Here is a 54,566-nt window from a genome sequence, read left to right on the forward strand (position 1 = left end):
AACTTTCAACGCTAGCATCACTCGCCTTACCAGGGAAGAAAACTGGAAAGCAGAATAGCAGCAGCAGAGACAACAAAAACTGCTCTTTGGAAAGCATCTTATTTTTTTCGCCAATTGTAGATAGTATTTGCGTGAATTTCTAAAATTTCACACGCTTTTTGGGTTCCCAATCGATTAGCCAACGCTAATGCTTGAGCCTTAAACTCTTCACTATATTTACGCTGGATAAATTGCTTCTTGCAGTTCTTACAGAAATATTTTTGTTTTTGATTTCTATGTTTGCCGTTTAGAATGAGTTCAAAACTTGAGCAATAAGGACACAACACAATGGTTAAAAAGTGGTTGGTAAAAGGTGGAGTGATTCTACTCGTATTGATTCCGTTAAACCTTATTATTTTCAGTTGTTCTGGCAGAATCAAACGATTGCGTAACAATTCATTTAGATAAAGACGTAGAACTGAATATTGCCACGTCTAAAAGACAGCAAACCAAAGAAATGATGGAATGTTCTCCATCAAACCGAGGCATGATTTTCAACGTTGAGCCTCCCAGAGTCATAGAGATGTGGATGAAGGACGTTGAGGCTCCACTAGATATTTATTTCATTCGAGATGGGCTTGTTTTATCGGCTCTCAAGAATGTCCCCCTCTGTGAAAATAGCCCCTGCAATATTTTCCTATCAAGAGAGTGTGGATACAGTGATTGAGTTCTTTAGCGATCAAGGAGTTGGTTTGAACGTGGGGCAGCGGATCAATCCTCGCCCGACTGAATGCTCTGCACTTTAGCCTCAGACAAAAGGTGCAGTCGATACGCTTCATCAACACAAGTCGTAGAGACTTGTGCAGCTTTACTACGCACCAGCATTAAAGCAGGATCGATCAAATCGTTTGAGTTCTTACCTTCAAAGAGAATCCGAACGATCTGCCCATCGTATTTACCAATTAGCACTCGACGACTGCCAGGGATCAACGCTTGTAGTTGATCCCTGGCAGTTAAGAAGCCTTTTCTGCCTTCGGCTGGGGAAACAATGCAAGGGAGATCGATTTCCCTGCTATTGCCCTCGGATTGAACCTGTAACCGATCCCCTGAAACGGCACTGGAGATCGCCCCACCTGTCCAATACAGCTCAAATGCAGCGCTTCTTGGATCAGTGCTGACATCCCCAACTCCACAGGCTGAGAGCAATACCCCTATCAGGCAAAATAAACGTTTCATCCTTCAGAAAAAACCTTGCCAGTCACTTCGATCGTTGTACATCCCAACGCGGCACGACCATACTCCGTCATGGCGAAAGCTCGTGCTGCGCCTGCGTTGGGATTCGTTTGAACGGCTTCAACGGTCGTGACATTGGCAAGATAAATATCCCGTTGTTCAACCTCGTCGACCCGAGTTAAGGTAAGTTCCCACTCTGGGGTTTTGCCGTTAGGAATCATATAGGCAATCGCAATGGAATAAACCCCCCAGGGCCGCAGTCCGATTCCGTCCGGTGTCGGCACCACACAGCCATTGGACTCAATGAAGAGATGAGTCATCGGGCTTAGCCCCTTTGAGGTTTTCACCACTGCCACCGGATCGCTATCTTCTGCCCAAATATATTTAGGGCTACGCAGACTCTCACTTGTAGTACAGCCCGTATCCCGCTCAGAAGGACTTGGGGGTAAGATGCCACACACTCGCCAATCAACCCGCCAGATAGCACCCGGCACTGTCACCTCTGGTTCCAAAGACTGCATCTGAACACGGTTTTCAGGCGTACTGGAGCAAGCAGACAACACACCAAACAGGCCGATTCCAGTCATCAACAACTTGTAATTGATGTTCATAAGTTACTTACAGGAGAATGAATTCTATTTTGGCATTCTTTACTTGAACCACAAATAAGAAAATGAACACAAAGCTATAAAGTAAAAATTAAATCTATATCTAAACGCTTCAAAACGTGAAGAAAACTTACTTCTCTCTAGCTACTCAATAAAGAAAAGATTAAATAACCTTTTTTTAAGGTTCCACAAAAAGGTATGGTGACGCATTTTCAATGTATCCCCGAAATACATGGCGGTGGGACAATGCAAGATAAATACTAAGATTTCACATCATTCTTTTTGAGACACCAGCATTTAAACCTTGTAGAAATAGGCATTATCTTGCATAGCAAGAACGAATGGTACAACAATGAAATGCCCATCCTGTGGTTCATTGAATGCTGTCAAGAATGGACATCGTAACGGTATACAGGCTTACCTGTGTCGCAGTTGTAATCGACAATTTCAGGAAGAAATTGTTGGTCGGTATTCAAAGGATGCAATAGATCTGAGCTTAAAGATTTCTGACGCTACTAATCCCTACGTCTCATCAGAAGTCACAGGCGCATCCAAGTCCAGTATTTATCGATGGAGGCAATTAGACAGGCATGGTTAAAAGTATTTTCCGTAGTATCCCCTTTTATACGGGAGCTGCGCTGATTTTGGCTTGTTCAGGAGCCGTGGTTTTCTCATTTGTCAGTTCATCTGAGGCGAGTTCTCGACTGAGCCGTGATGCAGGGGGCAAGCAAAACCTCGGGCAGTATAGCAAAATCCCTGATCCGCTCCCTGGCGTTATCCGGGTGCAGGCAGAAGACATGATGATGACTGGGGGATACCGAGCTGAGCAAGTTGACATTGCGTCGGGTGGATTTGTTGCTTCATTAAAAGGGAGGCGATACGGCACAATTGGTCGGATTTCCTATGGCTTCAACCTGGAACCAGGCCAATATGATATCGTTGTCGCCTATTACGACGAGACAGGGGATACCAGCCCTGTGCATATGTTCAAAAATGCGCATGAAATCTATCGGTTTGTTATGGACAAACAGTTAGATCAAGTCGCAACTCTAAAAAGTTTTCAAACACAAGTCATTCGAGGTGTTGAGCTAAATCGCCGCGATCGCATCACCGTTCAGGGAATTGCTCAAGGGGGTGAGTTTGGGCGAATCGATTACATTGAGTTTCATCCTGTAGGAACAGCCAGCAGCCGGAACCCGATACAACCCCCAGCACCTTCGGGCCATCAACATCCTCGGCCCAACAAACCGTCAACCCCAAACACCAACGCTAGCCCTTCTCCAAGTCCGAAGCCGGATGAAAAGCCCAACAAATGCTTGACTGAGCGGAGCAGTAGCACATCTGGCATTGCGAACTCTGGAGTCGTGGTCAATCCCCCCAGCAATGCAAGGCTGCTGTTTAGCAGTGATTTTAGTCGCATTGGTTCTCCAGAGTGGAGGAAGGAATTTATTAGCAATGCTCAACACCTATTCCGCATTGAAAACGGAGCAGGGCGCTTTGAGTTGCGTTCTAGCGATCCGAACCATCGCCCGTTAACCAGACGAGTGGAATTCAATCGATACGACATTGACCTCACCCGAGGGGAAAATTGGGTTCAGTACAGGCAGTTTGTGCCGAACGACTGGCATCATGCAGCCGACAAAGCAATCGTGATGCAGGTGCATGGCCCACGCAGAGGGGGTTGGCCTGGGCCTGTCTTCAAACAAGTCATCCAGAACGGTCGGTATCGCTGGGAGAATCTATATTTCTCAGGTAATAGCGAGATGCGTAAAAACTTTGCCGGGGGCAACATTGTTCGTGGTCAATGGGTGACGTGGACATATCATTTCCACTTCAATCGCAACGGGGATGGATTTGTTCGGATCTGGCAAAACGGGAAACAGGTTGTCAATGAGCGTGGTCGATTCAACGATTCAGGCCGCACTTACGCAGGGCTAAAGGTAGGACTCTACAACAACGGCAACTGGTCTGGAGTTGGCCGCAGAGTAATTTACTACGACGACGTGCAAATCCATAGCGGTGGGGGCAATCCTCAGTTGAGCGATGGCAAGCCATCAGATTGCCCGTAGGGAGGCTAGCCTCTTGGGAAAGGGACACAACAATCCCTCTACGAGCAACGCGAAAAATATTTTGAGGTTAACGCTATGGTCTACGGCAATGGTTTCCCTCCCAGTGAAAGTGATGATGCACATATGCCCCTATCCGACAGATTTCTCACCGAGAGTGATAGAGCATGGCTAGACGCCATCTCTGCTGCGGAGGCTGATTATGACCTCATTGAGGATAAATCGGGGGATACGCAAGAGGAAACACCAAAACCCACGCCAAAACATGAACCGTTGGATGGGGAATCTTGGAATCCATTTAATAAGTAGGGAAAAACCAATGCAAGTTCCAGAGTTCGACGTAAAAACGGGCTTGCCCGTTCTGGTATACGATCCGCGCACTGGGCAGGAAGAACCATCCATCAAAGAGGTTCAGCATAGTTATCTCGAACATTGGTTGAAGCATCATGGACTGCTGGAGCAGTCCGTGATTTCTTATGCACAACATACCAAGCTAGCCGATGTCGAGATTGAGCGGTTGGAGCAGGAGGGCAGAGTCTTGGTCTTTACCAACGGGAAGGATGGCTACTTTGCTGACCCCACTACGGCGACCCTCATACGTGAGGGGTCAGTAGAGCAAGGCATCACATCAATCTACGGGTTTAGTCAAAACTCACCTCATAACTACGTTGCCTACGGTAGCTTAGTTGGCTCAGATGGTTACAGTTCAACCAGTCTTGGGACAACTCGCATCCTGGTCATTGACGATGAAGCGCGCTCGCTTGGAGATCAGCCCATCCTTGATACCAACAGCAGACAAGTAGATGTAACTAAACTGCTGAACAAAATGGGGGATGGAACGATGCTTGTATCACAGCCCATCATGCAGCAAGTTATCCTGCCAAAAGAGCAGGAAGAAATTACTGAAAAAATATTTCAAAAATTTAGCATTGATGCGACTGAAATCGCAGATTTAGCTCAAGAGTATGGCAGCTTAGACGATGCCCAACAGGAAATTGAGCGTGGAACCAAAGCGCTATCTAAAAAACTGGTCACTCAATTTCGTGCCGCAACGCCTGATTATAGCGGCATTGCAAAGGGCACGATGGCCTATAGCCGTTGGTGTGAACGGCTGGGCGTTGATGCCATTATTTCTAAAAACGACATTAAAGGGGATGATGGACGATTCTCAACCCCTGGAATTCATGAGGTTTCCAGCTTTTGGGTTAATCGGAAGGAGCGGGGGCAGTATTCAAACCAGGGTGTTGGGCCACAGGTTAAAGGCTGCATCCCCTACGCAACTTTGCATGAGTTTATGCCCAAACAAGTTGACCTTGCAAAGCAGCTAGAGCAGGTTGCCTCTGATCCTCAACAACTTAAGGATTACTACATTGCAAAGACAGAGCGGGAACGGCAGCACACCATTAGCCGCGGTGAAACGCCCAAGGATGATTGGCTATACGACACCCTTCAGGGCGACTCATTTGATCTGTTGCGGCAGAACAGCGTCATCGTGAGAGAGCTTCAAAAGAAGCTCAAGGGCGCATGGACTGATACAGCCATCCGAGGGGTTGAGCTACCGTCTGCGATGGCCCAGCACCATGCGCTACTGAAACCGTGGGAAGTCTGCAATAAAGACCTTCCACATGGGGCCATTGTTGCCTACTACCGTAGTCCCTTCCCTAATGTTGGAGCAGCGGCGATCGCAGTCAATAATACTCAAGCAATTAGACGAGGCGATCCTGAAAGCCTCAGGAAACAAGGAGTTGCCTATCTCCATCCCTGGACAGCCAAAAATATCGCCATCACTGACTTTGATGCGGATCTTAATGGCTATTTTGTAGGCTATACCGCTGTTGCTGAAAACCTGCCGGAACAGATTCGAGAACAGCTTGCTCACGTTGAATCAAAGCCACCAGCAGAGCAGTATGAAGCAGGGCGATCGCTTTTCAGTGGATTGATTGATGAGTGGCAAACCCAAAATATCTTAGAACCTGCCGATTACCCAATTGCGGTTAAAGAAATCATTGATCTCAATATCCCAGAGCGAAAGCCACCAGAGATCAAAAAGCAAGCGAAGGTGAAACATCCCTGGTATGAAAGTGAAAGCTATGGCAAGGCACTTCATCGAGCCTGGGAAATCACAGCAGACAACCCAACAGGCAAAGTTGCCAATTCTGGGATGACGCTTCAATCCTATGCATTGGAGTGTGAGCTGTGCCCTCCTGACAGACAACGAGAGCTGCTTGCACACATCAAAGCAGCCTACAAAGACACACTATTCAACCCGGAAAAAGAACCTGTCATTCCCACGGATACGTACTTAGTTGGGCGAGGGTTCCCCCCCTATCACTTTAAAGAACGGTTGCAGCCTGTCGTGGATCATAATGGGCCGCTAACCGATGTGGCAGTAAAAGAGCATCTCTCGATCATCTCAGATGTGTTAGTTGATGTGGTGAGTGGGCCAATTGGGGAGAACCTACAAACGGCTGTAGATACAGCCAAAAGCTCTAGAGGGATTGATGATTCAATCCACGCCTTTGCTCAAGCCTTGACCTATAAAGAACACGCTCTCAGAGCGGCAGATGAAAAAACCGCATACCTGGATGGCTCTCCACTGCCAACAAACACAGAGGAACCGATTGGGTGGAGCATCCAGGCAGTCAATACACGGTACGAGAGAACGAGGAAAATCGTTGAGCGCGACAATGAAGAATACCGCAGCATTATTCCACTCAAAGCAACCCAGGCTCAACAGAAGGCCGCAAAAGAATGGGCTTCTAGATACACCCAGGCTCTTAAACTTTCATTTCAAGAGCAAGAGCGCACATCCAATCGGCGCACCGATCAGCAGCCGACTTTCACCATTACATCGGAATCTGGCAAGGTCGTAACAATTGAACGTACAGCCGACGCGATCTCGCCCGATTCACCACTCTGGCGATACGCTCCTGAGAGGGCTGAGTGTCACATCAGTACAGTGACGCTGATGAAGGCTCATCAGTGGAGGGAATGGCCCGAACCAATGGTTTCCTCCATCAAGCAGCATCATGTTGCAGCAATCGCACAGATGCCCACAGGAGAGCAATTGCTGGGTTTGGTCTCGCAAGAGTCAGTAGATGAACACCACCTAATGGATTTACTGGCCCGTCACGAACACATTCCAGTTGCAAACCCGATCATTGAATGTCACCCTGCAAAATATTTACGGGGTGACAGTGAACGTGAACTTGCAAAAGGTCAAGCACACCTTTGGATCAAGGAGCAAATTCGGAGTATTCCCAATGAGGAACGTGAAGCCTTTCTATCTGCGTTTTGGCATACCAGTACAGGAATGAAAATTGCGCTCAAACATTTTTCAGCAGAACTCGTCCAACAGTTGGAAACACCGCCCCCCATACGCTTGATTGGGCTGCAATATGAATCTAATCAAGTCGGCCACTTAGAAGACGGCATCCACCCGATCCAATTTACCGAGTTTCGCTACAGCAAGAACGGGCAAGAGGTCACACAACCCGCTATCAGCGTCGTGCAGGATGGTGAACCCTTACACCTTGGCGCCATTGATAAACGCTCGGTCAAGCTTCCCATTGGTTGGGAGGGAACCGCAGATATCCATGTTGATGCGTCCGGGAAGTTTGCCGATATCCAGGTTTTAGAGGCTATCCCAACACCAGAGCCAGCAATCAACAATGTTGTGGCTGTGGAATTTGGCACACCACACCAGCAGCCCGATTTCAAAGTAGCAGAGACTGGACAGAGCTATGATCCTCAGCCATCCACTTCAGTACAATCGCTGCAAATTGCAACTGACGGCTCCTGCCTGGGCAATCCTGGACCTGGTGGGTGGGCAGCGGTTTTACTCGCGGATGGGGCAACTCGTGGGCTTGAAATTGGTGGAAGAGAGGAAGCCACGACAAACAACCGTATGGAGCTAAAGGCTGTGATTGAAGCCCTACGTCATGCCAGGACAGAAGGGATGCTGGAGGGCAATCCCCAAATTGAAATTCTTAGTGATAGCCAGGTCGTCGGTAAAGGCATCACAGGAGAATGGAAGCGCAAAACCAATCTGGATCTGTGGGCTGAATATGATGAGGCATCTCAAGGACTCTCCATCAATGTCACCTGGGTGAAGGGCCATAGCGGGCACGTCCTCAATGAACGAGTGGATGCGATCGCCAATGCTTTTGCATCAGGACAGCCCACAGAGCTGTGGTCTTTTGAACAATCTCCCATCGGCTCTGCTCAAGCCCAAACCATCCTCCTACCAACAGAGGCTTCACACTGCTTGTATGGGTTTGCCAACAATGATGTCTGTGAAGACTACCAGCCGACAGACTCTCAAATCCAAAATATTTTGGAGGCTGCTTACACACAAGGTTATGCGGCCCGCTGTGAACGCATTGAACAAGGTTCTGTCAGCCAAACAATCGTGACAATTGATTTTCCAGACACCGCAGCTCTCAAGCAGTTTGAAGCAGCGATCGCACCTTTACCCATTCAGTATCGCTATAAGGGGGATTTAAGCGCAGGGGTTCAGTTTGTTGAGCCGCTAGAGCATCAGCGGTTGAACGAAGCAAGCCAAATCCCGGTGCCAGATGATTTTATGATTGCTTCCTTTATCCAAGATGAAGTATTTGAAGCACTCGGTAATGAGGTTCACATAGGGCCATCCCCTCACATTGATGGTGAGGTTCAAATTGCAGGGAAGCCCGTCAAAATGGTGTTTCCCCTTTCGATTGATAGGGGAGAAACAAACCAACTTCCAGTATCAACCTGCATTGAGGCCATGCGCGGTTATGGTCGCACCCATACAACCCGCAGCTATGAGCCGTATCATGCCTATGAGTTTGAGGAAGGGGAGCTTGCGATCGCCCAAGGATATATCAACGGCCAATCCCATGAGGTTGCTTTCATCGTTGGGGAGCAGTACCGTATCACTTCCGAGATGATCGCAAATCCAGAGTATCAACGCTATTGGAGCGCCGTTGAGAAACACAGCGTTGAAATGCTGAAATCGTTTGAAGGGAAAGAAGCCTGGGGTTTAACGATGCAACCGCTTGGAGACTACATCGATGGGCAAATCGTCCCCTTCCCAGATCGCTCTGCTGAAATTCTCGCCCCGACGCGCCAGGAGTTGTTGACCCTGGTGGATGTAGCGATTAAAGCAGAGCATGGCCCACTCAAGGAACAAATCAGAGACGCAGGCTTAAAGCTCAATGCTGTGTACTGTCGTCAGAACAGCCGGAAAGGACACGCCCCCGTTGAATTCAAGTCGCCTTCGGTTGCACTCTCGACAGATGTTGTTAGGCAGATTGAGCAGCTTCAGCAGGTGGCCGCAGAACCAATTGTGCATCCAACGATATCAGAGCTTCGAGGGCTATACCTGGCCTTGAGTAAGGCCCAAAAACAAGCAAATGAAGCCGCACCAGGCCACCAATCTCATCAGATCTGGATGGATGAAATACGCAGTAGAGGTATTCAGTTGAGACAGCTCTATGGGCAGCAAGGGGGAGAAGGTGAACCACCACTAGACTACAGGCATGCAGGTATTATCCTATCCCCGGCACTAAAGTTGGCAGCACGAGAAATCGAGTCAGCACACCATCCTTCCTATCAGGAGGTCATGGAGCTACACACACTGTATCAAGTTCGGCAAGAATCCACCGGAACCGATTACCAGCCAGCATTAAAGGCATTGGAGCAAAAGGCCGAAAGCTTGTCCACTGCACACGCAGAATGTCCCCCAGAAGAACGGATAAGATGCAGCCCGGATGGAGCATTAGACGAATTTAGAGCTCCTCAAGTCAAGTTCTCCGTTGCTGAAGTTGTGGCATATCAGGAGGTTGCTCAAATCAATAGCTTCTTGGAAAGACAAAACTCTCAACAGGAACCACAGGCCGCACGTTAAGGGGCGATTGCCCCGATATTGCGATCGCTTCACTCAGGAGAAATTGAATGAGGAGTTTCACGCAAGCAGACCACGAAACTATTGCCCTGATCGTGGATGAGCTAATACGGCTGGGAGTTCATCTCGACTCACAGCCACCGTCTCAGCTAGTGACGAGCATTCCTGACACCGAAGGAACGCTGCATATTTCGATTTTCAATGCCGTGGAGGGTACGCCGGATGAATTATATGAGGCAGCAGAGCTGCTCAAACGGCTCTGCAATCTAGAAAGCACCACTCTAGAAGCCATTTGGAATGAGATTGCTTCATACAAAATCCAAAAGGCAGTGCCAGTCTGAAAAATATTTTGTCTTGCAGGGTAAGAGGCTATCGCCTTGTTAGAACAGAAAAAACGGTTCAACATTCAACTCAAAAGGGAAAAAATCATGTCTAGTCAAGGGTTTAACCTTTCCTCCTTCAGCGGCAATCTGGCTGCTGATGTTGAAGTTAAAAGCATCACGACTCGTAGTGGCAGCACGACCAAAGTTGCAAGCGGGGTCATTTACGTCCGTCGGCCCAGTAACCGGGAGCAAAGCTTTACAGTTGCCCTCAACATCTGGGAAGGCTCCTCTGCATGGGGAACCCTCCCCTACTTGGTAAAAGGGGCGCTGATCATTGCCAGTGGCTCCGTGGAGGATTCCCCCTACATTGCCACTGATGGCTCTCCCCGCTCTGGGATGCGAATGAACGTCAACAGTCTTACTCTCGATATCGTTCCTCGCAATGAGGATGAAGATGAGGAGCCTGTTGCCAACAAACCGAAACACTCCAGCAATGATCAAGTACCAAAGAAAGAGTACGCGGCAGTCGATTTCTAAACGTATCGGGATGGGGGGAAATACCTGTATGGCCTTAGGGTCGTACAGGTATTTTTTTTGAAGAAGCATTACCTACAAACCTTTGACGACTGCCACAAGCGACAGGGAGAAGGCTATCGCCTTGAAGAAACAGACATCTCTCTATGAGGCCGAATCTCATGTCTAAATTTCTGTCAATCCTGGCAACTGCTCTCGTTGTTCCGATGATTTTCGCTAGTGTAGTTCAAGCAGGTGGGGTTCTTGTGCCCCGAGATCAAGAGTGTCCTTCTGGAACAACGTTTCGGGGTTTAGACCCCGCAAGCGGAGGGAAACTCTGCGCTTAAGCCGTCTACTGCTCCTGTCATGCAGGGTTTCTCAACGGTGAGAAGCCCTGCTTCCTGCCCAGATCCCCACAGTGGCGTGGGTCGATGAGATAGGGAAGCTGGTCTTCCTCAAATGGAGGTTCGATGCCTCATCTGGGCGCATTAAAAAACTGCTAGGTCATAATGACCTAGCAGTTTTTTTCTTTCTCAGCAGTTCGTGCAATTGCTGAGAAGTCAAAGCAGGAAAACCAGCGTAAAGCCTGCTGCAAAAACTTTTAGCAGTTCTGGGGCTTTAAGTGGGGGAAAGAAAATAGCACCCACCCCAATCATCAACAGTCCTTGTCGGATCGCGCCGAAAGGTACTAACAACGCGCCAAGTATCGCAGAGGCAATACAGAGCGTCCAACCCAGAACAGCAAGCAAAATCTGAAGTTTTTTTTTTGCATGGGATATTCCCATAATCTGTAGCCAAAAGTATTGTAACTGATACCCCGATCTGATAAGAAAATGGGATAAGCGTCAGAACAGCAAAGCAAAAGTTTGATGTGGTCATCGTTCTTTTGACAGCAAAGTTTCGCCGTACTCACAACCAAAAAGCGGTCAGTTCTGCAAAATATTTTGAAATCCGAACCCAGGCTATCGCCTGGAGAAGTTGAGAGATTCCCGGCTACTGCCATAGCTGGGCAAGGATTGGCAGATTCTTGAGCTTCGTGCATCTCTAGCTTTGATACAGCGCCTTCGCTTCAGTTCATGTTGAGAATGATAGCCATCCAGCCCATCACCTTACACGTATAAATGGGGCCAAGCGATCGCTTCTACACTCAACTTGGAATAAAACCAACCTAATCACCTTCTCATGCTCCGCCACCACATGGGACACCCCGGCGTCGAGCATTAGAGGGTGATAGGTGCGCTCTTTGCTTTTATTGCAAAGTTCATTAAAGATTTAGAGGCTAGAAAAATTGAACAAGATCGCCTATGCAGGACTGGTTTTTTTCGGATAATACCGTCCATGATCTTATTCTCTCTAACAATCAAGGTTCTAACACGTGGACATCTATTATGTCGCTCGCTGATCTTTGTCAAGTAAGTGATTAAACTCAGCAGGTAGGTCGCCCCTACCTGCTGAGTTTAATCACTTACTTCAGCCACCCAATTATGGCAGCTAGAATATGAGCTAAGGCAGCTTTGTAGATTCTTTAAAGAACGCTCTCTCAGTTGTCCATCAGGAATACATCATCCCTAACCTGGTCAAAACCCTTAACACGGAGTCTACATCATGCAAATCACCATCGATCTCCCTGAAGAGTTAGTTCAGCACTTTAATCACGATCGCCTTGCCCGTGAGATCCTAGAAGCTCTGGTAATACAAGCCTATCAAACTGAAAAAATTACCCATGCTGAAGTGGGTCGTATTCTAGGGCTACCCTCCCGCTGGGCAGTCGATGACTTTTTGAAACAGCACAATGCTGATCTACACTACGATGAGGCTGATTTGGAACGCGATCGCACCACTCTCCAACAACTGCGGGCAAAGTCCGGTAATGGCGTTTTATGATCGTTGTTGCCGATACTTCACCGATCAATTACCTACTGCTCATTAACCAGATTGATCTACTACCCCGGCTCTTCCAGCAAATTATTATTCCTGAAATAGTTCGGGATGAAATGCTTGATCCAGACGCACCACCAGTTCTTCAACAATGGATTGCGAATCCTCCTTCCTGGCTTACTATTCAAACCGTTCCCATAATCGACACGACTCTCAGCAGCCTCGATCCTGGAGAACAAGCAGCGATTACCCTAGCTCAAACCTTACCCGCAGATTTGCTGATTATCGATGAACGATTGGGACGACGAATAGCAGAAGAGCGAGGGATTGCTATCATTGGGATGCTGGGAATTTTAGATGATGCCGCAGATCAAGGTTTAATCAACCTAGCTGAGGTACTCGCACGATTGCAACAAACAAACTTTCGTGTCTCCCGTAGTATCATTCAAACGTTGCTAAACAAACCAAAGAATTAGCAGAGCAACTGCTTTCCCAAAATAGTAGAACTTGAAAGTAACACTGCATCATCAAACGAGAGTGTTTGCATATCTACAGAAGGGGGTTTAGGGGTTCCAAGCGTTGCCCCCCTCAATTTCCTCCGCTTTGCATCGCCCATAGTGTCCTCCTTTTTTAGAACTTCCGTTTTTCTGGTGGTTCAACCCAAAGCGTACAAAAGCCAGATCGTGCGGGGGTTCCATCCACCGCGATCGCGACTCCCAAATTCGCAATCTCGTCCTGGCACGTATTGAATTTATGGCGATTCCACTCAAAAATATTTCTGGCCCGACGACCTTCAGCGCTGGTGGCCCACTTTAATAAGTCAGCCGCTTCACCGCTCAACTCGCCCTTAGCGGAAGCTGTACCCATCGGGGTAAACAAGGAGAGTGCGATCGCCAATGGCACTCCCACCCCTAAGCCAATACCTGCCCATATCAATCTCTGCCGCCAGCTCGACTCAGTGTTCAAAGGATGAGTCGTTGCGGTCGGACTCGGAGGTTTCATCTGGGATGAGTTCAAACCATTCAGAGTTGTTTGCATCGCCCCAATCGTTTCCAATAGTTGAGTGAGCTGTAGCGGATTCGGTGGTGGTTCGATGGCTTGGGCCCGAGCCTGGGCTTGGGCCCCATCGTGCGAAGATCGCTTCAACTGCACCGTTACTTGCTGCAAGCTGTCGAGTTGCAGCTTCAATTCGCTCCACAGCTTGCTGCCGCTCTCGTAGGAGCGAATTGATCGCTGCGTCTCCTGTGAGTGCAGGACGACTGCTCTCATCAGTTCCTGGTTGGACTCCAGAAGCATCCGGTTCGTGTCGATCCATGTATCTAGCTTCTCCCCAATCTTGACGGTATCCGCGCCATGAGACAGCTTAAGCTGATCGACTGCTTTCCAAAGCTTGCCGATAATCTCCTTGACTTCTGCAAGCGTTGTTTCACCCGGCATTGTTGCCCCCCTCTGTTGCAGCGGTTGCAGCAACTGTTGCTGGTTCCTTTTCTTTTTTAGTTGTGCGCTTGGCCTTGGGCTTTGCTGCATCCAAGTCTGCGATCGTTGGCGGTAAACCCAGATATTCAGCAGCCTTCTCTAGCTCTGGTCGGCATTGGTCAAGAAAGCTCTCAGCCAAAATCTGATCCCCAAACGGCAACTTCTCCATCTCGAAAAAACTCAACCCTTCTTCGTGAATCGCGTCAAAGGTCGTTGGTTCCAGCACTGGCATCTCGATCTCGATGCCTTTCTGGGCTAGAAAATCTTTTCGCACTTGGGATTCATCCCACCGCCGAAAATCAAGCGAGCCTTGCGCCCACATCAAACTCTTGACAGCAAGGAAGTCAGCTTTACCACCTCCATATTCCAGCATGGCCTTGACACTGACAATTGGGCTGAACTGGTTGTTGAGAACCGAACTGAACGTCACGCGGTAGCCCAACTTCTCAGAAATTGCAAACGCACCAAATCGATTCAACTGATCACGAGTCGCCTCGGCTGATGCTCCTGGCATATCAATCAGCACAACGTCAGGGGCTTCCTCAGCCAATACCGTAAACAATCCCTTGGCCTCTCCCACCTCAAGGAAGTCGAGCAGCCGAACAGGATGCTCACTCCCTGCATGGTGGTCGTAGAATCCTGGGTTCTCAATGTCAGCGTCAAAGCCAACGGTCTTCAGTCCAGATCGGATCAAAAAATAATACAAGCTACGAAAGTGCAGAGTCTTGCCCGTACCGCCTTTCCCACCCAGCCCGATCACTAAACGTTTTTTGCTCATTACAGGTGTTTCCTTGCAGAAAATATTTTTTACAGCGTTTTCCGGTCATAGAGATTGAACCGACTCTTCTTCTTGCTGCCAGAAGTAGAGGTTGAGGCTGGAACCTCAGAATCGGCAGGTGCGATCGCTTCAATATCCCTCAAAACCTCTTCTCTAACAGATGCAGCAGGTTGACTTGAGAGTTCGGCAACAGAAGATACAACAGGGGCTATGACTGGTTTATGGACTCTAACACCAACATCAGATTGCTCTGTTCGTCTTTTTTTTTCCAGTGATAGATATGAGCTAAGGGTTCCTGGCCTGACATCTGCAATTCCCACCTCTGCTAAGAAATCACAGACATCCTGCAAGCTATACCCTTTACCACGCATTTTTTGAATCGCATCGTACAGCTTAGCGACTACCCCCCTAAAACCAGCGGCGGCAGAACGGTCACAAGCCTTTGCTGGAGCTTCGAGCATCCGAGCTGCCACGTCATCGAGTGAAACTGGAACGGGCCTTGTCCGTGAGCGTTGTTTCGGCATACTGGCATCACAAATACGGTTCTAGCTGACGCTCAAGCATCCAAGCCTCTTCAGTGCCGAAGCACGACCCTTAAAAACCCAGATACACACCTAATACTTCCTAAAGGCAAAACGGAACTCGCTTTTAAGAACTTCTTTATTAAGCTCACAAATAAATTTAAGTTAGTTCAAAAAATATTTTATTCAGTATCCCAATCTAAACATTTGACGGGATATTGTATCCAACATTGAAATAAATATCCACATCAAGGGCTTTTGTGGGTTTAATTCGATGTTGATTAAGATAGCAAATTCAAGAATGGGGTAAACAGTTGATTCAAGATTTAACTCAAGAGTGAATTTAAGAATAAATTCACTCTTGAGTTAAATCTTGAGATTATGATTGAATTCAGTCCCCAAAATCATATTGAATTCAATGTTTAACTCAACCCTTGTATCAAGGTTTACGCAATGGCTGGGTTAATGCCAGGGTTAGCATCGTGTTCAATGACTCAATCCAGATCCAGCGTCAATGCTGAGTTATAGGTTTTTGTTCAATATTGCTCTAATATGTTGCCAACGAGTTTGCGCCATCCTGGGCGCTGGATCGGGGGTCGCAAGATGTGTAAGTTGTAGCTACAAAAACCAGAAAAATTATGGCGATTGAGATCAGAGTGCGCGTTTCCAGAGAAGAGAAAGAGGAGGCACATTCTCAAGCCAGCGAGTATGGTTTGAGCCTCAGCGACTACCTGCGAGTCCTCTTGAAATTTAAGAGGCCGGTTGCGCCCACCGTTACATGGAACACTGCGTCAATATTGGGGCAGACTTACCACAAGTTGAAGTTGATTAACGGCAGGCTCAAAAAACAACAACTTTCAGCAGACGAGATCGCGCATCTAGAGCAACTGATTTTAGAAACTCAAGCATTGACGAAAGACGTGCAACGCCAAATCCTCCAATTCGCAGAGCCGCAGCAGGATGATCGGGAAGCTCATCACGGGAACTGATGCCCACAGCACACTCAGCTATGTCATAGAGAAGGATGGCGCTGATCAGATAGCAACCAACCTGTCTGCGGAGACGCTTACGGAATTCGCCAGCGAGTTTGAACGAGTTCACCAATTGCATCCAACCGTAGCCCGCTCCGTTGTCCACTGTGCTCTCAGCCTGGAACCAGGAGAGTTTTTAGATGATGAGCAATGGGAAGATGCTACAGGCTTCTATTTGGAGCAGATGGGCTATACAGATACCCCCTTTGTCCTGGTACGTCACACCGATACAGGAGATCGAGATCATGTCCATCTCGTCACCAGCCGCATTCGCTGGGACGGCTCGGTGGTTTCTGACTCTTGGGAGAAGCTGCGTAGCCGACACGTTATTCAGGAAGTCGAAACGACCTATGGCCTCACTTCCACCGCTGCCGCCTGGTCACAGCAGCGCAAGCCACCCTCACGCAAGGAGTTAGACAAGGAAAAGGAGTATGGGTTTTCCGTCAAACAGCGGTTGCAAGCCTTGATTGATGAAACCTTACCTCACGTCATAACACTGGAGCAGTTGCGCGATCGCCTTCAGGCTCGTGGAGTTGAAAGTCAAATCCGCTGCAATAAGCAGGGTAGACCGCAGGGGATCTCATTCTCACTTGATGGAGTCGCTCTAGCAGGGAATCAGTTGGGCCGTGCTTATACACTGCCGAACTTGCTAAGCGGGATGCCAGAGCAACACACCCAACCCAATTCCACGGAGGACACGCTTCATTTAGCGGTGAAGCGATCGCTCCAAACAGTTCTCAAGCTCAGCCTGGGCCAACACCCAAAAGACTGGGAGCAATTTAGATTGTCCCTGTCCCAGTTTGGGGTATTGCCCCATTTGCAGTTTGCCAGTCGTCGGCGCGATCGCCACCAGCGGCTAAAAGGGGTGTCCTATGCAATTGGAGAATTATCGTTTAATGGCAAGGATTTAGGAGATGCCTACGCCCTGCCAGCATTGCAAGATTTAGCAGCAACATATGAACCAGCAAGCAGCCTGGTTGTGCCGCTACAGCAAGTTCCAACAAGAACTACTAATGCTATGGCAAGTTCTACGGATGCCGAAGCATCCATAGAACCACCCTCACAAAATATTTTGGCCGTGCAGCGGGACTACCTGGCACGGCAAGAGTTGTACGAACAGTTGTCAGCTCAGTTTGATGGGGATGATGTGGCGATCGCTCGGTATTTGGTAGCGCATGGAGCTGTTGAAGATATCACAGCTCTTTTTAACAGCCCTCATGTGCAGGAGCTACACGCACAGGGCAAGCGAACGGAGGAGTATTTGATAGATATCTTGGCTCAAGCTCAGCGTGAGATGAGCCAGCCCGAATACGAGTGATCAATCCAAAGCATCCAACGGCAGATCGCTTACATGAATCAAGCGATAGCAAATGACATGGCCGACCACCACTCCATCAACTGTGTGAGGGTTAGAGGTTCGCTCCAAGAAGCGACCATCGACAAGCTTGAGCAAGCCCCGAAAGACAGTCGGCTGCTTGTACTCCCCGTAAACCTGCTGCAAAAAAGCACCGACATAGGGAAGATCAATGTAACGAGCCATCCAATCAATCACCCTATGATCGTCCCCTTCAATCAACAGCCGATCGGGAATTTTCCATAAATTCTGAAAAAGTTTGTTCCAGTGGATGATCCGACCTTCTGTTGAGACCACTAGAACTGCATCAATAATACTGTCGAGAATAGTAACGAGTAACGAATCCTGCCGCTTGCAAAGGGTAACATCCGTCAGGACGCTTGGAATTTTGAGCAGGGGAGCCTGATCAACAGGCCGCGAAAACCGTTCGTGAATCCAGCGAGTATCCCCATCTGGGCTAACGATCCGATATTCCATGCTCTTGGGATACCTTTCAGGTGGCTCTAACAGCATCGTTGACACAGTTTCAGTTACGAACTCCCGGTCATCCGGGTGGAGCAGCGAATTCCACTCACTCCAGTACCGTACAGGAATCCCAAAAAACTGTTCTCGGCTGGGCTGCATTTCAGCAATTTGACGAATCCCTTCTTGCTGAAAATTGGACATTGCAAGAGCCACATTCTCCCCAAGAGCTTGAAAAGCGGGAATTTCAATACCGTCAACCATTCGAGTGACGACTTCATAGTACAACCCTTCCACACAGTAACCCGTATGGGCCATGAGTTGGCCCGATTTATTTCGGCAAAAGTACCGAAAAAAGGCTCCTTTTACAGAAATTGGAATATCTGCATCTTCTGGATAAACTGATTTTGTGAACTGATTAAACAAAGAGGGTCGAACCTGATAAAAAACCTCCATCAAGTCTGACCAGAAAAATATTTGAGAGCGATCGTGAATAAAATGTGCGACCCCAGCTAGTGCTAGTAGGTCAACAGGTGGGGGAAGAAGCATTAGACACAAACAGGCGATGAACTTAATACATCTTATCCTTGCTGTTCTAACGTTAGTGACTAAAATTCTTTTTGATTTTATACATTGGTATCTATGGCTACTAAGTTGACAGCAACTCGTAGACCCCTCGAATGTTTGGGGTCGTGATTGCTGCGCTCCGAGACGCAAAATATTTTGCCACTGGTAACAACCACTCAGGCTCCTGTGCTTGTTGAATACACTCGGCAGAAACCCGAACAAGCTCTATGAACTGAGAAGGGTGAATATCGCAATTTAAGGACAATCCATCATCCTGTTTACCCACTTCAAGAAATGATATTGGTGCATCCGTGCATAAGATTCGATACAGGTCACTTCCTATCTCCCCCTCGAAAACGACCGAAGCGCCCGCAGATTTTAGAATGCACTCGATAGAGCTAAGCGAAGCCTGAACTCGTTTTGTTAGCGAAGTTGGGACAATTATCCCTTTCGATTTAGATAAAGAAGAGGTAGGCTCCAGTTCCTGATAGTCATCATCAATATCATTCATAGCAACTTTTTCAATTGAAGCAACGTATCCGTCTCGTATGACAGCTAGCCGAACTACAGGAGATAAAATCCCATCGCAAGCCAGCTTCCAATCACCCCCTCCATCAATGGTGTAGCCTAAGGTCTGAACCACTCCAATTGAGGAACGGTATACCTTCCCCAGATCTAAAGGGACAGCCCCTAAAAACTTTTCTTGCCGACCTCCATCAACGGTACGCCGGATGTAAAGGTATCTCCCCTTTTTAAGAGATAGCTTGATTTGCCCAGGAGGGATTACGAGGCGAGACGATTGCTTTTCAATTACTTCCTCAACGCGAGCGAGCTGATTTTGATTAAGCAACGGTATTAGATGGCAAACCAAGTCATCCAACCTACCTTCGTGCACGGCAGCAGCAAGAACAGTATAAAGAGGAGATTCTTGCGTAGAAGGAGTTTGACTTGATGCGGCCATATTACAACTGTCCTACTCTCTTACTGTATATAAAATATATGATCAATCATCACGCATAAAGGTTTCGGGCAACACTTTATTCCTTGACGGAACTTTATTTCTAAGCAATGTTAGTATCCCACTTATCATTGTAGGGTTAATTCTTGGAGGCAGCTACTGTCTACAGACTTATCTTACTAGATAAAACAGGACATGATGTATAATCCGAGTGATTACCCCATAAATACTGCTGGGGGTAAAAAATGCAAAAAGGAAAGAAGTATGGCTCAACACACTCAAAAAAACTCAAGGCTCGGTGGGAAAACACCGAGCCTTGAACCTAACAGTACATCACTATTAGCTCGAAGCAAACAAGGGAAGTAGCTGCTTCAATTTGAAGAAATCTCTCTAGGGCCGAATCCAGAAAGCTTTCTTTGAATGATTATAAGAGGGGGCGTTGGAAAACGCAATCCCTAGTTTTTGGTGCGCTGCTTCTCCTAAATGTAAGGAGAAACCTATGTTGCGACATAAGCAAACACTGCCGCTAGGGATGAGAACCCCAACAGCACTGCCTCTTTCACCCCCAAAAAGCACTCCTTCGGTCGTGGGCCTCGATCATCCCACAGGACTTTGGTATGGTCACACGCTCATCTAAGGACGACGAGTGGACGTGACGAGTTTCGAAGAACCGTACTAAGTCGCTCTGTATTTCTGAGTCTTAATTCAACAAGGAATCGCGCTGTATTCAGCGACGGTTACTCTGTTCATGTCTGGAACCCACCGCTGTTGTGGGTTAGTTTTCGATGCAAACTTTAGCATTTGAGCCGCCTGAACCCGGCCAGTTTTCCAACCCCTCAAATCCATTACTTCTGGAAACATTTTTGATAATTAACCTCGAAGAGTTCCCAGAACTAACATGGCTTTCTGCTTACCTCACTCATCTCCGCTCTTTGCAAAGCGAGTGCGATCGCATCACTCATGCTATTCAGTCCATTGCAGCAATGGGCGATATTCATCGCGGCGGCTGGATTGAAGCCTATACCAAAACTAAAAAAGGAAAGGAGTACACCTACTATCAATTGCGCTGGTTAGCTGGAGAGCGTAAGCAATCAGGTCAGCCCAAAGTCAAGACCAAACATCTTTCCCGACATGCCGTTGCAGAAGCACAGACCGCAATTGCACGGGGAGAACAGGTAAAAGCACTTGAAAAGGAACGACAGCAGGTAGAAGCAGAAATTGAGCGAATCAAGTATCTGGTTCGGGGAACAAGCAGACGACTACAACAAGTAATTTCCCAGAACTTCAACTTACAGGAGGGCAAGGAGGGCAAGGAGGGGAACCACGATGACCAGTAAAACCCTCGAAACCAACTCTATTCCAATCCCGCCCCATTTGGCAGGGCTGCTTAAGCAAGCTCTGGGCAGAACAGGCACAGGTTTTGACGAAGGAGCCTTCCTGCAACAACTACATTACTGGACATCAAACTCAGCGACTAAAGGTTGGATTGTAGATGGTGTGAAATGGATTTATAACTCGCTCAAATCGTGGCAGCAGCAATTTCCCTGGATGAGCGAATACGGGCTAAGAAAAGCGATCGCCAACTTAAAAAGGTTAGGACTGATCCAAACGGCTCAACATTGGATCACTAATTATAAACGAGTCATGTTCTATCGAATTGATTACGAACGGTTGAAAACATTTACTGGAAACATGTGCAGTAGCATCACAACTCCATGTGTGAACAGTGATCAACTCGATGTGCAAACTGATCGCACAACCAATACAGACATTACCTCTTATACTTCTCTTTCAGAACAACAAACGGTTGCTATTTCAACAGTGGATAAGGTTTTTGAGGAAGGAAATTCTTTGAAAGTACAGGGCGACAACCAGGCACCTGAACGAAAAGAGATCCCTGAAGGAACCACAATTACCCCAGCAAGTTCTGGGAACAGTTTTTTAATTCAAGATGTAAAGTTCCCAGGACTCATCGACGCAGTGGCGGAAGCAATTGCGCATCCAGCAGGCTCAGCTTTGCCAGTTGCTCTAAAGCGGGCAATTGCACAGTTCCCCAACCGAGTAAAATCTGCGATCGCCTATTTGAAACAGCGACAGCGACAGCACCATATTAAAAACCCCGTTGGGTACCTCCACCAGGCGATCGTGAAAGGCTGGAATTTGCAGGTTGAGAGTAGCTCGGTTCTACCCAAGGGATTCAATGAGTGGTTTGATCAAATGAAGCATCATGGGTTAGTTGTGGCAGCAACGACGATCGACGGAATCCATCACACTCTTCACGCTGAACAAGGTTGGTTACCTACAACACAACTCATGGAGGCGTTCGCACCCCTAAGCAATTCACCACCTCAAACTGTAGGATCGGACTGAAAGCCTTATCAGAGCATCTTACAAACGATTTAATTAACCAAATTCCTGAAGACGGGTGGGGGAGAAGGGTCATTCAATACAATCAGCAAAGTCAGGAGTATAAAGCCGATGAGTAGCGACTTATCAAAGCTCGGCTACGAAGAGTTTCTAGGTGTACTAAAGGAGCGAATTCGCAATGCCCAAGTTAGGGCAGCTCTAGCAGTAAACCGGGAACTAATCCTCCTATACTGGCAAATCGGGCAAGAGATTTTGCAACGGCAGCGGCATCAAGGATGGGGAGCCAAAGTCATTAATCGGTTAGCGACTGACCTTCGTCAAGCATTTCCAGATATTAAAGGGTTTTCTGTCCGTAACCTGCTTTATATGAGAGCGCTTGCAGAAGCTTATCCCGACGAGCAAATTGTGCAACAACCTGTTGCACTAATCCCTTGGGGGCACAATATCCGAATTTTGGATGCTGTGAAAACCCCAGAAGAACGGATGTGGTACATCCAGCAAACTATTCAGTTTGGCTGGAGTCGTAATATTTTAATCCATCAAATAGATAGCCAACTCTACCGTCGCCAAGGCAGTGCAATCACTAACTTCAGCCGGGTCCTTCCTGATCCTCAGTCTGAACTGGCACAGCAAGTCATTAAAAACCCGTATTCATTTGACTTTCTAAGTTTGGGCAAAGAAGCTTTAGAGCGAGAACTGGAAACGACCTTAATTCAGCACATTCGGGAGTTCTTGCTGGAGTTGGGGGTTGGCTTCTCCTTTGTTGGCAGCCAGTACCCATTAGTGGTGGACGGCAGGGAATACAGAATTGATTTGTTGTTCTACCACTTCCGCCTGCATTGCTTTGTAGTGATTGACCTGAAAGTCGTTGAATTTGAACCAGAATTTTCTGGAAAAATGAATTTTTATGTCTCAGCGGTAGACGATCTATTACGGGGCGAAGACGATAAACCAACGATTGGGATTATCCTGTGCCGCACAAAGAGTAAGACCGTCGCTGGAGTATGCCCTGTGAGACGTTCACAAGCCGATCGGTATCTCTACGTATCACATGGGTACTCCTCTGCCTGAAGAGTTCCAAACAAGCCTACCAGCAATTGAAGCCCTCGAAGAAGAAATCGAGGCGATCGCTGCCGAAGTCGAGCAATCGCTGGCATCTCAGGAGGGCGAACAGCTTTCCCTATTTGCCGATCCCGCAACCCTAGATAAAAAGTAAAGCGGTTGTTGTATATCAAATATAAAGGTCACCAAGCTTTCCCAAAGATTGCTGTAAGATGACAGACACAGCAAGCAGCTAAGGCGATGACTCTCGATAACCCAATGGCAGTCGATAGACAAACCCTCCTTGCTTCCATTCCTGAGGAATGGGAGGCTAAGTTTAAGGAGGAATTTTCGCAATCGCCTATCTTAAAGCTGGTTGCCATTCAAATTTCTCAACATATTGCTGAGGTCTATCGCCAACGGATTGAGCTTGCTTTAAATTCAGGAGAGACCGAGCAGCGCAAGATCCAGTCCCCTTACCTTGATGTTAAGAAGAGTAAAGACGGAAAGCATGTCGTTTCACTGACCCGAACTAGCGAGGCCCCTCGCAAGTCCGCCGCCGCCGAGGATCAGGTTGAACATTAGTTCCGTGCGTTGAACTTCTGGGAGTCCTCGGCTTCCTATATGTGGTTTGACCTGACCAAAATGGCATTCGCCGAAATGGAAAAGGATCTGGGGCAGGAGAAATTAGAGCAGCTGGATGCTCAATCTCGCCTAGAAACCCTATATCGCTACATTTTTGATGAAGCCTCAGATTCCCTCAAGTCGAACTTCTCCTCAATTCTGCAAGTTTACATCGACCAAGCAGTTCAACTGATCCTCAATAAATATGATCTGCCCAGTAAAAACCTTCAAGAGCTAGAGTGGCTATCTGGCTTAGGGCAACAAAAAGCTGTTCCGAAGGCTCCGGTCACCAGCCCAGTCTTGTTTGCCAACGGAGTCAGCAGTAATTTCGCGACTTGTAAGCTGCTCTGGGAGAGCGTCAATATTCTGACCCAGCGTAGCGATCTGCAATGGCAGCCAGACGAAGAAGGCAAGCTAACTTACACCAGCACGCTTAAAGATGGCAGAGGGCGGCTAATCTTCTGGGTTACCGATAGCCCAGAGGAACAGTACCCCGAAGCCTTAGCAGGAGAAGCGGCTCTAGCTGTGATCGAAACATTCGACATCAGAGCCGCCTGCATGCATTTAATCTATGCGGCTCACGTCACAACCCTCGATCGCCCTTGGGAAGAGGAGTTTGTCATTGATGATGCTCAGATTTCGTCCTATCTCGGGTTAGATAAGCGCAAAGACTTGACAAAAGAGCAGCGGCTCAAGCTGATTGAGCGGATTTCTGAACAACCCGCTCAGATCCTTACCTTCCTACATTGGCCACAGCAGGGCAATATTGAAAGCTTCTATGTGGAAAAAAGTCGGTTGTGGGAGGTGGCAATCGGCTACCACGGACAGCGGGATCTCTTTGGTGACATTAAGTGCACGGGGCTAACCATTCGCTGTCGAGCCGGGATGTGGGCAAAATATTTTCTCAACAAACGGGGATCACGAGGAGGGCAACGCTTTTTATCAATACGGAGTCCTCTCAAAAACCCTCCTACAAACCATTACCCGTGTCTGGCAACACAGTGAAGGCGCAGCACGAATGCTGGCGTGGCTATCGTTTCGGATGCGGGTCAGCACAAATCAAGTCATGCTTACCTCAACTTTAATGGAAGTTGCCTACGGCAGCGAGAAAGTGATTGCAGCACAGCGCGATCGCGACTTGCGAAGTGTCTTGGCGAATACCTGGGATCGCGATCTGCTGGTACTTCATGAGGCCGGGCTCACGATTGAATTTGACCCCACAACCTACCCAACTGAAATTCAGCCCGATTGGAAAGAAGGGGGACGCGGAGAGAAAAAACGACCTAAAGGATTTTGGGAGCAGCTTCGCAACAGCCGTCTATATATTCATCCGCCTCAAGAGATCGCCGATGGCATCGCTAAACTACAGCGCAGGAAGCGAACCATCGACGTAGCCAGCCAGCCTGTTTCCCCCAAGCCAGTCAAAGCAGGTACAGCGCTCACTGGAGAGCAAATCAAGGCCGCCAGAGAAGATAAAGGCTGGAGTCAAGAGGAGCTTGGGAAAAAATTGGGCCGAACTAAAATGTGGATTAGCCTGAATGAACGGGGGAAGCGGAGCATCAAACCCGAGGATGCGTCTCAATTAAGAACCCTTTTAGAATTGAACGCCTAAGAGTTTTGCGCTTAAGGCCAGTAAACAGTAAACAGTAAACAAGCCAGCAGTAAACAGTAAACAAGCTGCTATTTTTTGTTTACTTGAACATCACCTAAAGCCTTCAAATGCTTACTGAACAAGCATTTGATACTGTAAACAGATTCCCGGACTGGGGGGACAATAGCCCGGACCCTGGGGGTAAACATAGCCCGGACCTAAGGGTAAACAGTCCGAACCTTGGGGGTGAAAAACCCGGACCCTGGGGACGAAAAACCCGGACCCTGGGGACGAAAAAAGATTTAAAACCCTGAAATCGCTTGTCCAGCAAGGCTTTCAAAAATGGTAAACAAAGCTAATTATTTAAATGATCTTGATCGAGCGTAAACACTATGAGCGTTTGTACTGGATATGTAGAATGGCACGAGTTTACAACCATGCTGAACTACAGATAAGGAGTGTCACTAAGTGCAAAGCCCCGTCCAATTGGCAGTTGGACAGGGCTTAAGACTTTTACCAATTAAGCAATCACGGATAACAACCATCACAAGCGTCGAGAAAGGGAGCTTGTGAATTAGCTATGTAGCCGTAGCAATGTCATGTCTCATAGAGGCATAATCTTGCCATTGTCATTTTATGGGAAGTTTTGTGCTGGTGACAAGCCAGTCGCAAAAGTCCTTTGCTGCTGCATGGCGATTTTTTGCTCGATTCTTTAAAGCAAAGGACGCTGAGTTATGCCCAAAGTTAATCGGCAAGGTGAAATATCACTTCACTTTTTACGCTTGCCAGCTTCTTCTCAAAGTGCCAAGCGAGCCATTCAGGGAGGGGGAGTATGACTCGCTTGGCCTCTCCTCTCATTTCCTCAAGCCAGCAACTTGATTTCACTCAGAACATTGAGCACGAGTTTATTAAGGGCAGTAGAATCGCCCTCGCTCTCTATCAAACGGCGACCCGTGTCGTTAGCGATACTGAACCTCTGCCTGGTGGTGATGTTGCCTATCCGATTCATGAAGCTTTAAATTGGAAGGTGACTCGCTTCGGCTATCAAGCACGCACCAACCTGTATGCCATCTTGCTGGTTAACGAAGATGGTTTTTGCTGGCAAGCAAAGCTGAGCCATCCTCGGCAAGATGCCAGGAAAGGCAAGATTCAAAAGTATGAAACTCCTGTTGGGAATGGTGCTCGTGCCTATTTACCAGTAATTCCACCTGAAATTCGACAGCTCATCAGTCGTCGATATTGTGTTGATATTCCCCTCAGTGGCTCTTTTTGGGATTGGCTAGAGGCCCATCCTGAAATTCCAATGGTGCCCACTGAAGGGGGTAAGAAGGCATTGGCATTGCTTAGCCAGGGTTTTGTTCCTCTTGCTCTCTATGGGGTCAATGGTGGCTATCAAAAATTATTGGACGGCACTCGACGGCTGATTCCTGATGTAGATCGATTTGCTGCGGACAGTCGGCAGTTTGTCTTAGCATTTGACCAAGATGAGAAAGAGTCAACCCGGCGGAGAGTCTCTGTTGCTCTGTATCGTTTTGGTAGTTTGCTGCAACAAGCGGGTTGTCCAGTCAGTGTCGCAACGTGGAAAGCCGCTCAGGGTAAAGGGGTTGATGACCTAATCGTGCAAGGTGGAGCTGGGGTTTGGGAGCAGGCTTATACTCAGGCACTTTCCCTACAACATTGGATGATTTGGCAGCGACTGGAGTATCGCTTAACCTATCCGGCTGCTGTTAAGGTCATTACTACTGACCTTTCTACACTCATTCTCGAGGACATTCCAAACAGTGGAATTATTGCAATCGAGAGTGCGAAGGGAACCGGAAAAACGAAGCAAATTCATGCCTTGGTAAAGGGAGCTGAAAAGGTGATCGCAGGGGGGCATCGGATTGCTCTGATGCGAAATTTATCCTCTCGGTTGGGGTTAGATTATAAAGGCGACCTGGATAAGGTCAATGGAGAATTTATCAGTGGCGCGGGCTATACCCTGCGGGTTGGCTTATGCGTAGACTCTCTACTCAGTATTGAACCCAGCAGGTTTAGTGGCTGTGATCTGATTTTGGACGAAGTCGTCCAGGTCATTCGACATCTGCTGACCAGTTCCACCTGTGCCCGTGATGGTAAACGCCCAGCCCTTCTATCCCGTCTGCGGGAACTGATCCAAGTTGCTCGTCGCATCATTGTCGCTGATGCAGACCTTGATAATGCCACTTTGCATTATCTAAAAGAGCTACGGGGGGATGTTGCCCCTATTTTTTTGATTCGTAATGCCTACCGCTCGGAAGGCTATCCGGTGCGGTTCATTCAGTCTCTAGATCGCTCGGTCATTACTGGGGAACTCCTTGCAGACCTTGAAAAGTTACCTGTTGGTCAGGTAGTTTTTGTCGCAACGGATAGCAAGGGAGCCAGTAAAGCGATCGCCCGACTTGTGGCAAAGGCAGCACCCGAAAAGCGAGTGCTACTGATTAATTCCGAAACCAGTGGAGGCGAATGCGAACGAGAGTTCATTCAAGCGCCCGATCCGGTTCTGCAGCGAGGCGAGTACGACATCATTATCTGTTCGCCCTCAGTCGCAACAGGAGTCAGTATTGAAGCTCAAGGCATCATTCAAAAAGTCTATGGCATTTTTACAGGGACCTCCAGCACTGATGCTGGTATGGCACAAGCCCTAGGTAGAGTTCGAGAATCTGTAGACCGTGTTGTTTGGTGTGCCCAACGAGGCAGCAATTTTTCAAAGGTAAGTCGTTCTACACATGCTTTAGAGCTAAAAGATCATCTTCAGCAACGAGCAACCGCCACAATTCGACTCATTCGCTCCAGTTTGAAAGAAGATGTCACTAGAGAAATCAACCGCTATGACTGGCAGAGTGACCCTCACATGAATCTGTTTTGCCGCATTACCGCTGAACAAAATTTTGCAATGCTCAACTTGCGAGATGCACTGCTGGTTCGGCTTCAGTTTGAGGGGAATTCAGTCACCGTTGAAAACCGGGAGAGCAACCCTGCAATACGAGATCTCCTGCTGACTGCCAGACAAGAACAGCAGGAAGTAGATGCACAAGCCATTTTAAGTGCAGAGGATTTAATGTATAGCGAACTCCTCATGCTGGAGCAAAAAGAGGGCTTAGGCCGAGAAGAATCATTAGCAGTCGCTAAGTTTTACTTAAAAGACTTCTATTGCCTAGACAGCCTCACCTTAGAGGATGTGCTATGGGATAACGAAGGCAGAAGGCGTGGGGAGTTACTAAATCTAGAAGTGCAACTATTTCCGGGGGTGGCAGTTGATCGCACCGCGAGAGCTTTAGAAAAACAGGCAACTTGGAATCAAGGATATTGCCCTTGGGACATCTCTGGCTCAGAACTCCGGCGCTGGCTTCGCTCAAAAATTGGTTTAGATGAATTGATCGCCAAACTTCGAAATGGATGGCAATGGTGTAAGTACGAACTGAAACCCTATGCAGATCGGGCTCGGGAACTGGCTCTACAAATTAAAGTTGCTCTGCATTACAGCATTACCGATGTCATGAGCGACACACAGATCGTTCACCAGCTATTGTCTCAGTTAGGAATCAAACTAACGATGAGATGGTCACGCTCTCACCCTGGATATGAGGGGGAGAAATTGAGAGTCTACAGCTTAGACGCAGCACACTGGAAGCGCATGTGGCCAATTTTGCAACGGAGGCAGGCCAAACGGGAGGCATTACAGCGTCAGCGCTTTGAGATAGAGCATGGGGCTGGATCACCCGCCGCTTTTGAGATCGATTCTTATACGGGTGATCCAACGCCACCTTCTCCTACTGACTTAGATCCGTGGTCAACACCAGGAGTCGTTCAAGATGTGATGGGTTGGATAAAAGCCTCTGGGTATAATCCTGCCGTGATTGCTGAAATTGAAAAAATGATTCCTGGTACTGTTTTCCAAAAGTTGAAGCTAATTCCTAAGGCCTCAAATTTATAATTTCAGCAGCAACTTGCTGCTGAAATTGTTTCTGATGGCACAACAGTTCTACGCGATCGCCTTGTAGCCCAACCTGACAGTCGTCAAAGGTAACAGAATCGGGGTCAAGGAAATGAGCGATCGCAAGCTCAACCACAAATTCTGGTGGCATCTCTTGCTCAACAGCATAATCCTTGATTTCGCGCTGGAGTGAGTTTGGAAGGTCATCCAGGATATTGCCAGCTTCAGAAGGATTTTGCTTGGTATCCAGAGGAATATACTCTAGCTCTATAAAATGAGCGATCGCCTCTTTTACCAGAAGTGGCGGGTATTCGGATTTAAGCGATCGAATTGCTCAAGTCAGTCATCCATCCTACGCTGATTCTGTGGGGCAAAGCGGATGATGTGTTAGGAACCGCTGATGCAACTCGGCGGCAGAGAGCGATCGCAGACAGTCAACTCATTTGAATTGAGGCAGTGGGACATGTACCCCACTTCGATTAACCCCAAGTCGTTGCAAACCACCTGCTATCCTTCATGCAACACGTTGAACATTAATCGCTGGAACGATACCTACCAATAAACGTTAACTCAATCTAGGCAGTGGATCGAATTCTTACCCAGTAATTGTCGGCTCGTCCCTGGTCATGAGAATGATCTCCGCGCCCAATGGCTTTAAACTTTGTTCAGCAAAGCACTGAAGGAGAAAAACAATGCCTCATATCAGCATCAAGCTTTATCCCGGCAGGTCGGAACAGCAGAAGGTTCGGTTTGTCGAGCAAATTGTGAAAGATGCTATGTCCATTCTCGAAAGCAGCGAAGACTCGATTTCGGTTGCCATCGAAGGAATTAACCCAGAGGATTGGGTCGAGACAGTCTATCAACCAGAAATCTTGAACAACCCAGAGAATCTCTACAAAAAACCAGGCTATAACCCACTGGAATAGCAATAGACGGCTTCGACTTCTAATTCAAGATGAACAGCTATAGTGCGACACGCCACCCGTGTTGAAAAGCGCCTTAGGTCTTAGACGATAGTATTTATCTTCTACGTCTTGGGATTGCTCATCATAGGGATAGCTAAGGACTTCTTGCAACTCTTTAACTAACGTATAGTCACCCTGCATGGCGTGTTGGTAGGCAGGGACAATCAACCACTCTCGCCATGTGTATTTTGGGTTCGTCTGTTTCATCTTTGTTGATATCTCAGCCAAATTGCCGTCGTTGATGACGAGGTCGTGCCAGCTTTTTAGCCAAGATTGCCATTGCTCGTCAACTTGTGGAGAGGTTTTAACGTAGAAGCTTTTTTTCAATGCTGAGATATCATCTGGGATATGAGATAACTCGCGGAAGAAAATGGTGTAATCGACCTCTGAGTCAGTCATCAACTGCATTAATTGGTCAAATAGCTTTGGGTGATATTCAGTCAAGCCAAGTTTGTCCGCCCACATTTTTTGGATTTGTGTTTGCATAGCTTCTGAAAAGCCGCGACCTACCTGGTCGAACTGTTCTAACGCTTCAGCATCTTCTGTCAGTAGCAGTCTCACAGCTTTCCAGAACATGTAATAATTTGCTTTTGCTGCGATGGGCTGATTGAAGAATGAAAAGTGCTCACCGCCACCCGTCCAGGGTTGAAACCAGGGGTCAAATTTTTCACAAAATCCAAAGGGTCCATAGTCCAGGGTAAAGCCTCCAGCCGCGCAGTTGTCACTGTTAAAATTACCCTGGCAATAACCAACCCGTAGCCAATTCGCCACCAGTGCAGTGAGACGCTGGCGAAATAGCTTAGCCAACTCAACTAACTGATCGGCAAAACCAAGGCTTTGATCAATGTCGCTTTTGTACTCTCGCTCAATTAAGTGCGACACGATCATACGCAACTCTTCTAATGCTTTTGGATGAGCATGGCTGCGAGTGCGGCGGGCAAATAACTCTAGCTGACCCACGCGCAAAAAGGAGGGTGCAACGCGAGTTGAAATGGCTACAGGATTGGCCACCAAAACATCAGGGTCAATCGAGTCGGAGTCTTGAGAATACCAGGGTCGGGTAACAGTCTCAGATTTAGACACATACAGTGTCAAAGAGCGCGATGTTGGCACACCTAACGCCTGCATATAGTCTTGCGCTAGAAACTCGCGCACACTTGACCGGAGGACAGCACGCCCGTCGCCACCCCGGCAATAAGGCGTTGGGCCACCCCCTTTCAATTGCATTTCCCAGCGCTGTCCATTGATGATTCCTTCAAATACAGATATCGCTCGACCATCGCCATAACCATTACCCGTACCAAATGGACAATTTTGGGTATACTCGGTGCCATAAATCGACAGGGCATACCCCGTCGCCCAGCCCACCTGACGCATCGGCCCATGGGCCGCAGAGAGATCACCAGAAAATACACGGCGAAATTTTTCATTCAGCGCCAGCTCATCGCTCAACCTAAGTTCCTTAAAAAAAGTGCGGCTATGAGCGATATATTCTGGATCTGCAAGCGGCGTCGGTGTCACAGGTACGAAATGACCAGAAAAAACCTGGCGAGCCCGGTGATCATCCCCATCGACCGTGGCATCAGGATCGGCATTTAAGGTATCCATCAGAGAATAATCTGCCAATTGCACAAACTCATCGAAGGTCGTTACGCAAGGTTCAGCAGAGGGTTTAGATGGATATGACATTGTTGCTAGCGCCGATACTGTCGGGAAGGATTCATGTTTAATTGAGGACTTTGCAGAGGCTAACACATAAAATGTGAAGCTTTCCAGCCTAAACCGACTTATTAGTGGGGGTGATTGAGGCAGACCACCTTAAATTCTTTGGGTACCACCGGAGGAATCTGCTCATCTAAGCTTCAGCGCTACAAATAACCGAGTAGCTGCCTACCCAGCAAACAGTCAATGCTTTCATTTCGGTTGCCGCAAAACTTATCCAGCAAAGCTTTGATTCCTATACGATAAATTTTTCACGGTATCTCGGCTCAATGCCTGTTACTGGAAGCACTATTTAGTGATCGCCATACTGAGAGCTATAATCTCTCCGTTTGTTGTTAACCCTAACAGCATCTCTTGCTGTGGTTGAATCCGCTGCCCTGTAATAGCACATTGCTCTTCTTGTTGAGAGACTGCCCTAAACGTCGCCCGAATATGCGACATGGATAACAGTGGAGGATGAGAGGGCGATCGCCTATCCTCGGCTGAATACGGTCGTACCTCATCCGCCCTCATCTGTTGCTCTACAAACTGCCAAAGTACTTCTCGAATCAGGGTTTGATAGCCCTGTTCCCCAGAAATCTGCCGCAATCGCTCTTTCAATTCGGGTTCCAGTCGGATACTCGTCACCTGCATTTCCGAAGTGTTACCCCGCTTGCGTGTATCCATAACCGAACATCCTAAATTTCAATCAAGGGTGGACAATCCGATACTACAAGTGTAGTATGTAGACATCCAGAATTGTAATACAAATACTACAGCCTTCTATGATACGCATCCTCGCCACCTTAAGCAGCGCCATGCAGTGCCGACCTCAACACGGTCTAGGCAGAGCATCGGCGCTGTTTGCGTTTGAGGAAACGTATTGGTTTAACGGCGGTAAATCCGTCAGCGAAGGCATGGATAGCACAACTCCTTCGGAACGCTTCGCGAACGCCGGACGACTCAATCCGGATCAGCTCACTAGCAGCGGGAGGTGCAGGACCATCCTGACACCGACATAGGGAAAGCCATATCCACTTCCCCAACCCCCGCTCCTGGTGATCAGAGGCGGGGGTTATTTTTTTGAGGAGTACACTCATGCAAACTCAGCAGCGACAGAAAATTCCAATACTCCAGAACCAGGTGGTGGTGTTCTCTAAGAACTACTTGCCCCTGGCGCGGATCAACATTAAGCGGGCGTTGGCGTAGCCTCTCGGAACGAGAATCGTGCTTCTGGTTACCGGACAGGCCGAGACTCTGGAGTTCAGTAGCACCCAGCACTGGGAAGTCCGCTCTCCCAGTGTCGTACTACAGATTCCCGACCACATTCGGTTAACCAGTGGTAATCCAGAGCGGCACTGGAAACTTCCTCCCGTCAATCGGCGGGAAGTTTTTCGCCGCGACAACCACACCTGTCAATACTGTGGCAGCACCAAGCACCTGACGCTGGATCACGTGATTCCCCGCTCGAAGGGCGGAACCCATACCTGGGACAACGTGGTAGCAGCCTGCGAGAAGTGCAATTCCAGTAAGGGCGATCGCCTCCTGCATGAAACCGGGATGGTACTCCAAACCAAACCCAAAGCACCGATGCATCCTGCGTTAGCGAAGCTCTCCGAAGGAATCGCCTTTGCCGAGCAGTTTTGGAAAGAACAGCACCCTGTTGACCCCTGATCTCAAGCCTGGAAAGGAGGCATGACCAATGTTAAAGCTGAATTACACCGACGTTGGGCTTTACATGGAGCGAATCATGACCAACCCCGAACTATTGATTGCCCAGCGAGTCCTCCTGGCCATGCGGTTAGGGCAAATGCTCCATGTTGAACCCGGTCGTGCTTCCTTTCTATTACCGGCTGATATTCCTGAACTTGAAGAGTTGGAAGCGGCATTGCAACGGGAGTACAACCCCAACTCAACGATCTTATTGGTTGATGATGCTTCGGTAGAAGTCAACCTGAGTGGTTGCTGGATGGCTGAAAGCAAGGAAGCTCAGGAGGGGATGTTTTTGGCTTTGATGAGCGATTCTCTTTCAGAGACACTTCGTGAACGAATTGAGCGTTTCATTTACAAGCTGTGGCAGATGAGCGAAGCTCACATTTCCTCTCCAGCTTAGGGGCAAATCAAGTGGGAGAGAGCGATACAAAGATCTTCTGATAGTCGTTCTCTCCCGTCTCAAAAAAGTTGTAGTACCCCCTTGACGGCTTGTAGTATATTGTATTATGCTTGTAGTATGAGATGAGACACGGAGGAGCGAATCCAATGAACACTCACTCCCACACTAAAAACAATGGTCTCTTGAAGTTCTTAGAGTTCTTAACCACTCATGTTTCTGGCATTTCCACGCCACTTCAAGATGGCTCATCAAATCAGGGAAATTTATCTTTCATTCAGTGCAAACAAAAGCGACAGAACATCGGGCAAATCTATTACCTGGAACGACGTTGCTTCCTCTAATTCCTGCTGATTTATCAGCCAGCCTGAACCTTGAAAACTTCATAAATGCCACCTTTGGGGGTGTAGCTTAGTGGCTCAAAGCAGTCGCCTGTCGAGCGAAAGATCGTGGGTTCAAATCCCATCATCCCCGTACAGCCTTTAACTGGTTGATAGTTAGTGCGAAGCACTAACCATTAACTGAAGAAGCCGTACAGCCTTGTGGACGAATAGAAAAGTCGTTCTGGTTCTCAGCCAGAAAGAAGCGGGTGCAACTCCCGTCAAGGCTCCCAATGAGGGTGTAACTCAGATGGACAGAGTGCTTGTTTCCGAGACAAGTGGTCACAGGTTCGATCCCTGTCATCCTCGTTGCTGTGCCCTGATGTCAGAAGCCTACATACAGTAGAACGATCGTTTGAAACACGATAGGTTGCTGGTGCAATTCCAGTCCTCGCCTCCAATCCTGGCGAGGTAGTTCAATCCAAAACAGCTTCTTCAACTTGCACAGCAAATTGATCTCCAGGTCGCCAAGTGGGAAGGCGTTGGTCTGCAAAACCAACTAGCGAGAGTTCGATTCTCTCCCTGGAGTCCAACTATTGCAGCGTAGCTTAATGGTAAAGCCCCAAGCTCATAACTTGGTCATTGCGAGTTCAAGTCTCGCCGCTGCGACCAATGCACAGATGGTGTAATGGCAGCACAAAGGTCTCCAAAACCTTTTGTCCGGGTTCAAATCCTGGTCTGTGCGTTCTACGGTGTGCCCTCATCCGAGAAGCCTACATACTGGTCACTCGCCTAATCAGCGAAGTAGGTTCGACTCCTACAGCCTCCGCCAACTTGGAGGCTGAAAAACAGCTTCTCAAACTTGCACGCTGTAGAAATCTCAAAGTTTGGTGCCGTAGGCAAATTGGTAAAGCCACAGGACTTTCAATCTTGTGTTTGCGGGTTCAACTCCCGTCGGCACTGCCAAATCTTGCTCAAACATGAGCAGCAAAAACAAACATGGGTCGGCTCGCCTATCAGCGTGGGCAACTGTCTGTAAAACAGCCGCTTCTTGCGTTGCAGGTGCGACTCCTGCCCGACCTACCAATCTATGGAGAGTAAACCAATTAGGAAATTGGCGCTGTTTGCTAAACAGATGGATGAACAATTGTGGTTCGAGTCCACTGCTCTCCGCCTTGTGAGGACGTGGTGTAACTGAACAACATCTCAGATTACGAACCTGAAGAGTGGGGGTTTGAGTCCCTCCGTCCTCGCCAAACATGGAGGTTGTCCGGCACGGACGAGGAAAGCGTTTTGAAAACGCCTGCGGGTGAAATACACCGTCAAGAGTTCGATTCTCTTAGCCTCCGCCAAAATTTGAACTGTTTGGGAAGTTGGTGAAGCTGGTGCTCACGTGCCGCTGAAGACGGCGAGAAGGCAGTTCGTTCGCGAAGCGTCTCCTTCAGAGAATCCTGTCACTTCCCACTCAATGAATTATTTAATAGCTGCGTGAAACGCAGCTATTAAATAAGACCGTTGCCCTATAGCTCAATGGCAGAGCGAGCGGCTGTTAACCGCTAGGTTGCAGGTTCAAGTCCTGCTGGGGCAGCCATTTATTGCAGGATGGACGATTGGAAAGTCGCTGTGACTCTGAATCAGAGAGAGGTTGGTTCGACCCCAACTCCTGCATCCATTTCAATGCCCTGTGGTGAAATTGGCATCCATGTCGCTCTTTGAAAGCGAAGTTCCAGGTTCAAACCCTGGCGGGGCAGTTGGGAGGTAAACAGTCGCCTGGGTCATTCCCCTGTATTCCTCCCATTCCTAAAAAGCAAAGCTTTATGTTTTGTGCGCACTGCACACAAAACATAGGTCACACTCCTGTAGCCCAATCGGAAGAGGCGGCTGTCTCAAAAATAGTCACGTGTGGGTTCGATTCCCACCAGGAGTACCAATTATGCTGCTGTAGCCCAACGGTCAGAGGTGCTGGTCTTAGCAACCAGAGGTTGGGGGTTTCTCCGAAGGAGACGCTGTGCGAACGACTCCCACCAGCAGTACCAAGTATCGGGATGTAATTCAGTGGTCAGAAGCCTTGGTTTGGGACCAAGGAGTCGTGGGTTCAAATCCTACCATCCCGACCAATGAGTATTGTGTGCTGTGAGAACACCATTCTCACAGCACACAAAAAGAAAGTTTGCCCTTGTGACGGAACTGGAATACGTGCTGGCTTCAGAGACCAGATTTTGTGGGTTTCTCCGAAGGAGACGCTGTGCGAACGACTCCCACCAAGGGTACTGATGCTCCTGTGGCGGAAGGGAAGACGCTCTAGACCGAGGATCTAGATTTTGTGGGTTCGATTCCCACCGGGAGTACCAAGCACCGAAGGCGGAAGTGGTGGACGCGCACGCCCGATAAGCGTGTTATTAGCAGGTTCGACTCCTGCTCGGTGTACCAAAATGAATAATTTTTTGTGTGAGCTTTGCTCACACAAAAAATTAACTTAATTCGGGTCGTTGGCAGAGCGGATATGCAGCCGCCTTTTAAGCGGAGAGATCCAGGTTCAACCCCTGGGCGACCCACCAAATTCAATCTTTGGTCAGCAGTGAAAAAATGGGCGTTTGGCAGAACGGTTATGCATCTCCCTCTTAAGGAGACTGACGTAGGTTCAACTCCTACAGCGCCCACCAAAGATGCCCCTGTGACGCAATTGGCAGACGTGTCTGGCTTAAACCCGGATTGTTGCGAGTTCGAGTCTCGCTGGGGGTATAGCGGGGATAGAGCAAGAGCGGCTCGGCAGTCTCATAAGCTGCAATCGGTGAGTGCAACTCTCACCCTCGCGTCCAAATGCAGGCGTAATGTAAAGGGCAACATGAGGCTCTCGTACAGCCTTCATGCAGGTTCAAATCCTGTCGCCTGCTCCAAATAATGCAGATGTGGTGTAGTCGGTCAGCATCAGGATTTGGTATGTCCTGGACGCGAGTTCAAGCCTCGCCATCTGCTTGTGCTGGTGTAGCTCAGTTGGCAGAGCAATCGCCTTGTAAGCGAAAGGTTGCAGGTTCAAATCCTGTCACCAGCCCCAGAATGCGAATGTGGTGCAGCGGCAAGCATCCCTGGCTTCCAACCAGGAGACACGAGTTCGAGTCTCGTCTTTCGCTCCAATGCGAATGTGGTGTAAGGGCAAACACCGAAGCACGCCAAGCTTCAGATGCGAGTTCGAGTCTCGCCGTTCGCTCTCGTAGTCCTGTAGCTCAAAGGTGGAGCATCTGTCTTACAAACAGAGGGTTGCAGGTTCAAATCCTGCCGGGACTACCAAACTGTGGGAGTGTCGCCTAATGGAAAGGGCATCGATCTTCTAAATCGATTGGTGTAGGTTCGATTCCTACCACTCCTGCCATTTATGGGTTCGTAGCTTAATTGGAAAAGCACCAATCTGGCTGATTGGGAGATATCGGTTCAAATCCGATCGTATCCACCAAATTCTGGGTCTGTAGCTCGTAAGGATAGAGCACCTAGATCACTTGTGCCCCTACTGACAAAGCTTACATACAACCTTCTCTGCTAAAGAAGTCTAAACAGCTTTGTGAACTTGTACGAGTTGTGAGTGTAACTCTTACAGGGAGGCAGTCGGTTCGACTCCGACCAGATCCACCAAATGGGACCATAGCTCAACTGGCTAGAGCGCCTGTCTTGCAAACAGGAGGTTAGGGGTCCAAGTCCCCTTGGCTCCACTGTGACTGAACCCGAAGTGGTGGAGGGGCTGGTTTGTGACACCAGTGTTAGCGAGTTCGACTCTCGTCAGTCACCCCAAATGGAAGCTGCGGCTGAAGGTCAGCAACCTGCCTCGAAAACAGGCGTGCAGTTCGTGCTGTAGAGGTTCGATTCCTCCAGTTTCCGCTCTCGGAAGGTGCGGCTATGTGGACGGCAACTGGTTTGGAAGACCAGAGGATAGTGTTAACGCTATCGGGGTTCGATTCCTCCTCCTTCCGTTGTTTTATAGAGAAACAAGAGGTGATAGCAATGGTTCATATTCGATTTGAGGGGCGATCGCTTGACATCCTAGAAACTCAATTAGGAATTACTACAGGTATGAGTGATGTGGCTGTTAAAGAACAAGTTTCCAGACACTTGGATGTCAACACCAATCGACTCTCCGCGTATGTAGTCGATCGCCGTCCAAGTGGTGATTTAATCATTCGTCCTGAAGCCGTTTACGGGTAAATACTCTATTTCGCACCCTGACCTGTAAAGCCTACACACATCCGGCTGTTAACCGGGAGGTTGTGGGTTCGACTCCCACCAGGAGCTTGTTTTGCTCCTGTAGCTCAATGGTAGAGCACCAAGTGATTCTGCTTTGCTAACTTGTGCGAAATTTCAACTAATCGATTGTTTAACTACAAATGATTTTTACTCAATCATGCACGGAGGTGATCTCAATGATGTTCGCTAACACAACGGAAAAACTAACTTTGACACAACTGCAATTGAGTCATCAGAAGTATGAGCGAACATCGTTTGAGCGAAATTGTGATTGAACGTCCTCGCGGTGGGATGAGAATTAGCCTCAAGAAGCTAAAAGGCTTTAAGAAGCAATTGCAAAAACTCACTGAGGATGCCAGTCAGGATGGATTACTCAGCCCTTACCTGATCAAACCCAGAAACAAGTCCAAATACCTCTCTGATCATCTCGGTCCTTTGCGTCGGTTTTTGCGATCGCACGTTGGGCAACCGTGGAACGACGTGTACAGCAAACTGTGTCAGCAATTAGACAGTAACACAATGGCAGGACAGCACGTTCTAAGTCATGTGTGGGACTACGTTGAGCGACACGTTGAATTGATTGATGGCATCCCTTACAGCAAGCCCTATTGGATCTCTCGTAATCGTTTAGATAGCCATTACAGGGATAAGTTCTATGTCCATCCTGAAACCGGAACTCTGTGTGCGTCTGCCAAGACCCCTCGGAAGCAAAAACGAAATCAACCCCAGCGGGATAGAGTGATTCTAGATGAGTATCATCAGTATCATCAAATCAACGGGATCTGGTATCTGGTTACGTTTGAGGAATTTCCGCCTTCACCCACAGAATGGGTTACAGATGTTTTGGAAGGTGCCATTTCTCGGAGTGCTGCAAGACGGATCAATGGTCGCAGAATGTATGCGGCGAAGAAACAACAGTGTAGCAAGAAGGAAATTCGATCGATTCTAAATCAACTTTCTAAACTATAAAATTCACTTCGTGCCCTAACCCAAAAAGCTTACATACTCGCCGAATGGATAAGGCACTTGACTTGAGAGCAAGCTACTACAGGTTCAAATCCTGTGTATGACACAACCGCTTTTTTAACTTGCACGAAGTGACTCTATCTAAATTTTGGCAGTTGTTGCCGCGCCCCGATCGCAGAAGCTTACATACTCTCCAACAAACAAAGGTGCGTATCTGGAGGGATACGCTGCAAGCCTGAGACCCATAGCAGGCAAAACTGGAGGAATAACGCCTTCAGCCAAGCTTCTGTAACTTGCGCGGTGACTCTTCACCGTTGCGTGCAACATCTGCCTCCTCATCCACCACAACCCGAGGAGGTTCCCATGAACAATACCGAACGCGATTTGCGACTGGAAATGCTCAACAGCTTGCTCATCACTCCTCACCGAAAGCTGGAGCAGGTGGCAGAAATCCACCAACTGATTGTGGAACTTGACCCTATCTTTTACGGACACCTGGCAGTGTGGTATCAACGCAATGGCGATGTGCGCGACCACAAGGAAGTGTTTGTTGCACATCTGCTAACCAGCGACTTGACCGAACACCGGGATGCTGGTTTCATCATGCTGCAAGAGTTTCCACCTTATCAGGTAGCTCGTGTGGTGGACTTCATGAAGCAGCACCGCAATAAGCTCCCTCGTTCTGCCCGGACTGCGGTGCAGCGGTATCTGAAGGTGCGGGAGAGCAACCCTGCTTTGTTCGACCGCGCCGCACTGCGGGGACGCAAGGCAATGAAGCACCTGTACGCTTCATTGCACATCAAGCCTGATGAGCGGGCAAATGCAATTCTGTTCCGTGACCAGCCTCCCGTGGGTTCTCTAGCAGAGGTGCTAAAGCAGCTTGCAAAGGCTGAAAGTACGGCAGAACAGGCACGGCTGATTGTCGAGTTTAAGTTGCCCTATGCGATCGCTATTGGTGCGATCAAGCAACTGACTCCCACCGTTCTGGTGGCGCTGATCAACAGCATGACTCCGCAGGAAGTGATCAACAACCTCAAGTCACTGAAGGCAAGAGGGGCAATGGATCATCCAGAGGTGAAGGCGTTGATTGATGGCAAACTGGACGAGGCATCCAAGAGTGCGCGAGTTGCCGCATTCAAAGCACAGATTGCAGCCGACGCAGCGGATCTCGATGACGATACTCTGGCTCGCTTAGAGAAGGTAACGAATGAGCAGGTGAAGCGGCGTGGTGTCATTACCCGTCCGACTGCGCTGCTCGTGGACAAGTCGGGTTCGATGGAGCATGCGATCGAGTTAGGAAAGCGACTTGCTGCCCTGATCTCTGGCATTACTCAGGCAGACCTGTTTGTTTACGCCTTCGACAATATTCCCTACCCTGTCACTGCCCGGGGCAAGGAGTTGACTGACTGGGAACGGGCATTCCAGCACATCAAGGCTGGAGGTGGTACGAGCATTGGTGCGCCTCTGGAAGCGATGCGGAAGAAGAAGCAGGTGGTTGACCAGATCATCGTCGTCACAGACGAAGGTGAGAATGCGGCTCCCTACTTCGGTGAGGTTTACAAGACTTACTGCCGGGAGTTGGCAGTCATGCCCAATGTGGTGATTGTCCGTGTGGGCGGTTACTGCAACTGGTTAGAGAGCCAACTAAAGGGACAGCAGGCACCTGTAGAAACGTTTACCTTTGCGGGAGACTACTACAGCTTGCCCAACCTTGTGCCGCTGCTGGCACGCCCTTCTCGTCTTGATCTGCTGATGGAGATTCTAGACGCGCCGCTACCTGTACGGACGGATAAGTAGGAAGCTGGGACTGCCATATCTCTTTGGGGTGGGTAGTCCCCTTCCAACCAAGACTATTGGTGAGGAGGTGAAGACCCATGCCACAAATCTTTGAAGTCGGTGGCAAAGTTCGTGATGAACTGCTGGGCATCAAGAGCAAGGATGCCGATTTCTCGTTTGTTCTCACGCCTGTAGAGGCACAGGACAAGACAATCCATGAGGCATTCCAGTTCATGAAGGATTGGATGCTGGAGGCAGGGTTCAGAATCTTTCTGGAAACGGAGGACTGCTTAACAATCCGCGCTAAGTTTCCGGCTCCTCATCAGGCATTGGTGGCTGACTTTGTGCTGGCACGGCGGGAGTTAGATTACTTGCCGGGAACTCGAAAGCCAATTGTTGTTCCAGGAAGCCTGGAAGATGATTTGCAGCGCCGCGACTTTACGGTGAATGCCCTGGCAAAGTCCGAAACAGGAGAACTGATTGACCTGTTTAACGGACAGACCGATTTGGCAGCGCGGGTATTGAGAACACCGTTGCCACCAATGGTGACACTCACAGACGACCCACTTCGGGCATTGAGAGCCGTGCGCTTTGCAGTCAAATTGGGCTTTCGCTTAGCTCCCGACCTGGAGGAAGCTTTGCATAACCCAGAACTACCTGACCTGATGGCAACGGTTAGCACTGATCGCATTCGAGAGGAGTTAGCCAAAGCCATGAAGGTCAACACCTGGGATATGCTCAAGCTGTTAAACCGTCTTCCAGAACCGCTAGTGAAAAACTGGCTGGAGCGACCGGGGATGTGGCTGATGCCCACTACTCGACACTAAACCCGTAGGGTGGGGAAGCCTGCCCTATACTCCCCTAAAATTTCAAATCTCGCTCAACCGCAGGAGGTGATTGTGATGAGCGACATGAAGAAGGCGTATGAAGTGGCAGCGATCGCCGTTCGTCAACGCCTTGCCGAGCAGCATCCTGAAGACCTGCAAGTGTTGAACAAGCTGCGAAAGCAGGATGTCGCCGTGTACGCAGGCAGTTTCGATCGCGTCGAAGATATTCTGGCGTGTTTAAATGTCCCCTGCACCATGAACCCAGATGCATCAAAACTGGATGCTCAAATCATCTTTGTCAACTGCTCTAGTAGTTACGACAAAGCCCTGATTGAACACCTCAGCCAACGGGTGAATGAAGGCAAGTGGCTAGTCAGTTCTGCCTGGGCACTGGGGCGGTTCATCGAACCTGCTTTTCCCGGCATGGTCAAGTTTACCGGACGGGCAACCGGGGATGAAGTGATTTCTGTAGAGCCAAGCTTAAATAGCCTGTGGTCTGACGTAGTGGTACTGGGAACTGACCCGCAGTGGTGGTTGGAGGGCAGCAGCCACCCGATCGCCATTCTCAATCCCGATAAGGTGGCGATCGAAGCGGCAAGCCATGACCTGCTATCGCGACACAGTGTGCCTGTGGTTGCGGTTAGTTTTGATTGGGGCAAAGGGCACGTCTTCCATGTCATCAGTCACTTCTGGTGTAAGCGCAGTCGCACCCCCACCCAACGGCATCAGGGACCCTGTACTGACTTCCTGAAGGCAGGCATGAGGTTGAGCGATGACGGGATTGATAAAGTGTTGGCGATTGCCCAAATCAAAGCAGACACTCTCAACTTTGCTCAACTGCAAAGTGCCGTCACTTCCACCGAGTTGATTGCCCAACTGTGTATTCGAGCCGCAAAAGTAGTTCCTGCTAAACCACGTTCAGGAATCTTTGCCTGGTAAGCAGTAACATTTCATAGTTTCCTGCGTGCCCTAACCTGTAGAGCTTACATACGAGTACGAGAGGAAACGTGCCACTGTGAGCAGTGGGCGCTTGCGAACGGGCTTCGGCGTGAGTACTCAGCCGAACGCGAGTGCAAAGAACCTGGGAGGTAGGCTTAGAAGTAGCCATCCTTGAAAGAGTGTGTAATAACTCACCAGCGGAGCGCCCCAAGTAACTGAGAAAGCGCAATGCTCTCAAGACTTGCACGCAGGAGATTGATTGAAGCGGAGAAACGGTATGGACAAAACACGGCAGATCAAAATTAGCAAATACCTCAGCAAACATCTGCGACACGCACCAGAGCGGATTGGGCTGATTCTGGAGACCGGGGGTTGGGTAAACGTCGATGATCTGTTATCTGCTTGTGCTGCCCATCAATTTCCTATCACTCGTGCCGAGTTGGAGGAAGTCGTTGCCACCAGCGATAAACAACGATTCTCATTTGATGAAACCAGGACTCGGATTCGCGCCAATCAAGGACATAGTGTTGACGTTGATTTAGAACTACAGCCGCAAATTCCACCGGATGTGTTGTATCACGGAACAGGTGAACAATCGGTGTCTGAAATTCTCCAATCAGGACTGCTCAAGATGTCACGGCATCATGTGCATTTGTCTAAAGACGTGGAAACCGCTCGCAAGGTTGGAATGCGGCAGGGTCGTCCGGTAATTTTTGCGATCGCTGCGACTGCAATGCAGCAAGCCGGGTTTACTTTCTACTGCTCAGACAACGGGGTTTGGCTAGTAGATGAGGTTCCACCCCAATACTTGAAGATCCTGAGTCCTGAGTGCTAAGGAGATGAACCATGCAATTACGTCGATTTGATAGCCTTCAAGCGTTCTGCGATCGCGCTCAAGCTTATTTACTCCAGTACGAGGCAGAACACAATCTATTACTCGGTATTTTGCATACGCTACGGCATTACCCAGAGCGTTACCCTGAACCGCCTTACCTGGCGATCGTGGAAGCCGATAATGGAATTTTGGCTGTCGCCATTCATACCCCTCCCTACAAACTGGTGCTGTCCAAAGCAATGGACTTAGATGCGCTCCAGTTAATTGCCCAAGATGTTCAGGCACATGGGAAGCCCGTTCCGGGTGTCGGTGGGTTAGTAACAGATGTGGCAACGTTTTTGCAATCCTGGCAGGCTCTGACTGGGCAATCCTATCGCAGGGCGATGGAAATGCGAATCCATCAACTAACCCAGGTTGAACCAGTCGCAACGGCAAAGGGGTATCTCAGGCTCGCCACTGAGGGCGATCGCCCCTTGCTACTGGACTGGTTTAAAGCCTTTGTTGCAGAGATTGGCGAAGTGGTGAGTGAAACGCCTGAAAGGATGGTCGAGAGTGGGTTAAAACGCCAGAGTGTGCATCTTTGGGACGACGGTACTCCCGTTTCCTGGGCAAGTGGCAGCCAATCTTTACCGACAGCGGCTCGCATTGGTCCTGTTTATACTCCGCTGGAGTATCGCCGCAAAGGATATGCAACCGCTTGTGTTGCTGCATTGAGCCAAAAATTATTAGACCAGGGATGCGATCGCTGCTTTCTGTTTACAGATTTAGCGAACCCTACATCCAATCATATTTACAAACAAATTGGGTATCATCCTGTCTGTGACTGGCACGACTATTCATTCATTTTCGAGGAGCAACCATGACCATTCACTTCTACGTCGAGCGAGAAAAGCCCTACGGTTGCTTCTCCAACTTTTCAGCGCATGGCTTCACGCTGGATGAGTTGTATTGGGCAACCAGTGAGCATTACTTCCAGGCACAAAAGTTTATTGATACTCCTTACCTGGAAAAGGGGTGGTGCATCAGATTAATGTGGGATAAGTGGCGATGTCGTGCCAGTTCCACAATCGTTTCGTTAATCCCGCTCTCTGTGCGGTAGTGTTTTTGAATCGACTATGTTTCCAGATCCAATTAAAGTAACTGACGACTAACCGAGTCGTCACTTTGGTCTGTTCCCATACCTTGCCAAACTTATTCTGTCGTCGATGCCATCGTCCTGTTTGTTGTCGTAATGTTCCATTCGTCCGCTCCAAACGCTGTGTTTTATCTTTGCCAATGTAGTGTTCTATCTCTGGTGGCAACACTCGCTCGTATCCACCCCAGTCATCGGTATTGAACTGTTTGCAAGCGGTCTTTCCTTCGGTGTTGACCACTAATTGCTCAATGAATACATCGGTGTGTTTACCCACACAGGCGGCAAGAATCAAGCCACTGGAACGAGTCAGACTCAAACCAATCCAACAGGCTCCCCGGTTGCGCTCCTCACTGGTGCATTGATTCTGTTTTTTGCAACAAACGACCACATCTCGTCGGCACAGACTTCTTCGGTTTCGACCGATTGCAACTCCTGGTTGTGAACCAGTTGTGCTTTTTGACTGGCAGCCCGTACAATGCTAACGACTGTGTTGTAAGCCAGTTTGGTCGTCCGACTAATCCCACGCAGACTACTACCTTCACTATGGGCTTGCAGGACTTGGCGAATTTGTTCAGGACTCACATGACGACGGTAGTAAAGACTATCAAAGGATTCACAGAAGGTTTGCTGGCAAGCAGGACAAAGATAGCGTTGATAACCATTGGGCATCTTACCGTGTTTATGGGCTTTGCTATGACCACACAGCGGGCATTGCATCACGTGATTTCTAGTTAATGAGCATCTCTACTCTATCAATCCCACATCAAATTGATGCACTATCGAAAATCCTTCAACGCATTATAAAGACGGGAAGTCGGAGACATTGATTTAGTTGATTTGTGTGGTTACTCATCAGCTTAAATCAGGCTCTGCTTCCCTCCTAGCTTTCCTTTCACCCTCCTCCCGTTTTGTCAGTCAAGCAGGCTCCCCCTCTCATACTCTCCCGTTTCTATAAAAGAGACGATGTTCTAGCAATACCATGTGTCTGCAAACTCACGCTTGACGGGATAAAATGCCGCGCTGATAGTAGATAGGACGCAGAATGGAGCACATCATGGGTAACTGCTGAAGAAACATGAGTGATCCAATCATGCAGGCAATACCACCGATCGCAACGGTTGCCGATGCGCCAATGTGGTTGGCCAAACTTCCGGCGATCAAGCTACCAAAGGGAATCATGCCCATAAAGCTCATGGCGTAAAAGCTCATGACGCGGCCTCGCCTGTTATCGTCCACAATGGTTTGGATCAGGGTGTTGCTGGAGGCTGCTTGTAGAATGGAGCTGAATCCGGCAATCGCCATCAGTACTAGCGCCAGCCCAAACGGTTTGCAAATGGAGAACAGAACCAAGCTACTCCCCAACAACATGGGACTAAAGGCAATTAGCTTGCCTAAACCCAAGACCGTGCGGCGCGTGCTGAGATAAACCCCTGCCGAGAATGCGCCCAAACCCGAGGCAGCTGTTAAAAAGCCGAGGGTAGTTGCATTGCCCCCAAACATTTGTACGGCAAACACGGGCAGCAGGGTGATGTATGGCAGACCCATCAGGCTCATGCTGGCCAGCAGCAGCAAAATTGAGCGAATGGGCCAGCAGTTGCGTACATATTGAAAACCATCGATCAGGGTTTCCAAGATCGGTTGGTTGGTTTTGGTAACGGGCTTCGACTGGATGTGCATCATCAGCAACATGATCGTTACCACCACATAGCTGAGAGTATCCAGCAGGAAGCAACTTCCCGCGCCAATAGCCGCAATAAGGATGCCCGCTATCGCGGGGCCTATCAGCCTTGCACCGTTGATGAGGGATGCATTGAGGGCGATCGCACTGGTCAAGTCATCCCGGCTCTCCAGCATTTCAATCACAAAGGCTTGGCGCACAGGCACATCCAGCCCGCGCAGCAGCCCAGCCAATGTGCTGAGCAGCACCAGCATGGGAATGTTGAGTTGATCGAGTGCGTACAAGATGGTGAGAACGAACGACAACACAGTCCCAACCAACTGCACCAATACCAGGAGGCGATACCGATTCCAGCGATCGGCGAACACGCCGGAAAATGGAGCTAATGCAAATGTGGGAAACTGACCCAGGAACCCCGTTAATCCCAGTAGGAATGCAGAGTTAGCCAGCTGGTAGATTAACCAGGCGATCGCCACCTGAGTCATAAACGTACCAATCATGGACAAACTTTGGCCTATAAAAAAGAGACGATAATTGCGCGATCGAAATGCAGCTAAATTGATTGAAAGCTGAACCGATTGAAAACCTCTCATGAACCCTTTCCAAACAACAACACGAACTGACACAGTTGGGTTTGCTGCCGGGTGTGATGCATGCACACACCACAAACACACGAGTACAGCAAAAAATAAGTTTTGAAGGGCGTGAAGGGGTGAAACCCCTGCTTGGGGGCGAAGTCCCCAAACCTTATGGTGTAAAAATACAAAACTAAATTGTGCAACACTAGCTTGATGAACTTGCGTCGGTCTTATACACCAAAAAAAGAGGATACGAATGCTCGCATCCTCATTCGGCAACAAGGAGATGAAACCCTATCCTTTTTGATAGCCTGGATGCCACTTGAGGCAGCGTTGTTCCAAAAGCCGCGCGGCTGAATCTGCCAGTTTACCCAATAGGGCATACAAAATCACGCACAGCATCACGATATCTGTTCGCAAAAATTCGCGCGCCTCGGTAGCCAGAAACCCAATACCTGAGTCAGCAGCCACGGTTTCTGCCACGATAATCGTAACCCAGGTAATACCCAACGAGTGGCGAAATCCAATCAAGATGGAGGATAGCGCTCCGGGCAAAATCACCTGCCAAAACAGATTCCACGAGCGCAGCCCATACACGCGCGATACTTCAATCAACTCGGGATCGATGCCCCGCACGCCATGAAACGTGTTCATGTAGATCGGGAAAAAGACCCCGATCGCCACCAAAAACAGCTTTGACTCTTCGTGAATGCCAAACCAGAGAATCGCCAGCGGAACTAATGCCAGGTTGGGAATGTTCCGCAGCATTTGCATGGAAGCATCCAGGTAATCTTCTGCGGTTGGCGATAGGCCGTTGAGCAAGCCCAGCAAGAAACCAAACCCGCCCCCAACCAAAAAGCCCGCGATTGCCCGTCCCGTACTTACTTTCATGTGTTGCAGCAGTTCCCCGCTGATCAGCAAATCGAAGCCCGAACTGAGAACCGTTGTGGGTGCTGGCATGAGTTCAATGCGCAGTAGGCCCAACCGAGCCAACAGTTCCCACACCAGTAACAAGCCAATTGGCACTACCCACGGTTTAATTTGACGCAGCAATGGTGCTGGAGGATGGGGCGATCGCGGCTGGAGCGACTCAGATTCGGCTGGTTGAGAAGATTTCGCAGATACCATAGGTCAATCATTGGGGTAATCCAAGAACTAATAATTGGAGTGGGTCAGGGTCATCATTTATTCAAAATATTTTAGGAGTTCCACCCCTCATCAATGATGTGCTTTAGGGACGATAAACCCACTCATCAAAAGAAAAATCCGACTTGACAATTTTTTCCGAGATCAAGAACTGTTGGGTTTGCTTCAGATTTTCTAAACCACTAGCTGGTAGGGGTTCGCTTGGGTATTGGCTAATGGGCGAGGTGAACTCCGATACGTCAACAGGCTGCTTGTTCACGTCACTGACGAACTGGTAGTACGCCTCTGGTTGAGCCTGAATTTCGCGGGTGGCCCGAGCAATAATTTCGTGCCACTTTTCCACAAAGCTGGGATTCGCTGTCAAAAATGCTTCTGTTGCAGCGGTAATGTTAGAACCAGCTAAGTTGTCGTGATTGGTCGCTTCATCAATCACCTTATAGCCCTGAGATTGGAGGCGATAAGCCAGGGCGGCAGTCGCGGCATAGGCATCAATATCGCCCCTGGCCAGCGCCGCCTCGCCTTCACTATTGGTCAGGTTCACGATACGCACTTTGCCCGTTAGCCCTGCATTTTCCAGCAGACCCACCACATAGCGATGGGGAATTGCCCCCACCCGCACCCCAATCGAACCGCCTGCCAAATCGGCAATGGTTTCAGGCCCACCTTTTTTCGGGACTAAGTAAACGTTGATATCAACGGTGTTGATGTTGATGAGGCGGGTTCTCAGGCCATTCGTTTTGCCCACAATGGCGGGAGTATCTCCATTCATCGATAGATCGACCGAGCCAGCCGCAACGGCTTCATTCACGCCGGGGCCACTGTCAAATCCGTAAAATTCGACGTCGGCAATGCCAACGTCTTGCAATTCGTCATCCAAATAGCCCTGCTGTTCTGCCCAGCCAATGGGGCCGATGGGAAGGCTGCTACCATCGGCAGAAGTAAATCCAATTCGCAGGACGGTTGTTGCCGATGAATTGGCGGGTCCAGCATTACTGCCTGGGGCTGGAGCGGTTGCGGTTGGGGCGGTGCAGCTAGCAACCAGTAGCGCGAATGAGGCGATCGCCCCAGACACTCTTAGTTTAAAGCTAGACGAAACTTGAACCTTGTAAACCATACTAAGCCTCCTTCTCAAATGAATCAATCTGAAATGGTGATGTGAATTTTTCGGATATCATTACTGAAACACTGAATAGATTTCAGGATGAACAATTCAAGGATAAATAGATAGACGCAAGCTAATTCGTTTGCTGAATCAATTCTGCAAGATGGCGGTGGGTATAGTACCCGGTGTCGATAGCTGCTCCGGGAATTCGTCCCTGGCCCCAGCCTACAATTCTGCGATAGCTGCCCAGCAAACCCGACTCTGCGAGTTCTGCCTCGTTAACCTGTACCGACTCGTCGGCATTGGGCGCAACGTAGAGCGCATCCACTGGACAGTACACCTCGCACATATAACAGGTTTGGCAATCGCTTTGCCGAGCAATTACGGGAGGGGCTCCTGGCACTGCATCAAACACATTCGTGGGACAAACGCTAACGCACAGATTGCATTCAATACAGCGGGATTGGCTAACGAGTTCAATCACAGTGCACCAACCTCCCGCGAGTACCAAAACGAATCAAATTTAGGATGGGTAGCATCAGCCTCAACTGTGATGCGATCGCATCCCCGAGTAATGAGCCGATGATGAAAATCAGTATGGGTCTGGGCATAGTCCAACCGCTTGTGCATGCCGCGTGACTCCTGACGTTGCAGCGCTGTGGCATACATCCACCGAGCTGTTGCCAGCATGGCGATCGCCTCTCGGGATTGCACCGTCTGCGCTGCATCCGCACCCAAATGCCTCACCTCCCGCCACAAAGCGTTGAGGCGATTGAGAGAATCGGTCAGCACATCGGCATGGCGGAACAGGTTGCGCTCATAGGGAAACACCTCTGCCTGGACTGCTTGAGTGAGTTCCTGCGGATTCACGGCACGAGTTTGGGGATTGGTTGCAGCACCGCCAAGGCTGTAGAGCGATCGCGTCTGTGTTGCAGCACCGAGCGATCGGGCAAATGCTGCCGCTGCCGCCCCCGACCACACCCCCGACGAAAACGCCCAGGCCACATTCAAGCTGCCCCCGCCTGAGACGCCGCCGCAAATGATTTCCCGACTGGCAGCATCGCCTGCTGCATAGAGCCCTGGTACCGACGTAGCGCATCCTCCATCCACAACCCGGATGCCGCCGGTGCCGCGAACGGTTCCCTCCAGCCGTAGGGTAATAGCAAACCGTTGGGTAAAGGGATTGATGCGATCGCGATCGAACGGTAGGAAAAAGTTGGGCTGTGCCGTGCGCATCATTGCCTGGGTCATGGGATCCGCGTGCAGCTGAGCGTAAACGGGTTGAGACAGCAGCGCTTTTGCAATGGCAGGTCGCCCCTTTCCTGCGTTGGCTCCTTCAATAGGAGTGCCGTCTTCGTCGGTAAAGCTGGCCCAGCGGTAAAAGGCGTTTTTGGTGACGGTGGCGAAGGTGGGCACAATGCCATAAACGTTGGAAAACTCCATCCCAGAGAGATCGGCTCCAGCCTCAGCCGCCATCAGGTAGCCGTCGCCCGTGAGCACGTTGCAGCCCAAAGCCTTGCTCAAAAACGCGCATCCACCGGATGCCAAAATCACGGCTCCAGCGTTTACCTGCCAGCGCTTGCCCGCTTGCCGCTGCACACCTCTGGCTCCGGCCACCACGCCATCGGCAGCCACCAACAGTTCCAGCGCTGGACTCTGATCCAAAATTTTCACGCCAGCTCGATGCACCTGCTTGCGCATCAGCCGCATGTATTCTGGCCCCTGGAGCGATCGTCGATACAATCCTCCTTGATCATCCTGCGGAAAGGGATAGCCCCACTGCTCCAGCAGGTGAATGCAGTCGTAGGTTTGCTCCAACACACGACGCATCCAGTCGCGATCGCACAGCTCCTCTCCAGAACGGGCAATGCGCTTGGCGATCGCCTCTTCTCGCAGATCGGGCGCGGGCGGTACGTACCATACCGTATTCCCGGACGGGGCCGCTGCGCCGCTGGTGCCGCAATAGCCCTTATCTACCAGCACGACCTTAGCGCCTTGAGTTGCTGCACTCCAGGCTGCCCAGGTTGCCGCCGGACCACCACCCACCACCAGCACATCGGCTTGAAGCTGCACCTCTACAGAGTCGGTTAATGCCTGAGTTTGAATTCCCATTTTGGTAGTGCTAAAGAGGTAAGGATGCATTGTAGTAATGAATGAAAAACCAAATTGCTCCAATGTGATTCTCCAGTTTCTTGGAAAACGAAAGGGTCTTGCGAACCAAGCGTGAGACGCGTTGCCGTAACGTACAGTTAAAGCGCTCAATGTGATTGGTCTGTCCGCTTTCTTTGCCAACAGAACGGTGCCGCTGGGGCGGTAAGACCGCACGGTATGCCTGCCAAAAGTCGGTATAACAGAGGGCACACTGGCGATAGACCGCTGGCAAAGACTCCCAAAGGGCTTGAGCACCTTCCTGGCTCCGGTCACCAATATGTACGCCTACGATCTCACGTGTACTGCGGTCAAGCGCCAACCAGATCCACTGTTTATTCCCTTTGTGACCCACAAACGACCACGCCTCGTCACATTCCAGGGTCAAGCGCCCCTTTTTTTGGTGCTCACCGTGACTTGGCGGGGCACCTGCTCGTATTTGGCATTGACGTATTGCTGAAGCCATAGTTCGGAAACGTCGGTGACTCTCGCAATCCCGGCGAGTGGGATCTTCTCGAGCAGCAGCTTGTCAATGAGGCGTTTAGTGCCTTCGTCGATGACCTTGTTTTGCGGGTCTTGGACGAACTGGCGACCGCAGTCGCTGCATTTGTGGTTTTGCTTGCCGTTATGGATTCTGCCGTTTTTGACCACGTGCTCTGAGCGGCAACTAGGGCAGCAGGGGACTGTTAAGGGCATGGCTAAGTTAGAGCGCAGCAGATTAGACATAGCATTTCAGCAGCTACCGCTGTACCCTACTCAAGCTAGAAATTAGTCATCCTTACACGTTTAGGACTACCCCCATTTTTTTTCAATGTTTTAACGAAGCAACCCATCTGTTAGTCCACAGGTTGCATTTCATTCCGAAAGTTGTTCGCTGAGCTATGCACTCGCCCATGCGCTCGTCAACAATTGCGAGGCGCCAGGAACGAGATCAGAACTGGGCTCAGCTCGCTGCATGACTCGTTCTAGAATGGTTTGGGCGATCGCGCTAAAGGCTGCACTATTCGGGTTGCGAGGGCGGGGTAGCGATACGGAAATATCGAGGGCGATCGCTCCTTGGTCGATGAGTACCACGCGATCGGCTAGCAGTACCGCTTCCTGAATGTCGTGCGTCACCAAAATGGCGGTGAACTGCTGAGTTTGCCACAAATCCTCAACCAATCGCTGCATGTCCATCCGCGTTAAGGCATCCAACGCCCCCAACGGTTCATCGAGCAGCAGTAGCGATGGCTCACTGGCCAGCGCTCGGGCCAGCGAAACCCGTTGCCGCTGCCCACCCGACAAAAACGATGGATATTCGTGCAGCTTGTCGCTCAGACCCACCTGGTGAAGCACCCTTTCTGCCCGCTTCCGCCAATCTTTGCGATGGTGCAGAAGGCCCATCCCCACGTTCTCCAACACATACTTCCACGGCAGCAGCCGAGGATTTTGAAACATGACCCGAGTTGTGGGATCAAGGTCGCGAATTGGCTCCCCGTTGAGCAAGACGGTGCCCCAAGTGGGCGCTTCCAGGCCGGCCAGTAGCCGGAGGAGTGTGCTCTTGCCACATCCACTGTGGCCGACCACCGCCAAGAACTCCCCCGGCATAACCTCCAAATCGACATCTGCTAGAACGGGGGCAAGGCCAAAGGTTTTGGTAAGTCCTTGAGCTTTGAGATGAGTACCATGTCGCATTGCAAATCTCCTGAAGAGGTGAAGCGGATGTTGGCTTGGCGCGGCTGCGGATAGCGCTATCCCTCATAGCGTGAATGATGAAGCAAAGTCAGAAAAGCTTGAGGCGAGCTCGTTTCAGCCTGAAGTTCAGGGTTGGGATCCTGATGTAATGACTGTTAAAACATGCTTCCTTTTTGCAATCTACGGTAAATCAATCGAGATACCGATGATTTTTGCAATGTTGCGAGTATTGCACAGCTAATTTGAAAACGCAACCCTTGCTGGAGCGATGAAGGCGATCGCTCAAATCTCGGCAAGCCAAAGCTTTTAGAAATTTGTATAAGCGAGACTTGCATTCGCCGAGTGACCTATGTCATACTTCGCAGCGAATAAACTACTAAATCTCGGTCGATTTACCGTAATTTATTCCACTGGGTTTTATAGTTGAAATTTGCCTACTTATTGCTTGGAGTCTGCTATGCCAAGAACCGCTTCGACCATGTTGGCGCTCGGGGTGTCTGCGCCCGAATTTGCCCTATTAGATGTCGTGACCAGAAACCTCGTTTCCCTCGATAGGTTTGCCGATCGCAAGGCATTACTGGTGATTTTTGCAAGTCCCCACTGCCCCTTTGTAAAGCACGTGCAGCAGGAGCTGGCAAACCTTGCTCAGGATTTTGCCTCGCAAGGGTTAGGGATTGTGGGCATTAGCTCCAATGACCCGGTGCAGTATCCCGACGATGCACCGGAGAAAGTGAAGGAATTTGTTCACGAGGCCAATCTAAATTTCCCATTCTTGTTTGACGAAACGCAGACAGTCGCTAAGGCCTATCAGGCGGCCTGCACGCCCGACTTCTTCTTATTTGATGGCGATCGCCAGTTGGTCTATCGCGGTCAGCTTGATGGCAGCCGCCCCGGCAACGACATTCCGGTGACCGGCCAAGACCTGCGCCGAGCGATCGAAGCTGTTCTGGCAGGCCAACCCGTTAATCCTAACCAGCTCCCCAGCATTGGGTGCAACATTAAATGGAAGCCCGGAAACGAGCCAGCGTATTTTGGTGCTCCAGCTGAGGTTGCCCTAGCAAATTCCTAAGTCGCGATACCAATCTTCTCCTATCTCCTACGAGCAATGTAGGGGGCCGCCTCAATGAGAAGCTCTAGAGGCGATCACCCCTACATTTTTGTCGTATTTCAAATGTGTAGTTGTTTGTTATGGAAGGGGTGAAATACACCCCTTCCATAACA

Annotated in this window: 51 protein-coding genes, 33 tRNA genes and 1 other annotated feature (1 of these 85 only partly in view); of the genes, 63 read left to right on the top strand and 21 right to left on the bottom strand. The window is 49.3% G+C overall.

The genetic code is table 11. The features are described 5' to 3' along the window. Both ACQ4M4_RS11340 and ACQ4M4_RS11345 read right to left on the bottom strand, forming a co-directional pair. Window positions 1-97 carry the beginning of a SpoIID/LytB domain-containing protein gene (locus ACQ4M4_RS11340; RefSeq protein WP_430684619.1) on the bottom strand. Its footprint begins 893 nt before the window's first position, so only the first 97 of its 990 coding nucleotides appear in the window; it begins with the start codon at window positions 95-97; its stop codon lies off the left edge, out of view. Between the two features lies 1 nt (window position 98). Beyond that, window positions 99-326 carry a transposase gene (locus ACQ4M4_RS11345; protein ID WP_430684712.1) on the bottom strand — a complete coding sequence of 76 codons (228 nt, stop codon included), beginning with the start codon at window positions 324-326 and terminating at the stop codon, window positions 99-101. 137 nt (window positions 327-463) lie between these two features. On the opposite strand from ACQ4M4_RS11345, the gene ACQ4M4_RS11350 reads away from it, so the two are divergent. Next, window positions 464-706 (top strand): DUF192 domain-containing protein, encoded by a 243-nt coding sequence (locus ACQ4M4_RS11350; RefSeq protein WP_430684713.1) that lies wholly within the window; start codon window positions 464-466, stop codon window positions 704-706. A 44-nt stretch (window positions 707-750) separates the two neighbouring features. Here the strand turns inward: ACQ4M4_RS11350 and ACQ4M4_RS11355 are convergent, their stop codons facing one another. Together ACQ4M4_RS11355 and ACQ4M4_RS11360 are read right to left on the bottom strand one after the other, a co-directional pair. Beyond that, window positions 751-1,215: a hypothetical protein gene (locus ACQ4M4_RS11355; protein ID WP_430684620.1), complete on the bottom strand. Its 465-nt coding sequence runs from the start codon at window positions 1,213-1,215 to the stop codon at window positions 751-753. Then, the gene (locus tag ACQ4M4_RS11360) at window positions 1,212-1,823 is read right to left on the bottom strand and encodes a hypothetical protein (protein WP_430684621.1); all 612 of its coding nucleotides are present in this window, start codon (window positions 1,821-1,823) and stop codon (window positions 1,212-1,214) included. The genes ACQ4M4_RS11355 and ACQ4M4_RS11360 overlap by 4 nt, the downstream gene beginning before the upstream one ends. Window positions 1,824-2,172: 349 nt before the next feature. Between ACQ4M4_RS11360 and ACQ4M4_RS11365 the strand changes: the two genes are divergently transcribed. The 6 genes from ACQ4M4_RS11365 (at window position 2,173) to ACQ4M4_RS11390 (ending at window position 10,633) form a co-directional block, all read left to right on the top strand. After that, window positions 2,173-2,418 (top strand): IS1/IS1595 family N-terminal zinc-binding domain-containing protein, encoded by a 246-nt coding sequence (locus tag ACQ4M4_RS11365; protein WP_430684622.1) that lies wholly within the window; start codon window positions 2,173-2,175, stop codon window positions 2,416-2,418. Next, the gene (locus tag ACQ4M4_RS11370) at window positions 2,411-3,889 is read left to right on the top strand and encodes a heparin lyase I family protein (protein WP_430684623.1); all 1,479 of its coding nucleotides are present in this window, start codon (window positions 2,411-2,413) and stop codon (window positions 3,887-3,889) included. Before ACQ4M4_RS11365 ends, ACQ4M4_RS11370 begins: the two co-directional genes overlap by 8 nt. Before the next feature lie 75 nt (window positions 3,890-3,964). Further along, the gene (locus ACQ4M4_RS11375; protein WP_430684624.1) at window positions 3,965-4,195 is read left to right on the top strand and encodes a hypothetical protein; all 231 of its coding nucleotides are present in this window, start codon (window positions 3,965-3,967) and stop codon (window positions 4,193-4,195) included. 10 nt (window positions 4,196-4,205) lie between these two features. Further along, the gene (locus ACQ4M4_RS11380; protein ID WP_430684625.1) at window positions 4,206-9,776 is read left to right on the top strand and encodes a ribonuclease H family protein; all 5,571 of its coding nucleotides are present in this window, start codon (window positions 4,206-4,208) and stop codon (window positions 9,774-9,776) included. A 47-nt stretch (window positions 9,777-9,823) separates the two neighbouring features. Next, window positions 9,824-10,114 carry a hypothetical protein gene (locus ACQ4M4_RS11385; protein WP_430684626.1) on the top strand — a complete coding sequence of 97 codons (291 nt, stop codon included), beginning with the start codon at window positions 9,824-9,826 and terminating at the stop codon, window positions 10,112-10,114. An 87-nt stretch (window positions 10,115-10,201) separates the two neighbouring features. Continuing rightward, the gene (locus ACQ4M4_RS11390) at window positions 10,202-10,633 is read left to right on the top strand and encodes a single-stranded DNA-binding protein (protein WP_430684627.1); all 432 of its coding nucleotides are present in this window, start codon (window positions 10,202-10,204) and stop codon (window positions 10,631-10,633) included. A 536-nt stretch (window positions 10,634-11,169) separates the two neighbouring features. Here the strand turns inward: ACQ4M4_RS11390 and ACQ4M4_RS11395 are convergent. Then, window positions 11,170-11,394 (bottom strand): hypothetical protein, encoded by a 225-nt coding sequence (locus ACQ4M4_RS11395; RefSeq protein WP_430684628.1) that lies wholly within the window; start codon window positions 11,392-11,394, stop codon window positions 11,170-11,172. Window positions 11,395-12,214: 820 nt separating this feature from the next. On the opposite strand from ACQ4M4_RS11395, the gene ACQ4M4_RS11400 reads away from it, so the two are divergent. Both ACQ4M4_RS11400 and ACQ4M4_RS11405 read left to right on the top strand, forming a co-directional pair. Then, window positions 12,215-12,493 (top strand): UPF0175 family protein, encoded by a 279-nt coding sequence (locus ACQ4M4_RS11400; protein ID WP_430684629.1) that lies wholly within the window; start codon window positions 12,215-12,217, stop codon window positions 12,491-12,493. Continuing rightward, window positions 12,490-12,963, top strand: coding sequence for a DUF3368 domain-containing protein (locus ACQ4M4_RS11405; RefSeq protein WP_430684630.1), 474 nt, complete (start codon window positions 12,490-12,492; stop codon window positions 12,961-12,963). Before ACQ4M4_RS11400 ends, ACQ4M4_RS11405 begins: the two co-directional genes overlap by 4 nt. A 154-nt stretch (window positions 12,964-13,117) precedes the next feature. Here ACQ4M4_RS11405 and ACQ4M4_RS11410 read toward each other — a convergent pair whose 3' ends face one another. From ACQ4M4_RS11410 to ACQ4M4_RS11420, 3 genes are read right to left on the bottom strand one after another with little or no spacing between them, the layout of a single operon-like run. After that, window positions 13,118-13,924, bottom strand: a complete 807-nt coding sequence (locus ACQ4M4_RS11410; protein ID WP_430684631.1) for a DUF6753 family protein — start codon at window positions 13,922-13,924, stop codon at window positions 13,118-13,120. After that, window positions 13,914-14,741, bottom strand: coding sequence for a hypothetical protein (locus ACQ4M4_RS11415; RefSeq protein WP_430684632.1), 828 nt, complete (start codon window positions 14,739-14,741; stop codon window positions 13,914-13,916). Before ACQ4M4_RS11415 ends, ACQ4M4_RS11410 begins: the two co-directional genes overlap by 11 nt. A gap of 29 nt (window positions 14,742-14,770) precedes the next feature. After that, window positions 14,771-15,265: a hypothetical protein gene (locus tag ACQ4M4_RS11420; protein ID WP_430684633.1), complete on the bottom strand. Its 495-nt coding sequence runs from the start codon at window positions 15,263-15,265 to the stop codon at window positions 14,771-14,773. A 635-nt stretch (window positions 15,266-15,900) separates the two neighbouring features. Here ACQ4M4_RS11420 and ACQ4M4_RS11425 point away from each other — a divergent pair. Both ACQ4M4_RS11425 and ACQ4M4_RS11430 read left to right on the top strand, forming a co-directional pair. Next, a complete protein-coding gene (locus ACQ4M4_RS11425) occupies window positions 15,901-16,251 on the top strand; it encodes a plasmid mobilization protein (protein WP_430684634.1) in 351 nt (116 codons plus the stop codon). Further along, window positions 16,223-17,611, top strand: a complete 1,389-nt coding sequence (locus ACQ4M4_RS11430; protein WP_430684635.1) for a relaxase/mobilization nuclease domain-containing protein — start codon at window positions 16,223-16,225, stop codon at window positions 17,609-17,611. Before ACQ4M4_RS11425 ends, ACQ4M4_RS11430 begins: the two co-directional genes overlap by 29 nt. Here the strand turns inward: ACQ4M4_RS11430 and ACQ4M4_RS11435 are convergent, their stop codons facing one another. Beyond that, window positions 17,612-18,565 carry a PAS domain-containing protein gene (locus ACQ4M4_RS11435; protein ID WP_430684636.1) on the bottom strand — a complete coding sequence of 318 codons (954 nt, stop codon included), beginning with the start codon at window positions 18,563-18,565 and terminating at the stop codon, window positions 17,612-17,614. It abuts the gene before it with no gap. Window positions 18,566-18,758: 193 nt separating this feature from the next. Next, window positions 18,759-19,637 carry a hypothetical protein gene (locus tag ACQ4M4_RS11440; RefSeq protein WP_430684637.1) on the bottom strand — a complete coding sequence of 293 codons (879 nt, stop codon included), beginning with the start codon at window positions 19,635-19,637 and terminating at the stop codon, window positions 18,759-18,761. 782 nt (window positions 19,638-20,419) lie between these two features. On the opposite strand from ACQ4M4_RS11440, the gene ACQ4M4_RS11445 reads away from it, so the two are divergent. The 8 genes from ACQ4M4_RS11445 (at window position 20,420) to ACQ4M4_RS11480 (ending at window position 29,212) form a co-directional block, all read left to right on the top strand. Next, entirely contained in the window at window positions 20,420-20,971 is a 552-nt protein-coding gene (locus ACQ4M4_RS11445; protein ID WP_430684638.1) for a hypothetical protein, read from the top strand. Next, on the top strand, window positions 20,961-22,004 hold the full coding sequence (locus tag ACQ4M4_RS11450; RefSeq protein ID WP_430684639.1) for a hypothetical protein: 1,044 nt from the start codon (window positions 20,961-20,963) through the stop codon (window positions 22,002-22,004). The genes ACQ4M4_RS11445 and ACQ4M4_RS11450 overlap by 11 nt, the downstream gene beginning before the upstream one ends. Window positions 22,005-22,112: 108 nt before the next feature. Further along, window positions 22,113-23,072, top strand: coding sequence for a PDDEXK nuclease domain-containing protein (locus tag ACQ4M4_RS11455; RefSeq protein WP_430684640.1), 960 nt, complete (start codon window positions 22,113-22,115; stop codon window positions 23,070-23,072). After that, entirely contained in the window at window positions 23,053-23,217 is a 165-nt protein-coding gene (locus ACQ4M4_RS11460; RefSeq protein ID WP_430684641.1) for a hypothetical protein, read from the top strand. Before ACQ4M4_RS11455 ends, ACQ4M4_RS11460 begins: the two co-directional genes overlap by 20 nt. An 86-nt stretch (window positions 23,218-23,303) precedes the next feature. Continuing rightward, entirely contained in the window at window positions 23,304-23,627 is a 324-nt protein-coding gene (locus ACQ4M4_RS11465; RefSeq protein WP_430684642.1) for a hypothetical protein, read from the top strand. Window positions 23,628-23,687: 60 nt separating this feature from the next. Further along, window positions 23,688-24,671: a hypothetical protein gene (locus ACQ4M4_RS11470; RefSeq protein WP_430684643.1), complete on the top strand. Its 984-nt coding sequence runs from the start codon at window positions 23,688-23,690 to the stop codon at window positions 24,669-24,671. Window positions 24,672-24,684: 13 nt separating this feature from the next. Further along, window positions 24,685-25,278 (top strand): helix-turn-helix domain-containing protein, encoded by a 594-nt coding sequence (locus tag ACQ4M4_RS11475; protein WP_430684644.1) that lies wholly within the window; start codon window positions 24,685-24,687, stop codon window positions 25,276-25,278. Between the two features lie 811 nt (window positions 25,279-26,089). Continuing rightward, on the top strand, window positions 26,090-29,212 hold the full coding sequence (locus ACQ4M4_RS11480) for a plasmid replication protein, CyRepA1 family (RefSeq protein ID WP_430684645.1): 3,123 nt from the start codon (window positions 26,090-26,092) through the stop codon (window positions 29,210-29,212). Here ACQ4M4_RS11480 and ACQ4M4_RS11485 read toward each other — a convergent pair. Further along, window positions 29,193-29,363 carry a hypothetical protein gene (locus ACQ4M4_RS11485; RefSeq protein ID WP_430684646.1) on the bottom strand — a complete coding sequence of 57 codons (171 nt, stop codon included), beginning with the start codon at window positions 29,361-29,363 and terminating at the stop codon, window positions 29,193-29,195. The genes ACQ4M4_RS11480 and ACQ4M4_RS11485 overlap by 20 nt on opposite strands. A 541-nt stretch (window positions 29,364-29,904) precedes the next feature. Here ACQ4M4_RS11485 and ACQ4M4_RS11490 point away from each other — a divergent pair. Beyond that, window positions 29,905-30,138, top strand: a complete 234-nt coding sequence (locus tag ACQ4M4_RS11490; protein WP_430684647.1) for a tautomerase family protein — start codon at window positions 29,905-29,907, stop codon at window positions 30,136-30,138. Window positions 30,139-30,162: 24 nt separating this feature from the next. On the opposite strand, the gene ACQ4M4_RS11495 is transcribed toward ACQ4M4_RS11490, so the two are convergent. Both ACQ4M4_RS11495 and ACQ4M4_RS11500 read right to left on the bottom strand, forming a co-directional pair. Continuing rightward, a complete protein-coding gene (locus ACQ4M4_RS11495) occupies window positions 30,163-31,866 on the bottom strand; it encodes a protein adenylyltransferase SelO (protein ID WP_430684648.1) in 1,704 nt (567 codons plus the stop codon). 321 nt (window positions 31,867-32,187) lie between these two features. Further along, entirely contained in the window at window positions 32,188-32,565 is a 378-nt protein-coding gene (locus tag ACQ4M4_RS11500) for a hypothetical protein (RefSeq protein ID WP_430684649.1), read from the bottom strand. A gap of 540 nt (window positions 32,566-33,105) precedes the next feature. Here ACQ4M4_RS11500 and ACQ4M4_RS11505 point away from each other — a divergent pair. The 42 genes from ACQ4M4_RS11505 to ACQ4M4_RS11710 all read left to right on the top strand — a co-directional run bounded on the left by ACQ4M4_RS11505 (window position 33,106) and on the right by ACQ4M4_RS11710 (window position 44,747). Beyond that, window positions 33,106-33,552 carry an HNH endonuclease gene (locus ACQ4M4_RS11505; protein WP_430684650.1) on the top strand — a complete coding sequence of 149 codons (447 nt, stop codon included), beginning with the start codon at window positions 33,106-33,108 and terminating at the stop codon, window positions 33,550-33,552. Window positions 33,553-33,580: 28 nt separating this feature from the next. Continuing rightward, the gene (locus tag ACQ4M4_RS11510; protein WP_430684651.1) at window positions 33,581-33,991 is read left to right on the top strand and encodes an alr0857 family protein; all 411 of its coding nucleotides are present in this window, start codon (window positions 33,581-33,583) and stop codon (window positions 33,989-33,991) included. 397 nt (window positions 33,992-34,388) lie between these two features. Continuing rightward, a tRNA-Asp gene (locus ACQ4M4_RS11515) sits at window positions 34,389-34,462 on the top strand. 141 nt (window positions 34,463-34,603) lie between these two features. Continuing rightward, window positions 34,604-34,677: transfer RNA gene (locus ACQ4M4_RS11520), tRNA-Arg, on the top strand. 148 nt (window positions 34,678-34,825) lie between these two features. Beyond that, window positions 34,826-34,900 (top strand) — tRNA-Cys (locus ACQ4M4_RS11525). Between the two features lie 5 nt (window positions 34,901-34,905). Continuing rightward, window positions 34,906-34,980, top strand: a tRNA-Ile gene (locus ACQ4M4_RS11530). 2 nt (window positions 34,981-34,982) lie between these two features. After that, window positions 34,983-35,053 (top strand) — tRNA-Trp (locus tag ACQ4M4_RS11535). A gap of 144 nt (window positions 35,054-35,197) precedes the next feature. After that, window positions 35,198-35,274, top strand: a tRNA-Glu gene (locus tag ACQ4M4_RS11540). A 35-nt stretch (window positions 35,275-35,309) separates the two neighbouring features. Next, window positions 35,310-35,394: transfer RNA gene (locus ACQ4M4_RS11545), tRNA-Tyr, on the top strand. Window positions 35,395-35,487: 93 nt separating this feature from the next. Next, window positions 35,488-35,564: transfer RNA gene (locus ACQ4M4_RS11550), tRNA-Arg, on the top strand. 5 nt (window positions 35,565-35,569) lie between these two features. Beyond that, window positions 35,570-35,660, top strand: a tRNA-Ser gene (locus ACQ4M4_RS11555). A gap of 164 nt (window positions 35,661-35,824) precedes the next feature. Then, window positions 35,825-35,899 (top strand) — tRNA-Asn (locus tag ACQ4M4_RS11560). Between the two features lie 5 nt (window positions 35,900-35,904). Then, window positions 35,905-35,980: transfer RNA gene (locus ACQ4M4_RS11565), tRNA-Gln, on the top strand. 6 nt (window positions 35,981-35,986) lie between these two features. Next, window positions 35,987-36,059 (top strand) — tRNA-Gln (locus ACQ4M4_RS11570). A gap of 102 nt (window positions 36,060-36,161) precedes the next feature. Then, a tRNA-Leu gene (locus ACQ4M4_RS11575) sits at window positions 36,162-36,238 on the top strand. A gap of 5 nt (window positions 36,239-36,243) precedes the next feature. Then, window positions 36,244-36,344 (top strand) — tRNA-Leu (locus ACQ4M4_RS11580). Window positions 36,345-36,349: 5 nt separating this feature from the next. Next, window positions 36,350-36,425 (top strand) — tRNA-Pro (locus tag ACQ4M4_RS11585). Window positions 36,426-36,583: 158 nt separating this feature from the next. Further along, window positions 36,584-36,659 (top strand) — tRNA-Leu (locus ACQ4M4_RS11590). Window position 36,660: 1 nt separating this feature from the next. Continuing rightward, a tRNA-Ile gene (locus tag ACQ4M4_RS11595) sits at window positions 36,661-36,738 on the top strand. Between the two features lie 53 nt (window positions 36,739-36,791). Further along, window positions 36,792-36,866: transfer RNA gene (locus tag ACQ4M4_RS11600), tRNA-Lys, on the top strand. A 30-nt stretch (window positions 36,867-36,896) separates the two neighbouring features. Continuing rightward, window positions 36,897-36,971: transfer RNA gene (locus tag ACQ4M4_RS11605), tRNA-Lys, on the top strand. A 5-nt stretch (window positions 36,972-36,976) separates the two neighbouring features. Then, window positions 36,977-37,050, top strand: a tRNA-Leu gene (locus ACQ4M4_RS11610). Window positions 37,051-37,052: 2 nt separating this feature from the next. Further along, window positions 37,053-37,123 (top strand) — tRNA-Met (locus tag ACQ4M4_RS11615). Between the two features lie 7 nt (window positions 37,124-37,130). After that, window positions 37,131-37,205 (top strand) — tRNA-Thr (locus ACQ4M4_RS11620). Between the two features lie 6 nt (window positions 37,206-37,211). Continuing rightward, window positions 37,212-37,284: transfer RNA gene (locus ACQ4M4_RS11625), tRNA-Thr, on the top strand. A 3-nt stretch (window positions 37,285-37,287) separates the two neighbouring features. Beyond that, window positions 37,288-37,363, top strand: a tRNA-Thr gene (locus tag ACQ4M4_RS11630). A gap of 4 nt (window positions 37,364-37,367) precedes the next feature. Continuing rightward, window positions 37,368-37,442: transfer RNA gene (locus tag ACQ4M4_RS11635), tRNA-Gly, on the top strand. Between the two features lie 2 nt (window positions 37,443-37,444). Next, window positions 37,445-37,516 (top strand) — tRNA-Gly (locus ACQ4M4_RS11640). A gap of 5 nt (window positions 37,517-37,521) precedes the next feature. Beyond that, a tRNA-Val gene (locus ACQ4M4_RS11645) sits at window positions 37,522-37,596 on the top strand. Window positions 37,597-37,602: 6 nt separating this feature from the next. Beyond that, window positions 37,603-37,678, top strand: a tRNA-Arg gene (locus tag ACQ4M4_RS11650). A gap of 5 nt (window positions 37,679-37,683) precedes the next feature. Next, a tRNA-Ala gene (locus tag ACQ4M4_RS11655) sits at window positions 37,684-37,759 on the top strand. A gap of 179 nt (window positions 37,760-37,938) precedes the next feature. Then, a tRNA-Ala gene (locus ACQ4M4_RS11660) sits at window positions 37,939-38,012 on the top strand. 2 nt (window positions 38,013-38,014) lie between these two features. Continuing rightward, window positions 38,015-38,091, top strand: a tRNA-His gene (locus ACQ4M4_RS11665). 91 nt (window positions 38,092-38,182) lie between these two features. Continuing rightward, window positions 38,183-38,271: transfer RNA gene (locus ACQ4M4_RS11670), tRNA-OTHER, on the top strand. 30 nt (window positions 38,272-38,301) lie between these two features. Beyond that, window positions 38,302-38,502, top strand: a complete 201-nt coding sequence (locus ACQ4M4_RS11675; RefSeq protein WP_430684652.1) for a hypothetical protein — start codon at window positions 38,302-38,304, stop codon at window positions 38,500-38,502. Window positions 38,503-38,781: 279 nt separating this feature from the next. Then, window positions 38,782-39,510, top strand: a complete 729-nt coding sequence (locus ACQ4M4_RS11680; protein WP_430684653.1) for a hypothetical protein — start codon at window positions 38,782-38,784, stop codon at window positions 39,508-39,510. Between the two features lie 32 nt (window positions 39,511-39,542). Next, window positions 39,543-39,613, top strand: a tRNA-Ser gene (locus tag ACQ4M4_RS11685). A 257-nt stretch (window positions 39,614-39,870) separates the two neighbouring features. Then, window positions 39,871-41,304, top strand: a complete 1,434-nt coding sequence (locus tag ACQ4M4_RS11690) for a vWA domain-containing protein (protein WP_430684654.1) — start codon at window positions 39,871-39,873, stop codon at window positions 41,302-41,304. 77 nt (window positions 41,305-41,381) lie between these two features. Beyond that, window positions 41,382-42,110, top strand: a complete 729-nt coding sequence (locus ACQ4M4_RS11695) for a hypothetical protein (protein ID WP_430684655.1) — start codon at window positions 41,382-41,384, stop codon at window positions 42,108-42,110. Window positions 42,111-42,185: 75 nt separating this feature from the next. Next, window positions 42,186-43,049 carry a hypothetical protein gene (locus ACQ4M4_RS11700; protein ID WP_430684656.1) on the top strand — a complete coding sequence of 288 codons (864 nt, stop codon included), beginning with the start codon at window positions 42,186-42,188 and terminating at the stop codon, window positions 43,047-43,049. A 129-nt stretch (window positions 43,050-43,178) separates the two neighbouring features. After that, window positions 43,179-43,257 (top strand) — a sequence feature (23S ribosomal RNA rRNA prediction is too short). Between the two features lie 69 nt (window positions 43,258-43,326). Further along, window positions 43,327-43,884, top strand: coding sequence for an RNA 2'-phosphotransferase (locus ACQ4M4_RS11705; protein ID WP_430684657.1), 558 nt, complete (start codon window positions 43,327-43,329; stop codon window positions 43,882-43,884). Between the two features lie 11 nt (window positions 43,885-43,895). Further along, complete coding sequence (locus ACQ4M4_RS11710) at window positions 43,896-44,747, top strand: GNAT family N-acetyltransferase (protein WP_430684658.1); 852 nt, start codon at window positions 43,896-43,898, stop codon at window positions 44,745-44,747. A gap of 159 nt (window positions 44,748-44,906) precedes the next feature. Here ACQ4M4_RS11710 and ACQ4M4_RS11715 read toward each other — a convergent pair. From ACQ4M4_RS11715 to ACQ4M4_RS11750, 8 genes are all read right to left on the bottom strand, one after another. Then, a protein-coding gene (locus ACQ4M4_RS11715; RefSeq protein ID WP_430684659.1) for an IS1 family transposase occupies window positions 44,907-45,736 on the bottom strand; the annotation gives its coding sequence in 2 pieces (ribosomal slippage) (window positions 44,907-45,392 and window positions 45,395-45,736; 828 coding nt in all). Window positions 45,737-46,012: 276 nt separating this feature from the next. Beyond that, complete coding sequence (locus ACQ4M4_RS11720; protein ID WP_430684660.1) at window positions 46,013-47,290, bottom strand: MFS transporter; 1,278 nt, start codon at window positions 47,288-47,290, stop codon at window positions 46,013-46,015. 279 nt (window positions 47,291-47,569) lie between these two features. Further along, complete coding sequence (locus ACQ4M4_RS11725; RefSeq protein WP_430684661.1) at window positions 47,570-48,403, bottom strand: ABC transporter permease subunit; 834 nt, start codon at window positions 48,401-48,403, stop codon at window positions 47,570-47,572. 103 nt (window positions 48,404-48,506) lie between these two features. Then, window positions 48,507-49,535, bottom strand: a complete 1,029-nt coding sequence (locus ACQ4M4_RS11730) for an ABC transporter substrate-binding protein (RefSeq protein ID WP_430684662.1) — start codon at window positions 49,533-49,535, stop codon at window positions 48,507-48,509. 121 nt (window positions 49,536-49,656) lie between these two features. Further along, complete coding sequence (locus ACQ4M4_RS11735; RefSeq protein ID WP_430684663.1) at window positions 49,657-50,007, bottom strand: 4Fe-4S binding protein; 351 nt, start codon at window positions 50,005-50,007, stop codon at window positions 49,657-49,659. After that, window positions 50,004-51,665, bottom strand: a complete 1,662-nt coding sequence (locus tag ACQ4M4_RS11740) for an FAD-dependent oxidoreductase (RefSeq protein WP_430684664.1) — start codon at window positions 51,663-51,665, stop codon at window positions 50,004-50,006. The genes ACQ4M4_RS11735 and ACQ4M4_RS11740 overlap by 4 nt, the downstream gene beginning before the upstream one ends. Continuing rightward, window positions 51,646-52,367 (bottom strand): IS1 family transposase gene (locus ACQ4M4_RS11745; RefSeq protein WP_430684714.1). Its coding sequence is split into 2 segments (ribosomal slippage): window positions 51,646-52,070 and window positions 52,070-52,367, totalling 723 coding nucleotides; the frame shifts between segments, so codons are not numbered across the junction. The genes ACQ4M4_RS11740 and ACQ4M4_RS11745 overlap by 20 nt, the downstream gene beginning before the upstream one ends. A 183-nt stretch (window positions 52,368-52,550) precedes the next feature. Further along, complete coding sequence (locus tag ACQ4M4_RS11750; RefSeq protein ID WP_430684665.1) at window positions 52,551-53,345, bottom strand: ABC transporter ATP-binding protein; 795 nt, start codon at window positions 53,343-53,345, stop codon at window positions 52,551-52,553. Window positions 53,346-53,802: 457 nt separating this feature from the next. On the opposite strand from ACQ4M4_RS11750, the gene ACQ4M4_RS11755 reads away from it, so the two are divergent. Then, the gene (locus ACQ4M4_RS11755) at window positions 53,803-54,414 is read left to right on the top strand and encodes a thioredoxin family protein (protein WP_430684666.1); all 612 of its coding nucleotides are present in this window, start codon (window positions 53,803-53,805) and stop codon (window positions 54,412-54,414) included. The last annotated feature ends 152 nt before the right edge of the window (window positions 54,415-54,566 follow it).

The organism is Leptolyngbya sp. AN02str, from assembly GCF_050565595.1.
Lineage (GTDB): Bacteria > Cyanobacteriota > Cyanobacteriia > Elainellales > Elainellaceae > Kaiparowitsia.

What these genes read in the sequence shown, in the direction of transcription:
- ACQ4M4_RS11435 (WP_430684636.1), bottom strand. Translation starts at nt 18,565, where the DNA reads ATGGAGGTTTTTTATCAGGTTCGACCCTCTTTGTTTAATCAGTTCACA.
- ACQ4M4_RS11390 (WP_430684627.1), top strand. Translation starts at nt 10,202, where the DNA reads ATGTCTAGTCAAGGGTTTAACCTTTCCTCCTTCAGCGGCAATCTGGCT.
- ACQ4M4_RS11475 (WP_430684644.1), top strand. Translation starts at nt 24,685, where the DNA reads ATGCTGGCGTGGCTATCGTTTCGGATGCGGGTCAGCACAAATCAAGTC.
- ACQ4M4_RS11740 (WP_430684664.1), bottom strand. Translation starts at nt 51,665, where the DNA reads ATGCATCCTTACCTCTTTAGCACTACCAAAATGGGAATTCAAACTCAG.
- ACQ4M4_RS11430 (WP_430684635.1), top strand. Translation starts at nt 16,223, where the DNA reads ATGATCGGGAAGCTCATCACGGGAACTGATGCCCACAGCACACTCAGC.
- ACQ4M4_RS11700 (WP_430684656.1), top strand. Translation starts at nt 42,186, where the DNA reads ATGAGCGACATGAAGAAGGCGTATGAAGTGGCAGCGATCGCCGTTCGT.
- ACQ4M4_RS11750 (WP_430684665.1), bottom strand. Translation starts at nt 53,345, where the DNA reads ATGCGACATGGTACTCATCTCAAAGCTCAAGGACTTACCAAAACCTTT.
- ACQ4M4_RS11470 (WP_430684643.1), top strand. Translation starts at nt 23,688, where the DNA reads ATGGCATTCGCCGAAATGGAAAAGGATCTGGGGCAGGAGAAATTAGAG.
- ACQ4M4_RS11440 (WP_430684637.1), bottom strand. Translation starts at nt 19,637, where the DNA reads ATGGCCGCATCAAGTCAAACTCCTTCTACGCAAGAATCTCCTCTTTAT.
- ACQ4M4_RS11720 (WP_430684660.1), bottom strand. Translation starts at nt 47,290, where the DNA reads ATGAGAGGTTTTCAATCGGTTCAGCTTTCAATCAATTTAGCTGCATTT.
- ACQ4M4_RS11355 (WP_430684620.1), bottom strand. Translation starts at nt 1,215, where the DNA reads ATGAAACGTTTATTTTGCCTGATAGGGGTATTGCTCTCAGCCTGTGGA.
- ACQ4M4_RS11370 (WP_430684623.1), top strand. Translation starts at nt 2,411, where the DNA reads ATGGTTAAAAGTATTTTCCGTAGTATCCCCTTTTATACGGGAGCTGCG.
- ACQ4M4_RS11445 (WP_430684638.1), top strand. Translation starts at nt 20,420, where the DNA reads ATGCAAACTTTAGCATTTGAGCCGCCTGAACCCGGCCAGTTTTCCAAC.
- ACQ4M4_RS11420 (WP_430684633.1), bottom strand. Translation starts at nt 15,265, where the DNA reads ATGCCGAAACAACGCTCACGGACAAGGCCCGTTCCAGTTTCACTCGAT.
- ACQ4M4_RS11730 (WP_430684662.1), bottom strand. Translation starts at nt 49,535, where the DNA reads ATGGTTTACAAGGTTCAAGTTTCGTCTAGCTTTAAACTAAGAGTGTCT.
- ACQ4M4_RS11675 (WP_430684652.1), top strand. Translation starts at nt 38,302, where the DNA reads ATGGTTCATATTCGATTTGAGGGGCGATCGCTTGACATCCTAGAAACT.
- ACQ4M4_RS11495 (WP_430684648.1), bottom strand. Translation starts at nt 31,866, where the DNA reads ATGTCATATCCATCTAAACCCTCTGCTGAACCTTGCGTAACGACCTTC.
- ACQ4M4_RS11465 (WP_430684642.1), top strand. Translation starts at nt 23,304, where the DNA reads ATGACTCTCGATAACCCAATGGCAGTCGATAGACAAACCCTCCTTGCT.
- ACQ4M4_RS11680 (WP_430684653.1), top strand. Translation starts at nt 38,782, where the DNA reads ATGAGCGAACATCGTTTGAGCGAAATTGTGATTGAACGTCCTCGCGGT.
- ACQ4M4_RS11490 (WP_430684647.1), top strand. Translation starts at nt 29,905, where the DNA reads ATGCCTCATATCAGCATCAAGCTTTATCCCGGCAGGTCGGAACAGCAG.
- ACQ4M4_RS11455 (WP_430684640.1), top strand. Translation starts at nt 22,113, where the DNA reads ATGAGTAGCGACTTATCAAAGCTCGGCTACGAAGAGTTTCTAGGTGTA.
- ACQ4M4_RS11725 (WP_430684661.1), bottom strand. Translation starts at nt 48,403, where the DNA reads ATGGTATCTGCGAAATCTTCTCAACCAGCCGAATCTGAGTCGCTCCAG.
- ACQ4M4_RS11375 (WP_430684624.1), top strand. Translation starts at nt 3,965, where the DNA reads ATGGTCTACGGCAATGGTTTCCCTCCCAGTGAAAGTGATGATGCACAT.
- ACQ4M4_RS11410 (WP_430684631.1), bottom strand. Translation starts at nt 13,924, where the DNA reads ATGCCGGGTGAAACAACGCTTGCAGAAGTCAAGGAGATTATCGGCAAG.
- ACQ4M4_RS11460 (WP_430684641.1), top strand. Translation starts at nt 23,053, where the DNA reads ATGGGTACTCCTCTGCCTGAAGAGTTCCAAACAAGCCTACCAGCAATT.
- ACQ4M4_RS11405 (WP_430684630.1), top strand. Translation starts at nt 12,490, where the DNA reads ATGATCGTTGTTGCCGATACTTCACCGATCAATTACCTACTGCTCATT.
- ACQ4M4_RS11710 (WP_430684658.1), top strand. Translation starts at nt 43,896, where the DNA reads ATGCAATTACGTCGATTTGATAGCCTTCAAGCGTTCTGCGATCGCGCT.
- ACQ4M4_RS11425 (WP_430684634.1), top strand. Translation starts at nt 15,901, where the DNA reads ATGGCGATTGAGATCAGAGTGCGCGTTTCCAGAGAAGAGAAAGAGGAG.
- ACQ4M4_RS11395 (WP_430684628.1), bottom strand. Translation starts at nt 11,394, where the DNA reads ATGGGAATATCCCATGCAAAAAAAAAACTTCAGATTTTGCTTGCTGTT.
- ACQ4M4_RS11365 (WP_430684622.1), top strand. Translation starts at nt 2,173, where the DNA reads ATGAAATGCCCATCCTGTGGTTCATTGAATGCTGTCAAGAATGGACAT.
- ACQ4M4_RS11380 (WP_430684625.1), top strand. Translation starts at nt 4,206, where the DNA reads ATGCAAGTTCCAGAGTTCGACGTAAAAACGGGCTTGCCCGTTCTGGTA.
- ACQ4M4_RS11510 (WP_430684651.1), top strand. Translation starts at nt 33,581, where the DNA reads ATGTTAAAGCTGAATTACACCGACGTTGGGCTTTACATGGAGCGAATC.
- ACQ4M4_RS11480 (WP_430684645.1), top strand. Translation starts at nt 26,090, where the DNA reads ATGACTCGCTTGGCCTCTCCTCTCATTTCCTCAAGCCAGCAACTTGAT.
- ACQ4M4_RS11485 (WP_430684646.1), bottom strand. Translation starts at nt 29,363, where the DNA reads ATGCCACCAGAATTTGTGGTTGAGCTTGCGATCGCTCATTTCCTTGAC.
- ACQ4M4_RS11450 (WP_430684639.1), top strand. Translation starts at nt 20,961, where the DNA reads ATGACCAGTAAAACCCTCGAAACCAACTCTATTCCAATCCCGCCCCAT.
- ACQ4M4_RS11400 (WP_430684629.1), top strand. Translation starts at nt 12,215, where the DNA reads ATGCAAATCACCATCGATCTCCCTGAAGAGTTAGTTCAGCACTTTAAT.
- ACQ4M4_RS11705 (WP_430684657.1), top strand. Translation starts at nt 43,327, where the DNA reads ATGGACAAAACACGGCAGATCAAAATTAGCAAATACCTCAGCAAACAT.
- ACQ4M4_RS11385 (WP_430684626.1), top strand. Translation starts at nt 9,824, where the DNA reads ATGAGGAGTTTCACGCAAGCAGACCACGAAACTATTGCCCTGATCGTG.
- ACQ4M4_RS11695 (WP_430684655.1), top strand. Translation starts at nt 41,382, where the DNA reads ATGCCACAAATCTTTGAAGTCGGTGGCAAAGTTCGTGATGAACTGCTG.
- ACQ4M4_RS11500 (WP_430684649.1), bottom strand. Translation starts at nt 32,565, where the DNA reads ATGGATACACGCAAGCGGGGTAACACTTCGGAAATGCAGGTGACGAGT.
- ACQ4M4_RS11360 (WP_430684621.1), bottom strand. Translation starts at nt 1,823, where the DNA reads ATGAACATCAATTACAAGTTGTTGATGACTGGAATCGGCCTGTTTGGT.
- ACQ4M4_RS11690 (WP_430684654.1), top strand. Translation starts at nt 39,871, where the DNA reads ATGAACAATACCGAACGCGATTTGCGACTGGAAATGCTCAACAGCTTG.
- ACQ4M4_RS11755 (WP_430684666.1), top strand. Translation starts at nt 53,803, where the DNA reads ATGCCAAGAACCGCTTCGACCATGTTGGCGCTCGGGGTGTCTGCGCCC.
- ACQ4M4_RS11415 (WP_430684632.1), bottom strand. Translation starts at nt 14,741, where the DNA reads ATGAGCAAAAAACGTTTAGTGATCGGGCTGGGTGGGAAAGGCGGTACG.